The sequence below is a fragment of the Bartonella sp. DB5-6 genome (genome assembly GCF_000278115.1).
Lineage (GTDB): Bacteria > Pseudomonadota > Alphaproteobacteria > Rhizobiales > Rhizobiaceae > Bartonella > Bartonella refiksaydamii.
This window is the reverse complement of record NZ_JH725121.1, coordinates 25,168-80,933: the sequence shown is the minus strand read 5'-3', so window position 1 is coordinate 80,933 and position 55,766 is coordinate 25,168. Positions and strand designations below refer to the sequence as shown.

Genomic DNA, 55,766 nt, shown 5'->3' with positions numbered 1-55,766 from the left:
GCATAAATAGTTTCTTCTGCTGCTCCTTGGGTGCTTCTCCCTCTGTTTGGTTTATTAACCGTTGCATAAAGGGCTTCTGGGTTAGGTTGTGAAGAAGGGGAAGGATGATTTTTTTTCATGCATGTTTCCTTTCAAGAATTGTTTTGGAAAACTTCTTTAGCGCACTCTCCACCTTTATCGCTTTACTGCGAAGAAGGATGCCCATTTGAATGATCTCCAACGATCCTCCGCTATTCGTGGTTATCGTAATCGATATTTATGTCTTTTATACAGTTTTTTTATGAAATTTTATCAATAAGTTAAATAAAATTACGGGGGTTATTTTTATGAAATTTTTCTTTGACATTTCATAAAAACTCTTGGCACAATTAAAATACAATAATTGGCGCCAAGAGGTCAGATGAAAAGCTAAAATTGTACCGGTCTTTAGCCGGTGAGGGCGAGCGATGAAGAACGACTAATTTTTAGAGCGCGCATTTGACAATGTGCTTCTTTGGTGAGTTTCATGGTTTGAGCAATGTTTTTTGCTTTGCTTTCCGATATACCAAGCATGCAAGAAAGTCTTGTAGTATCGTTTTCTTGTATGGCTTTACGCTCTTGTGATGATAAACGATTATATAATTGACGCCCGTAAATATGCAGCTCTTGTCGCAGCGCAGGGGAATGAGACAAGGCTTCTCTTTGTTGTTCCGGTGATAGAGAAAAAAGGTTTTGCAGGTTTTTCGTAGGCTTTTCGACAGATTGACTCAAGCGATTTTGTTCCCTTGTGTGTTGTTCTAGAATTTCATCCTTTGTCTGTTGTACTGCTGTTGCATAATTTTTAAATGCTTCACCTAGCTGTGGAGTACTCTTTTCTGCATGTCTGCGAGACGGGCTTTTTATACCCAATATTTTCCTTCCCGCAAATTTACAGACGGATTTAGGATTTTGAGTTATTTGGTCTGTAAATTGTTCGCCCAAGCTTGGATCTGCATTTATTATGTCCATCTTTGTGCTTAAAGCTTGTAGGTTGCCATAAACACGCTTTGACAAATGCTCAACTTTTTTTCGACATGCTGCGACAGAGGGATCATATTTAACTCTTTCGAAGAGTTCTTCATTGGTGAGAGGTGCTAATGTTTCTTTTGGGATTAGCGGCTCTTTCAGGCTTTTAACATTGCTTTTCTGGAAAGATATGAGGGCGCCGTTCTGTAATGTTTTTACTTGCTCTGGTGAAAGGTCATCTTTATGGCCGACGACGAAAGTACCATCCATTTCCAGTACAAAACCTTCTGCGCTCATCCCTCTAAAGATGCCGTCGTAGGTTACACCTTCTTTTGCTGCGATAACAATATGATTGTTGATTTCATCAAGTCCAGCATTTCTCATTTGGGAGATGAATTCCTTTAAAATAAGTGCTTTTTGTGGATGTGTGATATCCTCAAACAAATCCTTCATTGGTTGTGGGTTGCCGTTTTGCATTGCTGCAATACTAGCCTTTGTCAGGCGTTCTTTTGTGATAAAAGAAAAGTCGATTGGATGCCCTGCTGCTTGTCCAAGCTTTTCCATAAACATGCGTTGTGTGCGTCCATTGCCTTTTCTGAACGGATGAGCATGGTCGAGAGCTATAAATACCTCAGCGGCTTCTAGAGCAAATTCTTGCCGCGATAAACCTTGTAGATTGCTCTTCGCTGTAAGTTTTTGCCCTAATTGTTTAAGCTCTCTTTGAATCTGTGAACCGACAGCAAAGGGAACCTCATAACCTTTTGGTCGCATTGCTGGCATACGGGCTGTGGTGCCATCTGCAAATGTAAAAGATTGATCACGGGTCTGTCCGGCCCATTCAAAAGTGTTGTAGAAGAGGTTCCAGTGAATTGATTTCAGGTAGTCTGCATCAAATTTTCGTGGTAATGGTTCATGGCGAAAATTCACAGCCGCTCTAGCTGCTTCATGGGCACAGCGTTCATACAGTTTTTGTGGATTTTTGATGCCGTATTTATTTTTCAATGTTTTGCTTTTTTTATACAGATAATTTTGCTCTAACATAGGATATCTCCTTAGAGAATAGGGTGGTTCATGAGAGTGTTAAACTCTTCGTTTGAAAAGTTCCCCCATCGCGTATTCTTCTGAAATTTCGAGTGTTTTAGGAGGGAGTTACATTCCCTCAAATGTGTGGGTGTTGATGGTGATCTCAACGGCTTCGTGGTGTTTTTTTAATTCTTTTGAAGTGAGAAACGTAAAATGTTCCTTTGAGATGAGTGTCATGTACATTTCTTTTTTGAATGTGCTCTTAGTTCTTTTTGAAAATGCTGTTGGAAAGTCTTTTAGGTGTATTTTCTGCCATTGTTTAGCATTGTCACAAATGCGTGTGTTTTTTGGTGCTTTGTTTTTAATAAAGCCGTATTCAAAAGCTTTTTGATGGGTATGTAAAGTATGGGAATTGTGGTTATGGTCGCCATTAATTATTTGGTTATTTTGGGGTTCTTCATAAAGAGCGTCAGCATTGGTAAGTACAGGCGCAAAAGCAACAATTAAGAATTTTTCTTGTTGGATCATGTGAAAATTCCTTTTTAATAGGCATTTGTAAGGTAAAACGCACGCTTTTTGCCTTTTATGCTGTTGTTGTTATTTTGTTGTTCAATCCATTAAGAGGATATTTTTTTACTTTTTCTTTGCTTGGGGAGCAAAACGGTTTTTTTCAGAAGCTGCTAACATTTCTTTTCTCCTAAAATAGATCGCTCGACCACATCGTAAAGGTGGCTGTCCTTGCATAAGAATAATTTGTTCATCTTGACGCATATTTTGGATAATTTCGTGGGGTAAAATCAGGGCTCTTTGTTGATAATTGATGTTTTGAGAGCCTTTTGCTAAAGACAAACCTCTTGATTTACTTGTTCCGGTCACTTCAATGGTCATTTGACCACAACGTTCTGAAATGTCTTTGGCTGTTTGGAGGTCTTTGATGGCGGCATAACTCACAAATGAACAGCTTTCAAACCATGAGCGTGCTCCTGCTTCTCCAAAGTGATTGACCAACTGTCCAGAGGATTGATAAAAGAGCATTAAGGATGTGCCGTATTTACGGCCGCGATCACGGGCTTCTTCTAAAATATTCATATAACCAAGAAGATCAACTTCATCCAAGACAAACAAAACACGTTTTTTGTAGTTTCCGTCAGCTGTAATCATTGCATTTAAAAAAGCACCAATAATGACCCGTCCAATTGCTGGATAACTATTTAAAATGCTTGCGGGAAGATTGAGAAAAACATCGGTATTCCCGTTTGTAATATCTGAGGATGCAAAATCACTCCCACAGACAAGATCAGCGTAATTGGATAAAGAAAGCCACTGGGTATCTTTTGATGCAGTTGTATAGACCCCTGAAAAGGTTTGATCCGCCATTTCTGTAAAGATACCAACCATTTCACGAATAAAAGGAGAAGGCGTTGTTTCTTGAATCATACGCAATTGATCCACAACTGCTGTTTCTGATTGAGACAAAATTCCACGCAGTGTTTTTAAATTACGTTCATGGTATTCATATTCATCAGAAAATATGACATGAGCAAGAAGAGCCGTTAAAAGATTATGCGCTTGCGTCGAAAAATATTCTGCTGAAGAATTATCTGATTTTTTATCCGTGAGAAGCAATTTGGCAAAACCCACAATATTGGCTTCACGTTGTGTGCGTGGTACGCTGTCGTCTAAAAGCCAATCGAGCACATTAAAATTTCTTGTTAAGACCGAATTGGGATCTAGAACAATAACGTTTCTGTTGCCCATCTTTTTCCGCGCAAATCTGACCATAGGTGCAACTTCGGTTGAAGGATCGAGGCAAACGATAGAGCCTGGATATGTTAAACATGTTGGAACGACTGTACTTGTTGTTTTATATCCACCAGAACCGGCAAAAAAGATCATATGGGTTGAACCAAAATCAAGATTAAAGGTAAGCAAAGGTGCCGTCCCACCTTTACCCCATGTGGTTTTATTGCTAGGTGAAAAGGGAATATTGCACACGCTATCTTGATCAACACGGTATCTTTCACCAACAACAATTTGGCCATTAGCAGGAAAAATTTTTGCCGCTTCTTTTAAACTCATCCATGAGGCGTCACCAAAAATTCCTTTTTTTGCACGCTTGACTTTGTTGTTCCGTGGAGAGGTTGTCATGATTTGAATTGCTAAAAGAACAATGCCGATGATGACACCAAAAACAACCATAGAATCCATGAACTTGAGAGCATAGTTCCAAGTTATTCCTTGTTGACCAACATAGGGGCTTAAGCGCTTTATTTCACCTCCAATATAGTAAAGAGCAGTGATCCCAAAAAAGATAGCTGAAACAAGCGTGATTTTTTTGCGCAGGTATAGCTTTTGCGATAGGGTATAAAGCAATGAGACAGCAACAACCAGCACCAACACTAATAAAGGTTTTGAACGAAGATACCAATAAATTTGATTGTTGTCTAATCCATTTGTGATAAACAACAACAAATGAGGAACAACGAATATCGTTAAACTTCCTAAAACGATTGGCATTAAAATGAGCGCCAATTGTGTCTTTGTGTATTTCATTGCTTCTTACTTTCGATTTTTTCTGATTATGCCACAAAACGATGCTTTCAAAATTAGTGCTAGGATGTGAGATATCTCCCCCCCCCCCTTTTTTTCATGAGTGGGAGATATCAAAACTTTCCCAGCCATGGATGTTTTAATAAAGGAACAAGATTTCAAATTTTCTAGCTGGCCATAGCGAGCGCATTCGAGCGATTTAGTGTGGATGTGTAGGCTCGAGTATGTGTTTCTTTAGCCTTCTGAACAGTGTTGGTAATTTTTCGTGCTTTTTGTTCTGATACACCAATACTTTTCGCGAGTGTTTCATAATCATTGTTTTTTATCGCTCTATACTCGTCTGGTGAGAGACGATGCTCTAAATTGCGTACAAACGTGCGGAGTTCTTTGTACAACAGAGGAAATTGAGACAAGACTTCTCTTTGTGTTTCTGGTGATAAGCAAAGGAGATTTTGCAAGTCTTTACTCGGTTTCTCTATTGCTTTTCCGCGGCGTTCTTGTTCGATTTCATGTTCTTGAGTGATACTTTTCCCAGCTTGTTTTACAGCGTACGCGTAATTTGCAACTGCGTTACAAAGTAAATCCACATGTTCTTCAGCATTTGTGCGCACTTGATTTTTTAAGCAAAGGAGATCAAACCCTGCAAGACGAGAAACAGAGCTAGGTGCCCTTTCAATCTGATTGGCGAGCTGTTCCCCAAAGCTTGGATTTTTAATAATCTCCACCATTTGTTCGTTTAATACTTTTGAGCTGCCATAAACAATTTTTGTGCATTTCTGGATTTGTTCGCGGCATGTGTGGACACGAGCATCTTCTGCAATCTTTTCGGAAAGCTCACTTTTTGTCAAAGGGGCTAGTTGTTCTTTTGGGATGAGCACTTTTTCAAGTTCTTCGGCTTTTGGGGCTGTAAAGGTGAATTTGTCACCAGGTTTTAATGTCTTCATTTGTTCTGGTGTGAGATGTTCTTTGTTGCCGATGATGTAAGCACCTTTGATGTTGAGTGCAAAGCCTTCATGACCAGCACCTCTATAGATGCCGGTGTAAGTCTCACCTTCCTTTGCAACCATAACGGGACGATTATTAATATCGCGACCGCTTTTTTTCATGTTGTCCATGAATTCCTTTAAAACACGTATTTTTTCTGGGTTAGAGATATCCTCAAACAGATGTTTCATAGGTTCTAGATTACCATCTTCTGTTACTGCAACACTTGCAACCATCATGCGTTCTTTTGTTACAAGTGAAAAGTTAAGTTGATGTCCTGCTGCTTTGGCGAGATTTTCAAAAAAGAATCGTTGTGTGCGTCCATTACCTTCTCTGAAAGGATGTATATGGTTGAGAGAGTTGAACATTTCCATTGTTTCAGAAATAAAATCTTCACGCGTTAAGCCTTGCAAATTGTTCTTTTCGCGAAGCGTTTGATCTAATCTTTGTAAGCCTTCTTGAATTTTATCCCCAATCGCAAAAGCACTTTCCCAGCCCGTTCTTTTCATTTCTGGCATGACAGCGATGGTTCCATCTTCAAATGTGAAGGGAATATTACGGAGCTGTCCAGCCCATTCAAATGTATTAGAAAACAAACTTTTGTGAATATGGCATAAATAAGAGGCATCAAACTGTTCTGGTAGGGGCTCTGTGCGCAGATTGATCATCGCTTTTGTTGTATCATGGGAACATTTCTCCAGAAATAATTTTAAGTTTTTTATTCCATATTTATTTTTCAACGTGTTACTATTAGGATAGGTGTAGTTATGGGGAGAGATGGACGATATATTTTTTGTTTTTGACTTTGCTTTTGGCATGATGACCTCCTTATAATATAGCGCTGTCCATGAGAGTGTTAAATTCTTCTAGTGAAATATTCCCCCTTGCGTATTCTTCTAAAATTTTGAGTGTTGTAGGATGAAGTGTTATTCCTTCAAGCGCATGGCTGCTGATGGCTGCATTAACTGCTTCGCGGCGCTTTTTTAATTCTTCTAGCGTTATTGATAAGAAATTTTCTGTCGTTTTTGTTTCCATTTATTTTTCCTTGTCTGTTTTTCAACAGTTGCATTAAATAAGCCTTTTGGTGCAGGGGAGAATTTTTTAGTTTCCCCCAAAGATGTTTCGTTGTTTGAACGGGTCATAATACATTTCTGTGACTTTGAATTTTCCTTCAACCCGTTTGCACTGGATGATGATATCAATCATTGAAATCAATAGACCCCGAATGTCATCACGCTCTAAATCGCCTCCACCTTCACTTTCTTTTACTAAAAGGGTCATTTGTTCAAAGGCAGCAAGCGCTGTTGACGCATGAACTGTTGTAATCGAACCTGGATGGCCTGAATTGACATTGCGGATATAATAAAAAGCTGTACCATCTCGAAGTTCTTGTAAAAGAATACGGTCTGGACGCATGCGTAAAGCAGATTCAAGCAATTCTTTGGGGCCAACAGAGGCTAAACCTTGTCCATCTTTTGAATAAATCATAGAAACATGATTGGGTTGTGACACAACCAGTTCTTGTGTATCTTCAATGGTAATAACACGCTCATTCTTGGGAATTTTAGCGATTAATGCTTTTGACAACGTTGTTTTACCAGAGCCGGTTTTCCCTGAAATCAAAATATTTTTTTGACACTGTACAGCTTGATTTAAGAAAGAGACAAAATCCTTATTACAGTAAGCGGTTACCAAGTCATGCTCAGTGCTTTTGAGTTCGCTAAAACGCGCTTGATAATCATTTAAGGGTGTAAATGATACTTGCTCACACAGCGAAAAAAGACCTTTGTTTGCAAGATCTTCGAGGGAGAAACTCTGCGATGATGGTTTGCGAATTGTCATACTGATCGTGCCTTTTTCCACTGCCGGAGGAATGACAATTTGAATACGTTCATTCCCTGGCAGGGTAGCCGATAATATGGGATTTTTGTCTGATATGTTTTGCTTAGAATAGGAAGCGATAACTTTAGCAATTCCCATAAGTTCATTAAATGAGAGGGCTGGCACTTCTATTGTTTTCCATCCTTCAAGTCCTTCCGTCATCACTTGATAAGGACGATTGATAACAATTTCAAAAAGACTTTCATCTTTTAGAAAAGCACTGATCGGTGCAAGTTTTGTTAGAACAATTGCGACGGTTTCATCATTCAGCGGGTGTACGTTTTGGTTCATTTCAAAGTCACTGTAGGGTTTTTATAAAAGTTTCTTGAAAGAGCCCGATTAACAATTTGTTTTTTGTTTTCGACGATTTTCAATTTATAAACACTGGAAAAATCTAAATCGCGGGCAACAAAAACATTAACCATTTCTCCTTGGTTTTTGGACAATGTCGGAGGAATATTGGCATAATTTTCGGTGATAATATTTGCAATATTTTGTCCCGAAGAGACTGTTTCAGAGTCTTTTGTTTCAGAGTTTTTTTTGTCTGAGCTTTTTAAAAAACGCTCTCTCGCATAATTTGTTGCATCTTTGACAATGGATACAAGAAGCGCAGATCCAATTCGTTCGAACCAATGATTATCAATATCTCCATCCATACCAGAACGTCCTAAGGAATCTGTTGCTGGTGAAGCTAATGTTATGATGACGCCACTTGGTGTTTTAGCTCTATTCCATAGTACAAAAAGGCGATTTTGCCCTCTTTTTAATCCAGCGCGATATTCGCCAATAATTTGTGTGCCTTTATCAAGAAGGACAACCCGCCCATTGTCTGACAAAATATCTCTGGAGACGATACAACTGGTGAATCCTTGTTGGTCACTGTTGATTGCTGTCTCTAAGATACAGGGAATGGAAGTACCCATCGCGATAATGTAGTTTCGATTGCCAAGTGTTGAAGCGCGAACACCTTCAAGGGTTGTTGGCTTGAGAAGATGGTTAAAGCGTTGTGCTGTTTCGTCGGGTTTAGTTTCTAGTTGAAGCGCAGCGATATTATTGATTGCTGTATTTGTTTTGCTTTTTTGTGTGTTTGCATAGGCTAATACGGGAGCACGTTGTGCTGCTTCCAAGAGTGAATCATCAGGCTTTGATTGATTTATTGTGGGCGTTGGTAGCTCAACTTTTGGCAAAAGAGCGTTATTTTTCTCGGTTACTTCAGAGGATATAGGCTTTAGCTGTGCAGGTCGGAAAAGTTCTATTTGTTTAATAACTCCTTCTTTTGGTAGTTCAACAGATTGTTTTTTGTCTGTAACAAGCGTTGAATATGCTAAATAAAGACAGACACTGAAAAGAATAACAAGAGCAGCCACTTTGCCTACATTGGTCTGTTGTTTTTTCCCTTGAGTGTCCTTTATCGTATCGCGATCATTGATGTTTTTTTCATCCATTGTGTCGTTCATGGCTGGTTTCCTATGTTCACTTTACGTTGTACAGAGGGTGATGTTGTTCCAGTTTCAGGATTAATTCCTTCAGGTGAGAACCTTTTATTGAAAATACACAGCACGTCATTGCCGCGGCGCAAAGTAAATTGCGCAGCTGTAGCATGCACAATAACCTTGTTGCCTTTAATCGATTTTGGAACGAGAGATTCTTGCCCATCAAGTGAGACAAGGTAAATGGCGGGGATTTCAGTATTGCCCAAAAATGTAAAGGTTGTGGTTTTACCGTTGTCATAGACAGAGCTTGGTTCAATGAGAGTTGAACCTTGCGCTTCATAAGCCCAATTGCGTGGTCCAAAATCTTCATGAGTGTTTAAAATATCATTGACAAAGTTTTCTTCGCGCTGTGCAGCTTTTTCTGCTTCGGCTAATTTTTTTCGCAAGGCTTCATCTTCTGGATAACGAAACTTGACCAGAAAATATGTATCATTTCCCGCTGAAACATCGCCTTCACGCACTTGAAGTTCAAATTGATAAGAGCGTTTTGTTCCATCTTGGCGGCTTGTTACGATTTGTAAATTGGTAATGGGTTGAATTTCGCGCGGTTTTAGAAAGACAAAGTGGCCAGCTGGGGCTACTTGCCAAGCAACGGAATTGCCAATCCCTACATAGGACACTTCTTCATCATCGGCAAATTCAATCTGGACTGAAGAACGAATAGAGCCAATCACTTGTACGACATTATAGGGGTCATAATTGACAAATCTAATGCGATTGTCTTTGCGTGCACTCACAGGGGCTGTTTCCGCAAATGATGGAATTGTACGACAGCTTATTGCTACAATAAAAGCAAAAAAGATTATTTTTAGAAATTGGATCATTTTATCACCTCTGGGTCGGATCTATATTCCGATACTTGGAAGCCAAGGGGATTGATTAAGCGGTCCGTTGTTGAAATCTGTGCATTAATGTAGGAAAAGTTTAAAATAGAAACCCAATGGGAAATATTTTCTTTTCCATTGGGATCTCTGACCGTTTTATAGTAACGCACTTGAACAAGATTTTTGCTTAAAAAGGAGATTGATTTGATTGTAACTGTAGCAGTTGTGTTTTGATAGATATTTTGCGGACTTTCTGGATTATTTCCCGCATACCATTGTGCAAAACGACTCTGTTCTTTTGGAGAAGATAAAAGAGAAATTAAGCGAAAATTGTTTTCTGCCTCTGATGCTTGAAATCCTTCACGCGCACGAACATATTTGCCAGAAAAATAGCGTGTTATTGCTTCATCATAGTCGTTGGGAGTTTCTTTTAGAGCACTCACCGTTTCAACAATACCTGTTGAATTATCAACACGGATTACAAAGGGTTCTACGGTTTTTAAGGGTGTTAATGCTGCTACAGCTAAAGCTAGAGCGATTGTTATTAAGCCCAAAAGCACGGTCAGTGCCATGGTAATTTTCATCCGCACGCGCATACCATGCATGCGATCAATATCGAATGAGCGTGCTTCTTTTACATATTCATCAAATGCGTCACTTTTCACGCGTGTCCTCCACAGTTTTATCAAAGAGTGTTTTATGGTTTATGGGATTTAATGGAGCTTCCTTAAGAATCACGTCCGCTGTTGCTTTTTCACTTTCCAATGTGTTGAGGATGATAGGTGTCGTAACAGGCCTTACGATTTTTTCTTGTAGGATGAAGTTTTTATTGTCCCAATCCCATTTATCTCTATTTAAAATGCGGGTATGTTTGCCATTACATCGTGGTGGTTTTTTGGGGCCATTCAGGGAGGCACAGCCGGTAAGGGCAATTGTAAGAATCATAAAAAAGGTTAATTTTCGTTTCATTTTTTGAACTCACAAATATATTTTTGAATATAATGCGTGTTTTTTTTTGCTTTGAACAATTTTACAAAAGCAAACGATGAAAAATTTTAACTGATCTTGTGGAACCAAGAATATCAAATATTTCATGCAATATATGTGTGGGGCGTGCACTCTTTAGCACACGCGCCACAAAAATAAGATCTCTGTTTTTTTTTAGAGGTGTCTGACATTAAAATCGACCACGACTTCGTGCTCCTGTTTGGGCAACTTTGGCTGCCGCACTTGCAGTACCAGAGAGTCTTGAAATTGTATTTTTTGCCGCATTCCCACCTGCTTTAGCGCCACCGGTAAGCATGGTGAAAATCTGTCCGCCTGAAGATACTCCTGCGTTAAAGTATGGTCCACCAGAGGACAGCGCAGAGGCAATGCCAGGAAGGGCACGGAAGAGAATAGCTCCTACCATCGAAATGACAACGACAGGGGGGAAGAGGACATAAATCGAATCATATGAACCTCTAAGAACGTATATAATAATTTTGCACATAATCGTTCCCAGCATGATCACTAGAACTTGCAAAATGGTAAAATTAGCCAATGTCGCAATCCATGCATCAGTGAATTTTCTGGTTGTATTGAATAAATAGAAGCTAATAAAGAGTGGTCCTAGACCTATAATCATTATAAGTGCAACTTGTGCAAACATTTGGACAACAAAACCAGCTATACAAAAGATGATAACAGCCAGCATCATTAGAGAGCCAAGAAGGCCAACCACGATTTTTTCAAGAAACCAAGCGTTATATAAGACTTCTTGATAACACCTATTTGCCTGTAACAAAATATAATCAAAGACATTAGATTTAGTAGGATTGCTGTTGAGCGCATTCCCAATAGCGTTCACTAAATCATTGAAAAAAACGTCTTTAACATAGATATTAAATACGCTCGCATTCGTTGCCATTGTCGTTACAACAACGATTTTAACAACATTATTGAGAAGACTATGCATGGAAAGGGCAACGCGGCCAGTCATAACATTATAGCCATACAGAAAGATAAAAATGATCGAGGCAAGATTGAGTGGTTTTGCAATAGCAGAAGACAAACCACTCACAGTTGCATTCATCGCCTCATCGAGAGGTTGAAAAATATACGCAGAAATGCTTAGAAATGGGGAAAAACTAGAACCGTACATCAGACTTCGCAATTTCTTCTTTTAATTTTTCTTTAAACGCGTTGTTTTTTTTCTTTGCTTCTTCTTCATATATTTCTTCTTTTGTTTTTATATCTTTTGTTTGAATCATAGACAAAGATTGAAGTTTTAAAGCATCCGTTTGAAGATTTGCTTGAATAAGAGACAACTTTATTTGAAGATCTTGCAACTCTTCGGGTTTAAGATTTTCTTTTGATGCCAATGCATCACTTATTTGCTTGATTTTTGCTTCAGTTGTTGTTGTATTTTCGTAAATGGTTTCAGCTGCGCTTGATTGCTTAGTGTCTAGTCTTTGGATGCTTGCTAACGCATTTTGATAATATTCATCTACATTTGAAGTCGTTTGTGACGTTGCATGAGAGATAAAAGATAAAGATAACAGTGTGATTAAGCCATATTTTTTCATTGTTTTTCTCTCCTTTGATGGAATATGGGCAACCACTTTTCTGGGTCTGCTCCATATTCGTCGATAATTTGATTCATGAGTTCAATATTCTTGGTTGTGCCACTTAAGACAGCGATCTCATCGTTCATTCCGCGTAAATTAAGTTCGGCAACGACGGAATTGTTTCCCTGCTTAATGAGAAAACGTCGGGATTCTCTGCTTAATTCTGACTGTATGAGTTCAAATTCACGTTCAGTCAGTTTGAAGTCTTCAACATAATCGTGGTAATTTGCTTTTTGATTTGGAAAAAATATTTGAGTAGGGCATTGCTCAATAATCGTGTGTGCGATTGTTGAGTTTAAAGCATCCTTGGGGCTTTGTGTTGCAAATAGCATCATGCCATTTTGTTTACGGATCGTTTTGAGGCGATCTTGCGCAAAAGCTTTGAATGAATCGTCTTCAAGCGCTTTCCAGAATTCATCAACGACAATAATAATGCGCCGCCCATCAATAAGATCAAGAATGCGGTGAAACAGATACATCATCAAGGGGCGCCGAATTTCTTCATTGTCTAGGAAATCCGTCATGTCATAACCAATAAATTGGGAATCTAAATTGAGATCATCTTGATCATTATCAAAAACCCAACCTAAGTCATTGCCTTTGATCCAGCGTTGTAACCGTATAGCAATGCCTTCTTTTGATGTGTTATCAAAAAACAGTTGAAGAGCGCCAAGAGAGCGTTGTGCGTGGGGAAAGCTTTCCAAGGCATCGATAGCTTTAGCGATATCTTGTCGCTCTTGTTCTGTTACCATTTGTCCTTCAGTGGTGACAAGCTTCAAGATCCAATTGCGAAGAAAGATTTTGTTTTTTTCCGTATATTTTATGCCCTTTAAAGGCGCAATCCCTGTGGGCTTCCCATTTTTCAAAGGTTTATATTTTCCTCCTCCAGCCCGTACAAAAATCTCTGCACCCTGATCCTTGTCAAAAAAGACCATTGTTGGATTGTGTTTTTGCAATTGTGCGAGAAGGAAATTAACAATAACAGTTTTGCCAGATCCAGATGGGCCGCACACAAAGGTGTTGCCAAGATCACCGTAATGAAAATTAAAATAATAAGGTGAACAAGCTTGTGTCTTTAGCAATGCTACAGCAGTTCCCCAAACATTGCCTTCGAGTTTGCCAACGGGAAAGGAATGGAAAGGCGATAAAGCTGCAAAATTTCTGCTGGTAATAGCTCCAGAGCGCGCACGATAACTGAAGTTTCCAGGCAGTTGTGCCCACCATGCTGCCTCCAATCCTAAATCTTCTCTGGCGATAACTGCTCCACCATTGGTTAAATGGGAACGTGCTTTTGAGAGATTTTCAGCCAATATTTTTGGATGATCGGCAAAAACTGTTAGAGAGAGATGATGCTCACCTAAAACAAAACGATTTGACTCTAAATCATCCAGCGCTTCATCCAGCGCTTCAATTTGTGAGCTGGCACGATCAGCCACATTAATCATTTGATTTTGTTTGCGGCCCATAATGGTACCGGCAGCTGCTTTGCTCTTAAAGACAAAAGATTGTGTTAAAATAAATTCAAACGGTGTTGTAAGCAAACCATCTGTCATACCTGGACGTGTTTTAGAGGGATATTCTTTCCACCCAAACATGCCAGCAAAGCGCTCATTACTTTCATGACGAATTTCAATAATTTCTTTGCCAAAAATAACACGATCTGAGTAAATCGTTGAGGCGATAGTACCAAATGTGAGAGGAACGCGTTCACGTCTTCCTCCCACCAATTGGTGTAGAAATTCACTTTGTTCAGAAAATAAAATGCCATCATGTTCATAAATTGACAAGAGACGCGCTCCATATTCCTCCAAACCTTGCATGAAATCTTGGCTTAACTCTTCGAGTTTACGAATAGCTTCTATATCTGGTTCAGATTGTGTTTTCTTCGCCTTTGCTAATCGCTGGAAAAATGAGGCAAGTTGTTCCGTTTTATCGGATGCCGGATTCCAGAGAAGTGAAATGAAGAGATCGTTTCTATAAAGCTCTTGAGAAACCATCTTATTTTTGTATTTTTCATCTAATGTTGCTGCAAAAGATGAAGAAAAACGACTCTCTGGATAAATCATTTCACGTCGACGGATGATATGAGAATATAAAGCAACACGTTCATCCGCTATATTTTTCAAGAGAGTGTTTAATTGGTTATGCAAGGAATTTAATTGATCGATATCTGCAGTGTCAAAATTTATACCCTCAACAGTCATCACAGTCATCAAGCAGCGCGAGTTTAACGCAATGACGTGTTGATTGACATGGCGTATGTAAGGAATATAATCTTCAGACTGAGCATCCCGTTTCATGACGGACATCTGATTCACTTGCTTAGCTCCTTATAAGTACGGATAAGACGCAATGGGGACACAGATGCACCTCCCCATCTGCTAAGATTTTTTTGTTTTCCTCGGGTGTTAAGCCAAGCAAATAATACGCGGAATTGATTGTGGTCGTATTTTGTTACTTCACGCAAAACAAAGTGCATACCAACACCAAGACCAATCATTGTAAAACCGCTTGTCACAACAAAGAGAATGGTTGTTGCCATAATATTAAGCGCCATCGCTTCCATTGTGACACCGGCAAACATAGCCGGCCTTGTACAAGCAAGGAAAAGAGGATCTTCGTTCATTTATGTCGTAGTACCTGCCAACTTCCCAACAAGAGCGGGAGCCCCAAAAACAATACCAATGCCAATAATGCAGTAAGCTGCCTTGCGTAAATCAATAAAGCCATACATCCAGCCAATACCCACGGCAGCAACACATATAATCGCAATGAGCTTTGCCGTTGTACCTGTCATCATACTAACAATATTCTTTAAAACATCATCAATATTTCCCAGCCCACTAGCACCAGCAGAAGAAGCAGCGTAAGAAGGATTTGATATAACGAATGCAGTTAAAAGCAGCATAATAACGATAAACATGATGTTCTTCGATACAGTGTTTGTCATTTTACCTCTCTAAAAAAGAATTGTCTTTTGACATCTTCTTGTCTCTAAACAACCAAAGAACGCCCTTGCTTTAATCTTACAGCCTTAATCATCCCTCAATTGTGTTCTAAAAGCTTTGATAGTTGTCTTGCTTTCAAAATGTTCTTCTCAAGAGACAGAAGAATTTCGTTTTAAAATTGTGCTACATAAAAATGGCAATTTTAAGTTGTATCTCTTTCCTGAGATGACAATATCCACCACCGTAAAGAAATAATATTTTTCTTTACAAAATGTACTTAATGCTCAACTCATCCTGCTGAGAGTTTTCCCTTCAAGAGCAAGGAGAGTTGTTGGTAAAAATGTAAAAAATGGTAGAGAAACAATGAACTTTTTGAGAGAATGTATGAAACGAGTGCGATTTAAATTTATCGTTATTGTTTACATTATGGGGTCTATTGTATGGGGAGTGAGCCAATATAAAGATAAAATAGATTTGGGTGTTCTCAAGACGTTTACAATGCGAGATATTCAAGACATTGTTGATATGCATTTAGAAGAGGGAAAGTTAACGCAACCTATCACTAAACAGCATTTAGCAAAATCTGATCCAGTTTTTCATTTACAGAAGAATGTTTCACTAAGTGATGCTGCTGTTTTTCAAGGTATGGCGTCGGTTACCAGTGGTGTTACATTTAAATTGGTTACTCCTGTTGCGCAATCTTGGCGTAAACATATTGTCCGTGATATCCATTTATATGGTGTGGATACTTGTGCACCGCGTCAAAAAGCGAAATTAAACGATCAAGAATGGCCCTGTGGTGCTGTTGCGACAGCTTGGCTTGTCACCAAAACACTGGGTCAAAATTTATCCTGTAAGCAGACTCTTACGCATAAGGGTGTTTATTATGCTCAATGTTTTGTTCAAGGGGTTGATTTAGCTGAAGCAGGTCTTGCAGAGGGTATGTTAGTGCTTTCAAAAGAGAGTAAAAACCCTATTCCAATACAGTATCGTCATGCTGAAAAAACAGCACGCAACAATAAAATTGGTCTTTGGTCAAGTGGTTTCACTGAACCTTCACAATGGCGAAGGGATAATGGATCTTATAATCCTTTTGCACCTTCGTAATTGGCTTTGACTGACATAGTTACTTGCTATTTATCTCGAGAATTTTGCAAAGCGAATTGAAATGTATCATAGGAAAAATGAAATAAGCTACGAGAATCTTTATGTATATTGCGTATAGAGGGACTGATTGGCATTATTTTTAAGATATGTCCGTTCTTAAAAGTTTTTTTATTTTTAAGATATGTCTTGTAAAAGGGGTGTAATTGTTGGTGGTAAAAGATTTTTCATCGTTTATGCTTGGAAGAAATATACATTATTATTTTATAGAATAATAGCTTGAAGGTATGGTTCAATGGACATTCCAAGAACAGTATATTTCAGAATATTATCAGTGGGTAGCAAAAAGCTGCGAAATATCAAATATAATGAAGTTGAATTGATTGATTTTGATCATTTGAAAGGGGTAAAGTTTTCTGGAAATTATTTTAGATATCCTATCAGGACAATTGAAATATGAGCATCTCTAGGTTTGTGGTGTTTGATTGCATACGAATTGTTTTAACTGAAATTGTTCATGAAAAGGGCTGCTGTTTGATATCTATGTCTTTCATGCAAAGATGTTTGAAACTTTTGAGAAAGCTTGGGTGAAGATATTTTTTATGCAAAAGATGTAGAGGATTTGTTTAAGCAGCTAGGTATTTCATTGTGCATTCAGTTAGCACTTCTTGTGAGTTTAAAAAGGGCTTTAAAAGCGGCGGTTAGGAATATGCAGAAATTAATGGCGATTCTGTAACTTATTGATCAATAAAAAGAAATTATCGGCTGTATTAAACCAAGTGTGCATTATAGAGAAATTGGGAGCTATACTGTGATCTTCCTACAGAATCGGACTGCTGTTAATTTATGTTAGTGGTGCACATATCCATTTTTATAGAACAGAGATGTATGTGGATTTGTTGGATTATATGCTTTAGAAAGCATCACGGCGCTTAAAGGGGTCGTAGTAAATTTCTGTGACGCGGAACTTTCCTTCAAGACGTTTACATTGAATGATAACATCAATCATCGAAATTAATAAGCCACGAATATCGTCTCGTGCTAAATTCCCGCCCCCTTCACTTTCTTTGACTAAAAGGGTCATTTGTTCAAAGGCTGCAAGTGCTGTTGAGGCGTGGACGGTGGTGATTGAACCTGGGTGACCAGAATTAACATTGCGGATATAGTAAAAGGCTGTACCATCACGCAGCTCTTGTAGAAGGATTCTGTCGGGGCGCATGCGTAAGCCAGATTCAAGCAGTTCTTTTGCGCCTGCTTTTGCTAGTCCTTGATTATCTTTTGAGTAAAAGAGTTGCACTTTGTTTGAATGGGGAACAACAAGCTCAGGTGTGTCTTCGATGGTGAGAATTCGTTCATATTCTGGGATTTTTGCAATTAAAGCTTTAGAGAGTGTTGTTTTACCTGAACCGGTTTTTCCCGATATTAAAATATTTTGTTGTGTAATAACAGCTCTTTCTAAAAAGGTGCAAAAGTCTTTGGCTATAAACAAATCTGTTAGCTCTTTATCGGTATCAGAGAGTTCGGCTATGCGTTCAGCCATTTGTTTTGTGGGTGTGAAACTGGTGTTTTGGGTGACAGAAAACAGATTGTTTTCGTGTAAGCTTTCAAGAGAAAAGGTGCGTGATGAAGGTTTACGAATTGTCATACTGATTGTATTTGGTGCAACTGCTGGAGGCATAACAATTTGTATGCGTTCATTATTGGGCAGTGTTGCTGAAAGAACAGGGTTTTCTACGCTAATTTTCTGTGTTGTATAAGCCGCAACAACTTTTGCGATTCCTTCTAACTCACCATATGTTAATTCTTTAAGGATATGGGTTTGCCAACCCGTGGGGCCTTCAACGATAACTTCGTTAGGGCGATTGATAACAATTTCAAATAAATTGTCGTCATTGAGATATTTATCTAATATTTTTAATTTCGTTAAGACGATGGAGGCTCGTTCTGAATTTTTTGTTGTTGTCATAATTTATTTTTGCCGAATTTGAGAGTGGTGAAAGAAATTTCTTTGGATAGAGCGTGGGAAAATTTTGTTTCTTCTTTCTTTGACTGCGAGTTTGTAGACGGATGAAAAATCCAAATCTCTTGCTACAAAAATATTGACGAGTTCCCCTTGAAATTTTTCTAAGGTAGGAGGAATGTTGATTTGATTTTCAAGGGCAATACTGGCGGTATCTTTTCCTATGTTGTTTGCACCGCCAAGATCTCCATCCCCGAAACCTCCGCCTCCAGAGTTGTTGCCGCCTGCGTTGGAGTTGCCTTTCATTTTATTTGTTAGAGCTGTTGTGGCGCCGTCAATAACGGTGAGTAAAAGGGAAGAGCCAAAGCGTTCCCACCAATGTGTGTTGATGTTGCCATCAAAACCGGCTCTGCCTAAACTATCGGTTGCTGGTGAGGCAAGGGGAATGATGACACCGTTTGGTGTTTTTGCTCTTGTCCAAAGGACAAAGAGGCGGGATTGTCCTTGTTTTATACCTCCTCGGTATTCACCAACAACTTGTGTTCCCTTATCAAGTAAAACAACGCGCCCATTGTCTGAGAGGATATCACGGTTAATCACGCAACTTGCAAAGCCAGGTTGATCACTGTTTAATGCTGTTTCTAATGTACAGGGGATAGATGTTCCCATGGCGATGATAAAGTTTCTATTGCCTATGAAACTTGCTTTTGTCTCTTCTGTTTTTGTGGGTTTTAAAAGAGCAGTAAAGTTTTGTGTGTTTTGAAGAGCAGGAAAATTTTGCGTATTGGCAAGATTTTCAAGTGCATTAAATTTGTCAAGTGCGTTAGTAAAACCATTGTTTACGAGGTCTTTTAGCTGAGATTTTGAGCCTTTGGCAAAAGCTAAAACAGGAGCGCGTCTTGCAGCATCAAGTAAGGGATCATTTTTAGGAGCTTCTACGATAGGAGGGGGTGGCGGTAAAAGAATTTTACCAATTTTTGCGTGAGGGTTAGAGGGTGCTAATTCTAAAGGTGCGAGTGAATTATGAAAGTTTTTTGTTTGTTTTTTATGAGGCTTTGCTGTGTCTTTTGTTGTTGTAGGGGTTGAGAGAATATTCCAAAGCGCATAGCCACAAAATCCTATACAGGCTATCATGACAAATATTTTTTTGCCAAGTGTTTTTGCTACGTTATTGCTGCCATCTCCAATGGCACCGCGGTCTTCTGTAACTGTTTTATCACTCATATGTGAATTCCCCTTCATTCCCGCTTATTTAAAGATCTGATGCGATTTTGCGCTCAACAGATGGTGAGGTTGTTCCCGTGTTTGGATTTATACCTTGTTGTTGGTAGGCTTCATTGAAAATGCATAAAACATTTCTTCCATGTCTTAGAGTGAATTTGGAGCTAATGGCATGGACAATGACCATATTGCCCTTTGTGGTTTTTGGAACGAGAGATTCTGTACCGTCACTGCTTACAATGTAAATGGCTGGAATTTCTTGATTATTGGGAAAAGTAAATGTTGTTGTTTTTCCATTGTCATACACGGATGATGGTTCAAGAGTTACAGAACCTTGAGCGGTATAAGCCCAATTGCGTGGTCCGTAGGTTTCATAAGTATCAAAGACACCATCAATACGTTGTGCTTGTTTTTTTGCTTGCCTTAGGAGTGCTTCAAGCCTTCTTTGTTCTGCTTCGTCTTGTGGATAGCGAAATTTCACAAGGAAATATGTTTCTTGTCCCGTTGAGATGTCTCCATCTTTCACTGTTAGTTCGAATTGATAAGAGCGCTTTGAGCCATCACGGCGTGTGGTGACAACTTGGAGATTAGTAATAGGTTGAACTTCTCGTGCTTTGAGGAAAAGAATATTGCCCGCAGGAGCAACTTCCCATGCTACGCTGTTTCCAATGGCAACATGGGCAATTTCTTCATTGGCAGAAAATTCTATTTGTACTGATGAACGTATAGAGCCAATAATTTTTGTGACATTATAAGCATCATAATTGACAAAGCGAATGCGGCTATCGCTGGGAGCGCGGGTGGGAAAAACACTCGCATAACTCAAAGGCGCAGAAGAAAAGGCGATAGCACTCAGAAAAAGAAAAATTTTTCTCATGATCAGTTGACCACTTCTGGATCTGTTCTATATTCACTAACAATAAACCCAAGAGGATTTACCAAACGATTTTGTACAGAGATGGGGGCGTTGATATATTCAAAGGTAAGTGTTGAAACCCAGTGGGTGATAAATTCTTTGTTATTATCGTTGTCACGAACGGTTCTGTAATAACGCACCTGTGCTACATCTTGATTGATAAAGGAGATTGATTTTATCGTGACCGTGACGCTAGCGTTTTTGTATAAAATTTGTGGGCTTTGTGGATTTTTTGCTCCATACCACCCTGCAAATCTCTCTTGCTCTTCAGAAGAGGAGAGAAGAGAGACGGTTTGGAAATTATTTTGTATCTCTTCGGCTTCAAAGCCCTCACGGGAGCGGACGTATTTCGCGGCGAAATAGCGGGTGATCGCTTCGTCGACATTTGTCGGACCTTCTTTTAAGGCTTCGACAACTTCGACAATGCCTGTTGAATTGTCGACGCGGATGACAAAAGGTTCAACGGTTTTAAGTGGGGTGAGCGTTATGACAGCTAAGGATGAGAGGATAGCCGCTGTGACGGCTATGCCAGCGATGACCAGAGAAGCGCGGGTGATGCGGCGTGAGGCTATCATGCGGTCTTGATCAAACAAACGCGCTTCAGCGATGTATTGTTCTACGTCTTTTTCTTTCATGCTTTTTGCCCGCAATCTTTGTAGGATTTCATTTCTTCATCAGTTAATTTTTGTGCGAGAAGCGTTTCGAATTTGCCCTCTTTGACTGATGCTTTTATGTCTTTATTGTTACTGATAATGATGGGAGTGGGAGAGGGTGTTTTCCCTTCCCAATTCCACATTGATTTGTTTAATGGTCGCTTAGAATATCCATTGCATTTTGGTAATGACTTCAGTGTGTTTGGTGAAGACATACAACCACTCAAGAGGATAAGCGATAAAATTACCCCAATTTTTTTAAATTTCCGCATTTTAACTTAGGCCTTTGCTAATTTTGCTATTAGTGATGCTAATTTTTTTACACCATTCGTTATCGTTTTAGCTCCTCCTGAGCCTGTAAGGGATGCTCCCCCAGAGGCTAAAGCGGAAGCAATGCCAGGTAAATTGAAGAAAAGAAAAATACCACCAAGGCCAACCACCATAAATGCGCCATAGGAAAACATGATATCTACAATGTTTGTTGTAAAGATTTTCATTGCAAGTTTGATATACATACCACCAAGCAAGATGACTAATATCTGAAGTATGATGAAGTTTGCAACTTGTCCTAACCATGCCTCTGTAAAACGCCTTGTTGAGGAAAACATATAGAGGCTTATGAAGAGCGGTCCTACTGATAAGACTAGAAATAAACCCAGCTTAGCAAACATTGTGACGTAAAAACCAATTATGCAAAAAACAGCAGCAATCACGTAACAGGCAAAACCAACTATCCAAGCAACAAGATACGCACCCACTGCAAGCCATGATGATGCAGATTTTGCTGCATCAAAAACATGTGCAACAGCTTTGCTTAACATATCGTCCCATATATTTTTATCTGAGTGTATTGTACCTTGTGTGGCATGTGCAATGGCATTAGGCAGACTATTGAAAAATATATCTCCGACCCACTCATTATAAAGAGCAGCATTTGTGGCGAGTGAAACAATGATGCCAAGTTTGAAAGCTGTCGTTATAAATTCCCACAGTGGCATGGAAGAACGCCCTGAGATAATATTGTACCCCATAAATATAATGTAGATTGTACAAGACAGCTTAAGTGGAGTACCTAAAGCCGATGAGAGATGTTCAACGGTATCATTCATTATTTGCATGATAGGCTTCATTAACATATCTTCTGCTGTGGTAAAGAAATCTATTTTGTCGAATGCCATTGCACGTCCATTCTATCAAATTTTTGCAAATATGATCATTTCTGATTCAATTATTATTTTGGTTCTGTTCAGCTCGTTCTTTAGCTTCTCGTTCGGCTTGTTCTTTTGCTTTTTCTTCAGCTTTTAGTTTTTTTATTTCAGCTTGTCTTCTTTTATGTTCAGCTTCCATTTCGGCGAAAAATTCTTCCTTCGCTTTACGCATGTTTTCGTTATGTCTCTTAATTCTCTCTTCAGCATTTGCTTCATATTCCTTTTGAAGTTCAAGTTGTGCTAATCTTAGATTTTCACAATTTTTGGCAGTTCCTGCGAATCCACATTTAGCATTCCACTCTTCCATCAATTTTTTATCTTTTTTAAATTCTGCGACGCTATAGGTTTTTTCACATCCAGCAGTGACAATTGCAGTGCAAAGCAGCAATGTGGTGATAATGATTTTTTTCATGATTAATTTTCCTTCTTTCAGTTTTTGAGGTTTGAGCACAATCTTTAAATTCTGCTATGTTCTGGTTTTTTCACAACCAGTGATGATAAATCTAGAGCACAGACATAATCTTGCCATAAATGTATTATAAAGTAAGCAAAGTGCTTTGAGTTGAGCAGCTAAAGCGCAATAAAGATATGTGATGGGGTTATCCATTGTCGTTGTAAGGGGGTCCATCAGCGTATTGTCTATTTTAGTAAATATGCCTTTGCTTTCTATTGCCATTTAGATGCTCCGCTATTCATTGTGTCTTAATGGTTATTTTGTTGTTCTTCTGCTGCGCGCTCTTTTGCTTCTTGTTCAGCTAGTATTTTTTTAGTCTTAGCCTCCATTTTTTCAAGATCGGCCTTCATTTTAGCTTCGGAATCTCTAATCATCTTTTGAAACTTCTCATCATCTTGACGGGCTCTTTCTTCAGCTTTTGCTTCATATTCCTTTTCAAGTTCAAGTTGTGCTAATCTTAGGGTTTCACAATTTTTTGAAGTTCCTGCTAATCCACATTTAGCAATCCACTCTTCCATCAACGTTGGATTTTTTTTAAATTCTGCAACGCTATGGGTTTTTTCACATCCAGCAGTGACAATTGCAGTGCAAAGCAGCAATGTTGTTATGAGAATTTTATTCATAGGTATTTCCCCTTCTTTCTTTCAGTTTTTGAGGTTTGAGCACAATCTTTAAATTCTGCTATGTTCTGGTTTTTTCACAACCAGTGATGATAAATCTAGAGCACAGACATAATCTTGCCATAAATGTATTATAGAATGCGCAAGATACTTTAAGTTTAGCAGCTAAAGCGCAATAGAGATGTGTGATGGTACTATCCATTGTCATTGTAAGGGAATACATCAATCCGTTGTCTATTGTGGTAAACGGGTCTATACTTTTAGACATTATATGTCTGTTCTATCTAATTTTGCAAATGTAGTTATTTCTGGGTGTGACAATGATTTCATTTATGGGTCAAAATTGTTATCCTGTTTTTGTTTAGCTTTCCATTTTTCATATTCAGCTTTTCTTTTCGCTTCTTCTTCTTTTTGCTTTTTCTCATACTCTTCCATACGTTTACGATTTTCTTCTTCTGCTTTTTTTCGACGTTCTTCCGCAAGTTCGTGATCGGCTACTCGTATATTTTCACAATTTTTTGAAGTTCCTGACCATCCGCATCTCACAGCCCATTCTTCAAATAATTTTTTATCTTTTTTAAATTCCGCTACGCTATAGGTTTTTTCGCAGCCAGCAGTGATGATTCCCGTGCAAAGCAGCAGTGTGGTGATAATGATTTTTTTCATGATTTAATCCCTTTTGTGTTTTTTAGTTTAATGACCACGGAGTTTTTTTGCATAATCTGCATATCGCGCTGCAAATTCTTCGTAAGCTCGTTGTTTTGCTGCTTTTTCTTCTGCTTGTTGGATCATCATGGCGGCTTGCATTTGTAGTATTTTTGTTTGGAGGTCTGCTTGTACCGCTGCTAATTTTGCTTGAATGCCTTGAATTTTACCAGAATCTTCAGTACTTCCAAGTTCGTCAAGGAGCTTGTTAATGCTTTTTTGTGTTTCACTCGCTTCTTCGTAGACGTCTTGGCCTTTTGCCGCTTGTCCTACCGTGTTCTGTTGTGCTTTTTTGACTTCCTGTGCGTAAAAAGCATCTACCGCCTCTTTTGAGCCTGCTCCGCCTGAGGGCTCTTTGTATACGAGCTCTTCTTGCCATTTTTGCGTGTTTTTGCTGCCGCCACCGCCGCCGCCGCCCATCGATTGTTGAAAGTGGTTAAAATCAGAGGGGAGGGCGCCATTGCTCCCTTGCTTGTTAAACATTTCTTTCAATCCTGAGATGTCAGGCTTGACATTTAAAGAGTTATAAAGATTCTTCATTTGATCAAGCTGACCTTTTAATTGATTGAGTTGCTCTGCACCTTGTTGGAATTGTTTTAATGCTTGTTGATATTGCTGGGTCAATTTTGCAGCAGCTGTAGGATCAAATACCACAATGGCGAAGGTATTTGTTGTTAAGCCAAAAGAAATTGCGCAAAGGGCTGTTGCCAATAAAAGTTTTTTCATTGTTTTGACCTTTCTTGAAAAAGAGGAAGCCATTTTTCTGGAGATTCACCAACTTCATCCATAATGGTCTCTAAAAGTTCAATATTCTTGGTGGTGCCGCTTAAAATGGCTATTTCATCATCAAAACCACGTAGGTTCAGTTCTGCTACAACAGAACTTTGACCTTGTTTGACAAGAAAACGCCGTGACTCTCGGCTTAATTCTGTTTGTATCAGGTTAAATTCTCTGTCTGATAATTTAAACCCCTCTACATAATCCCCATGATTGCCCTTTTGATTGGGAAAATAAATCTGTGTTGGGCATTGTTCTATAATGGTGTGGGCAATTGTCGAGTTGATCGCATCTTTGGGGCTTTGCGTAGCAAAGAGCATCAAACCATTTTGTTTACGAATTGTTTTCAGCCTATCTTGTGCAAAGGCTTTAAAGGAATCGTCTTCTAAGGCTTTCCAGAATTCATCAATGACAATGATAATGCGACGCCCGTCAATGAGAGAAAGAATTCTATGAAAGAGATACATCATTAAGGGGGGACGAATTTCGTCATTGTCCAAAAAGTCGGTCATATCATAACCGATAAATTTTGCATCAATGCCAATATCATCATCAGGATTGTCAAAAACCCACCCCAAAGCATTGCCTTTACACCATCTCTCTAAACGCCCAGAGATGCCTTCTCTATGGGTGGTATCAAAAAACATTTGCAAGGCAGAAATTGTCCGTTGTTCCTTAGGTAATAAGGCAAGTTGGTCAACTGCCGCAGCAATATCTTGCCTTTCTGATTCACTAATTTTTTGTCCTTCAGCAGAAACAAGTTTGGTAATCCATTGCCGTAAAAACACTCTATCTGCTGGATTGTCATAATCTAAGCCTTTTAGGGGGGCTATCCCTGTCGGCTTACCATTCTTCAGCGGCATATAGGTGCCACCGCCCGCTCTGACAAAAAGTTCTGCCCCCCGATCTTTGTCAAAAAAGACCATATTCGGATCATGCTTTTGAAGTTGTGCTAAAAGAAAATTGACAATAACCGTTTTCCCAGAACCCGACGGTCCACACACAAAAGTGTTGCCTAAATCACCAAAGTGAAAGTTAAAATAAAAGGGTGAGCCGGCAGAGGTTTTCATCAAGGCTACCGCTGGTCCCCACACATTGCCATCTATTTTCCCAACCGGAAAAGAATGAAAAGGAGAAAGGGCTGCGTAGTTGCGGCTTGTAATGGCACCAGAGCGTATGCGATAAGCATAATTTCCAGGCAGCTGTGCCCACCAAGCAGCGGCAAGACCTAGATCTTCCCGTGCAATAACTGCACCACCATCAGTAAGACGAGAACGGGCTTTGGCAAGATTATCATTAAGCTCTTGCGGCGTATCAGCAAAGACTGCCAATGATAAGTGATGTTCACCTAAAACAAAACGATTGGATTCAAGATCATCAAGCGCATCATCCAGTTCCATAATTTGTGAGCCTGCACGGTCTCCAGCATTGACCATTTGGTTTTGTTTGCGCCCCATAATCTGCTTGGCAATGTTTTTACTTTTGAAAATAAAAGATTGCGTGAAAATAAATTCAAAGGGGAGGGTGAGCAGACCATCTGTCATGCCTGTTTTGGTTTTTGCTGGATATTCTTTCCAACCAAACATTCCAGCAAACCGCCGTCCCGACTCATAGCGTATTTCTATGATTTCTTTCCCGAAAATAAGACGGTCTGAATAAACAGAGGATGCTATCGTGCCCCAAGTGAGAGGAACACGTTCACGTCTTCCTCCTACCAATTGGTGAATAAATTCACTTTGCTGCGAAAAAATATTGCCTTCATGTTCATAAAGTCCAAGCCTTTTTGCACCATAACGCTCTAAATTTTGAATAATATCTGTGGTGATATCTTCAAGCTTGCGAATGGACTCTGCATCAACTTCTGTTTTTGTTTCTTTGGCTTTCCCCAGACGCCTGAAAAAATCAACCAATTTATCCGCTTGATCAACATGGGGATTCCACAAAATGGAAAGATAAAGATCATTACGATATAGTTCTTGAGAAACCATTCGTTCACGGTATTTGTCATCCAACTGCTTGGCAAATTCTGATCTAAAAGTGCCATCCGGATAGACCGTTTCACGCTTTCTGATAATATGGCTATAAAGCGCTATACGTTCATCAGCAATGTTTTTAAACAGGTTGTTTAACTGTTCGTGAAGCACGTTTAAATCAATAATATCAGCCGTTTCAAAGTTAAGTCCTTCAAGTTTAACAACGGTCATGAGCGCGCGTGACTCCAGTGCGATGACATGTTTGTTGACATGGCGCACATAGGGAATAATAGATTCCGGCTGCTTCTCACGCTTGCGCTCTAGTGTTTTCATTTCAATTCCTCATAATTACGAACTAATCGTAATGGAGAAAGACTGCCCCCACCCCATAAATGAGCGTTTCTGGCAAAAAGACGTGTTTTTTGCCAAGTAAGAAGAATACGAAATTTGTTATGGTCATGCTTTAGGATTTCCTTGAATATGAAATGCGTCATCACACCAAAGGTTATGAGAAAAATATTGCCTGCCATAATGAACAATATCATCGTTCCTATCGCATTTAACCCCATAGCTTCCACCGTCACGCCTGCAATCATTGCAGGGCGCGTGCAAGCAAGAAATAACGTATCTTCTGTTAGCTTGTCGTGCTCTTTCATGACTTTGAAAGACAAAGTTTAATTAGGAAAGCATTGATACAATTTGCGATGCACCCATAACAATGCCGATGCCAACACAAACAAAAAATGCTTTGCGCATTTCGACATAACCAGCAATCCACGCAAGCCCAATACCAGCAACAGCAAGAGTTGCAATTGATTTTGCAATGGGACCTGTTAAAGCACTGATTAATTTATTAAGAGCATTTTCAATTTTTCCGAAGTCACCTGCTGCAAATGCTGGCTCACTAAGTGCTATAAAGGCAATGAATAACATAAGTATTGTTGTTAACCATTTCTTTTGTGTAGTTGAAAAGGTTAATTTTTGTAAAGTACGACTGTTGTTAAATTGATTGTTTATTTTTAGCATGGAAATGTCCCCGCGTTTAATCAAATAAAAATACTTCCTGATCTCTTCTATTTATTTATGAAATAAAATTCATAGAAGATAAAAATGGTACATAACTCAAAAAAATGACAAGCGCTACTGTTTAATTTATAGTATTTTATTTATATTAGTGAAATAAACAAAAATATTTGTAATATTCAAAATGATACTTTTTAAAAAATCTCTTCGATCATCATTTAAATATTTGATTTTCATTTATATTATTATTGCTTGTGTTTTTTATTTTAGTCAAAATTCTGAAAATTTTATCCAAAATTCTTTTGTGCAAAAAGTAAAAAAGACAGTGGAAAAACAGTTTCAAGAACTGGATTTAAAATTGACGGATCAAGCTAACCAAGGTGAAGTGCCTTCGCATTCAGAATCATTATCTACACAATTTTATGAAGAAAACGTGCCAGTTTATTCAGGTGCTATACAGGTGACAAGCGGTGTCACTTTTAAAATGATCACGCCCATAGATGAGGGGTGGAGAAAAAGAATTATTCGCAATATCCGATTATATGGTGTTGAAACCTGTGAAACACGGCAATTTGCTTCACGAAATGGAATCAAGTGGCCATGCGGTGCTTTTGTTACGGCATGGCTTGTGACAAAAACAATCGATAAAAATGTTACTTGTCGGCAAGCGCGTGTGATAAAACAAGTCCATTATGCTCAGTGTTTTGTTGATGGGGTTGATCTGGCGCGCGCGGGGCTTGCAGAGGGTGTAATGGTTTTGACAAAAGATCAGCATCATTTTCCTTCACCAGCAGATTACAAAAATTTACAATTTGCAGCGCAAAAAGCACAAATGGGATTGTGGTCTAGCGAATTTGAACAACCAGAAGAATGGAGAAGAGATAATGGCAGTTATAATCCCATTGATCCTTAAAAAAATTTATAAAAACTGAAAGAGTAAGTAAAGCATCAATGTAGTTAAACAGTTTTCTAGCTTTTTAGCTGTGCTTTACACAAACTCTGTAATGATAGTGTGCTTTCTTGTGTAACATTAATCAAAAAGTGTAAGCTTAATATCAGGTGATATGAGATGCAATAAGAGTATGTCAATTAATTAATCGAGATATGTGCTGCTAAAAGTCATAATAACTGCAAAGTTTGCGGTTGATACTCCAGCTTCTTCTTTTAGTGGTTTTCCCCATTTTCTTTTTCTTCATCAGAAGATTCGAGAAGAGAAATAGCGCTTACAATCTAATGGCTGATTGTTAAGATTTAAAGTCAATGCATTGTATAGACAATGACGTATACTGTGTGTTCTGTATATTTTTCGTTTGCATTTAAGCTAATTTTCTCTCAGAAAAGTGAGACTTTTTCTTTTGAATTGTCTTTATTAAAAGATTTATTTTCGTGTGTTTTCAAAATAAGAACTTGAGTATTTCAGGTAAGAAACTGTATCAATACAGTAGTGTTTAAAATTAAAATTTTTATGGGGTGAAGGAACATTGTAGAATTGTAAACTTTTGATATGAGGCGTTTCAGAATTTTGCCCCCCTTAACGATAGCTTTTTGTTTTATCATTTCTCATGATCTCTATACGTGATGCAAAGCGATTAAGAGAGGAAACATAGGGTTGGGAAAGCAGATGACAGAAAAAGACTCTTTCGATTAAGTAATTTTGAAGTAAAGACAGTTTTATAAAATGGCAAAGATATAAACAGGTGCAACATGAATGAACTTACCCATATTGATACTGTTATAGCGCATTATGATGCTGTTTTTTGCGATGTTTGGGGTGTTGTGCACAACGGTGTGCATGCATTTGAACCCGCATTGAATGTTTTGCACAAAATTCGACAGATGGGAAAAAATGTCATTTTTTTGACCAATTCACCTCGACCACGTGAAGATGTCATTGTTCAATTACAAAGTATGAATGTTCATAGCGATTATTATGATGCACTTATTACTTCAGGGGATGTGACGCGCGATCTTATTCGCGCTGCTTCGCGTAAAGTTTTTTTCATTGGCCCGCAACGTGATTTGATATTGTTTGAAGGGTTAGATTGTGAACTGGTTGAAGAATGGGAAGCCTCTGTCGTGGTTTGTAGTGGTTTTCTTGAAGATCTTGATGAAAAACCATCTGCTTATGAGAAAATGTTCCTTCGTATGCGAGCGCGCAATTTGCCTTTTATTTGTGCTAATCCCGATGTGACTGTACATTATGGAAATCAAGAGTTTTGGTGCGCGGGTGCATTGGCTCGATTTTACCAACAATTGGGAGGTGAGGTGCGCATTGCCGGAAAACCTCATGCACCCATTTATGAGTGTGCCTTTGAAAAACTTCAAAAAATTCGTGGAAAAGTGGAAAAAAGTCAAGTTTTAGCTATTGGTGACGGTCTTTTGACAGATATCAAAGGTGCATTTCATTTTGGACTTGATGCGCTTTATATCATGGGGGGCATTCATCGTTATGATTATATGCAAAATGGTGTGGTGGATAAGCAAGCGTTGCACTCTTTTCTTGAACGTCATGGCTATAAGCCACAAGCGGTAATGTGGGCTCTGCAGTGATGTCTGATTTTTTGCGTCTTCAGGGGACAGATATGCTTCCTTTGGCTTGGCGGGGAGCGGTGTTGGCACTTGGAAACTTTGATGGTGTTCATTGCGGGCATCAAGCGGTGCTCCAAAAAGCACTTGATTTAGCGCGCATAAAAAATAGGGCAGCTATTGTTTTAACCTTTGAACCCCATCCAAGGAGTTTTTTTTGCTCCTCAGTCCCTGTTGATCGCTTGACAGAAGCAGCTGAAAAAGCAGAAATTTTTAAAATTCTCGGGTTTAATGGGGTGATTGAACAGCCGTTTGATGTGCATTTTGCGGCTCTTTCAGCGGATGAATTTATCCACGTGATTTTAAAACAAACTTTTGATGTTTCCGTTGTGGTAACAGGTGAAAATTTTCAATTTGGTCATCAGAGAAGTGGAAATCTACACCTTCTTTGTCAAAGGGGACAAGAGTATGGATTTGAGGTTGTGCAAGTTCCTTGCGTCTCTAATACACAAAATCTCCAGCCATTGGTCATTTCCTCTAGTTCCATTCGTAAGTTTCTTTCACAAGGTCGGGTGGGAACAGCGGCTCATTTATTGGGGTATCATTATCGGGTTCGCTCAAATGTTATCCAAGGAGAAAAACTCGGCCGCCTTTTAGGGTTTCCTACTGCTAATCAGATGTTATCCCCTCAAGCTAGTTTGGCGCATGGGGTTTATGCAGTACGATTGCGTCGTGCCAACGGTGTTTTGCATGATGGAGTTGCAAGTTTTGGTTGTCGTCCAACGGTTGTTAAAGATGGCGTCCCGCTTCTGGAAACTTATTTGTTTGATTTTAATGATGACCTTTATGGAGAAAGTTGCACCGTTTCTTTCTTACAGTTTTTACGAGGGCAAGAAAAATTTGATGGTCTTGAGCCTTTGATTGCGCAAATGCAACGCGATGAAGAAGCAGCAAAAGCAATTTTGGACGCAGTACAGCCATTGTCGCAGTTAGATCGACTGCTTACTTTTAAAAATATGCCTTCAATTGATCTGAAAAAGATATAAGAGCGGCAATAATAGCACTTAAACTGATTATAATCACGAAAATATACTCTAAGACATCATGGAAGATGTGTGTTTTTCTTTGTTTTGAGGGGGAAACAAATGTCTGGAGATCTGATTTAAGCATGATCTTTATCTTTTTCAGAAACTTATGGAATTCTGTGGCTTTTATTATAGTTTTAAAATTTACCCTTTATTGCTTTCTGATCGGTTAAGATAAGTGATTAAAGACAGGCTAAACGATAAAGATGCATTGAACGTGTTCCATGGTGACAATAAGCAAGAAGAGGTACAGATGCTGCTTTTAAAATTGTTTTCATGGTTTCAATATCCGATTTTTTTATGGTAGGTGGTACGATAGGAATATGATGTGCTTTTATGCCATATTCGTGTGCTGCTGCTTTAATGGTGGAAAAATCAGGTTGATGAGGATCTTCTTGATCAGGGCGGTTACAGATAATCGTTTTAAAGCCAGCTTGTGCTAATGTTTTGATATTTTCGAGGTTGATTTGGGCGCTGATAAAAATATCAGGGTCAATTTGTTGTAAGTTCATCTTTATTTATCCCCGTAGCTATAGCTGCGTGATGCTTTCTGCTATGCTATATTATGAAGGTGAAACCCCTTGATGATAACAAAAATGTTCTATTTGTCGAGAAAAATAGATCTCATTGAGGAAAAATGAACTACAGTTATTAAGATATTTTATCTCCCTTATATCAATAAAAAACTCTTTACTTGCTACGTAAAAAAGAGATGTGGACGTGAACAAAAACCGTTTTAAAAGCATTCCATATGCTTCTTGGTGAATTGTTTTAATGCAAAGGAGGTACAACATGCAGGGTAGCTAATATAAAGATGCTTTTTCGTATCTGGTTATGTTGGCATTATTTTTTTGTACTGTGTGGTGGTATTTCTGCCGGAGGTTGTTTGGGAAGGATTGATTTTTTTGATGAGAATGCTGAAACAAAAGAGATTGTTCGGCTCTAAACGATTTTTCTCAATTTTTACGGTGTGTCATGTAGCTGCAGATTTTTTAACAAGAGTGTTTTGCGTAGGATGCACAATTGTGGATTTAAATTCACAAAATCTGGTTAATGTACTCGTGCCTAAAAAATGTGATTTTTCTTAATTGTATAAGCTGTGTGCGAAGGGGAAAGGTGCTTCAAGCATTCCATGGATGCTGTATTATAGTACGTGGTTGTAGCTTTTCTCGTGAAAAAAGAGTGGTGATTATTTTGCGTGTGTTAGATTCTTGCCTCCTTTGATATTTTCTGTATTATCGTAAAAACGATAAAACTGAAAGGCGTAATTAATGATCATTGGAGTCCTGAATCAAAAGGGTGGTGTAGGGAAAACTACGTTGAGCGTGAATCTTGCCGCTAGCTTCGCACGTACCGGAGCACGTGTGTTGCTTATTGATGTTGATCCGCAGGGGAGTGCATTGGATTGGGCAGCTGCTCGTAAAGATGCTCCTTTGTTTTCAGTTGTTGGTTTGCCGCGTGCAACGGTTCACAGAGAGATTACACAGATTGGTCATAATTATGATCATATTGTTATTGATGGCCCTCCACGCGTGACGGATCTTGCTCGCAGTGCTCTTATGGCTTCGGATTTGGTGCTTATTCCTGTGCAGCCTAGCCCATATGATATTTGGGCAGCTGATGGGATTGTAAAGCTTATTGCTGAAGCGCGTGTTTATAAAGAAAATCTAAAATCTGCTTTTGTTATTAATCGTAAAATAGTCAATACAGCGATAGGGCGTGATGTAGGCGAGGCTCTTGGAGTATATCCAGTACATGTTCTTTCTGCCAGCGTTGCGCAGCGCGTGATTTTTGCGGAAGCTGTAGCACAAGGAAAGGCTGTTTATGAAGTTGATAAGCAAGGACCAGCAGCAGCAGAGATTGAAGCTGTTGCAGCGGAAATTAAGGAGTTAGAACTATGAATAAAAAAATTAAGATTGGTACGAAGCCAACCAATAAATCAATTCCTTTAACAGCTGATGCATGGGTAGGAAGCCGCAAAGAAAGCATGGATGGAGCTATGAAGCGGCTCACCATTGATGTACCGGAAAGTTTGCATCGCTTAATTAAGATGAGTTGCGCAAGTCGTGGAACAAAAATAGCAGATGAAGTGCGCGAATTGCTTTCACAGAAATACGGAAAAGTGTAAAAAATGATATACGATAATAAGTTTTCATTGATTTGGCCTCCTCCTAGAGAACAGATATCATAAATATAAAATTCTGGTAGGATATATTATGACCATGCATTGTGCCGAATTTTTTCTGTTTATTTGCATCTTTTCAAAAAGTTGAATTCAGTAAATCTAGTGTTGGCTAGTCATTTTTAGGTTGGATAAGAACTATCATATAATTCTATTGTTGTGAGAGGATAAATAGTGAGTGGTGTAAATGAACGTAGATATTGTTGTATGATATATTTTCGTGAAAATGAAAAAGAAAGGGGCAGTAATTGGGACGTACTTGAGAGAAATCAATCTGATTACAAATTGGGGAGGGGAAGAATTTTCTTCTTATGAAGCGAAGAGAGGACAAAATATCTGCTATTGTATTTCTGCTGGTGAGGAAAAAGGGTATTGACTTTTTGCCAAGATTATTATGCTTTCTGCAAGTTTCAAGTGTACAAGATGAATTTCATCAATAAAACATTGCGTATAATTAAGGTACTTTCATGATATGTATTTGCCTAAAAGTAATATCGATTGTTATTTGTATAGAGCTGAATAGACTGATAAACTTTTTTATAAAACTGTGTTGATATTTCATCTAAATATAAAATTTCTTCTTGATTATTTTATTATAAAAAAGCAACTATTATAGCCGAATAATAGCGCTGGTTGTTTTTTCAGCTATGCGTTGTTTTATTTTATTAAATTATACTCATGTTGAAAGGGGGAGGTAGAAATAAATCACGCGTTTACTGATATTGGTGCTTTATAAAATTTACTCTTTTGCAAGTGAGTAGAAGGAATCCTTTATTATTCCATTGATATTGCTTCTTTCTTTTGTGCTGTTTTATGCTCTCACATTATTTGATGTAATTGTGGTCATTCTTAAGAGGGCTGTCCCCATTTTTTTGCTGGGATGTGAAGAGTTGTTTTTTTGAGTATTTCCATCGGCATTGTTTTAAGTGTACGGCAAATTATATCAAAGCTTTCTTCATTTTTCTGGTGATTTAAGAATGATGAGAGTGCAATTCGTTCATTAAATGTGTGTTGTTTTTGTTTGCTGGCAAATTGCAATGATTACAGGCATTACAAGTGCTTATAATTACATATACGTGTTGCTTCATATCTCATTACGAAGTGGTTTATGAAAGAAGTGAAGTGCTTAAAAAGCTCTTTGAAAAGTGCCAAAATGTTGAAATTGTTGCTGAATTTCAAGAACTTCAAACACAATGAGCAGCTGTGTAGGCAATGTTACAAACGCAAGTTACTATCATGCTTCAACATGTTTGTGTTGAAGCTGTAAATATTCGTCAAAAGAAAGTGTTTCAAGCGTAATACAGAGATCACGTGACACACATTATTATTACTAAATTGAAAGACAGAAGGGGAGTTTAATCATGAATAAAGTCATTATAACAGCATTGCTGCTTTGTACTGGACTTGTCGTTGTTGGTTGTGAAAAAAACTATAGCGTGGCAGAGTTTAAGAAAGATGAAAAGTTATTCGAAGAATGGGCAAAAAAATGTGACAAGGAAGATTCACCTATAACGTCATCTCAAAATTGTAAAAACGTTCGGCAAGCTTATATGGAACTTTTTATGGGGCGCTAAAAAACAGTGTTTAAAATCTTCTGAATCTGAAAAAGTGTAGTATAGCAGTGAAGTTATAAACAAAAGTAATCATGACCATATTGTTTTTTGTTCTCTTTCAAGAATAAGAAACCGTGAATTTTATCTTGCACATCAAAGATATAGACTTCAGTAAATGAGAAATCTCCTATTTTGGGAGGTTTTCTTTTTTAGATGCAAGGAGCTCTCCTTATGAAAACAATAGCCTTGCGTTTAAAATAGTATAAGCACAAGCTGTATTACATTCATCTATTTCATTAAAAGCCAATGAGGGTTAGGCTTTGTTGTTTTCTGTTTTTCAATAGAGGGAGGATGAAAAAATCATTCTGAGGAATATTATGATTCAAGGTATGAATAAAAATATTAAGCCTGATTGTTAAAAGTATATATAAAAATCAAAGATTAAAACGAAAATAGTTGGAAGTAACAGTTGGAACTGGCACGTGATTTATCGGCAGCCTTAAAATCTTTCTTTGATTTTATAAAAGTTTGAAGATTTTATAAGAATTTTTGGCGCTCATTTGCAAAGATCACGAAAAAGCTAGGAGAGTATATCTAATATGTCTCTATTATGAGAGCTAAGGTAACGATAAAAGCATTGATGATGACAATCAATGTGGAATAAAACAGAGCGGTTTTTATTATATCAGCCATAAGAACCTCTTTCTGTTCTTTGTGGTATCAATTTTGTGAATAACAATATGTTACAGTTTGTAATATACGCTGATACAATATACGCAGCAAGCATAAAGTCTTTCTTTTTTCTTATGGAGAGTTGAGGTGTTTTAGTATTGTCGAGCAGGGGAAAAGTGAAGCTTTTTTTATATAGGTTTTTTGATTGATTTTATCCATAACGAGATCGACTAAAGCTGTTTATGAAAAAATATCAAATATGATCCTTGAAAGAAAAGAGCAACACGTACAGCTTCTTCCAGAAGGTTTGATATAAAAATGACATTTACAACAAAAGTTTTCTTTGTGAAGAGGAAATTATTGTTTCTATAATTTTTCTTTTACGTATGAAGTGAGTGTACAGATAGAGTAATATTAATAGTGAACTAACGGTGCGTTATTTAATGAAATGATCTGTGAGAAGATTATGTTGTACAGAAAAGGTTGAAAACATCAGTGGGGATAGCTTTAAAGGCGTATGATCTTGAAAGATTATAGGATTGTATGTTTTGGGGATAACTCTTGAAAGGATTTTAAAAATCCTATATAGTCGCTCATTGCAAAGAAAAGCGAATGATAATTAAAAAAGGAGATCTATAGCCTTTTTAAGTTGTCTTTTGGATATTATAGCATGGCTGTATTCAGAAAATGTTCTTCTTGTTTTGTGTGCAGAAGGTAGCATGTGAAAAGAGGGGGTTTTTTGAAGTGGTGCGGGTTGACCCTGTGTAGTGCCAAATGTCATGCAAAATTCAGGTGCGTAAAAAGCCAAATGCTATGGAGGATAACATGCTGAAATCTTTAAAGAATTTGAATCTTTATATGTTACGAGTTTTTGTTGGCATATGTTATTGTCAATACATTATGGTTTCTGGTCGAAGATAGGCAAAACAAATTTGGAAATTTTGATATTTGCTCTGTATTACTCCATTGCGCATTAGCTTGAGAGTTTGCGGTGTTTTGGTGAATTGGAATTGGTATTATGCCAATGGTAATTTTGGAGCAAAAAAATCTTCCATATAATGTGTTGAAAGTGAACAGGTATACGCTTTTAAGTATTGTCGTGCTGTTGTCGGAGCAATATTCGCACAATAAGCTCAATTGAGTGTATCAGCATTGAAGAGAAGCTGTTTAATCTCCCTTATTTGATTTGAGAGCAAGATTGAACAATACCGTTGAAGGGGAAAAAATGTCTGTAGTGTCATATGGTGATGATAGTTTTGCATCAAAAGCAAAAATTCTTGATAACAATCTTATTGATCGTGATTGGGCGATGACGAAGTTTGTAGCTGCTGTTAAAGGGTTGGCGCAGGTGGTTGATTATGAAAGCAATATGCTAGAAAGCAGTAGTATTCCAGATTATGAAGAAATCAATTTATGTAAAATACGTGGCTTACGTGACCTTAATAAATCTGTGAGCGATGTAAAGCGCTACATGAACGAAGATATTGAAAATGAGGTTGAAAGCTTATTATCAGATTTACAAGAAAAATTACAGCGTAATAGTGAATTGCTTCAAACGCATTTAAGTGCAGTAAATGATCTTTCGCAAGCTGTTCAAATTGCTGAGCGGACAAAAGAAACAGAGGGAAACTGGTGATGTAATTTCAGTCCACATTGGACGTCTAAGTGATTAAACAATTATCCTAGTATAGTGTTTTTTTAGCGAGGGTGCGCATTTTCACCTCTTCTGGGTGTTGTAATATTTTGAAAATAGAGATTTAATTAATAAAGGCAGCATTTTAGGCTGCCTTTATTAAAATCGACACTGGTTCTATTTTAAAAATGATAACGTATTCCACCAGAAAAATTGGTTCCTGATATACCGGCTCTTTGAAGTTTTTTCCGATAGCTAATATCGCCATGGAGTGCGATCTTCTGAGAGAGATAAGCATTAACACCAATGCCGCCCTCAATTGAAGATCCGGTAGGATCAAGATAAAACGTGTCACCAATTTTTATTGTTCCGCCATCACCAAAAGTTTTGAGTACATTTAGTTTACCGTAAAAGGAAACAACATTGTTTTCTTCCGTGGTGGTGAAAGTTTGTGTCAAACGTCCACCAATACGCATTAGCCATTGATGTGGATTGCCCATATCAACTTCCAAATTATTAGCATCTGAGAAAACATTGAATAAGAGATTTTGATAAATCAATTGCGCTTGTGGTTCAAACATTAGCCCCTTAGAACTGGTTACTACTTTTTGACCAACGGTAGCAGATACACTTAGTGTCTCAGTACCATCCAGTTTTGCAACATCTCCAATGAGGGCTGTGGTGATATCTCCCTTCAGTTGTCCGTAGGAAAGAAGTGTGTTTACGTATAGACCATTGCTATGTTGAATGCCGCTATAAGCTGTGAGTGACCATTTATCAAATGTTGTCTTTTCAGCATCTTCCATATCCTTTGGAGTAAAAGCAAGCTTTCCGTAGGTTCCTAAAAGACCAAAATGTGTGCTGATATCTTTATTTTCTAGAGTTGCTAATATCACACCTAGTTGCAAAGCAGTATAGTTCACATCAGCACCATAGCCGTAATGCAGCGGGTCACGGTTGGAAAATAAAGTGGCTTTTTCACCATAGGAAGAGAAGAAAATACCTTTCTTTTTATTACTCTGTGTTCCAAACACTGTTGCACTCATACTGTCTAACAGTACGTTTTGATTGTTCACATCAGAAAAGCCAGCAGATAACAAAGCATTGGGCATGACTAAATAATTTGCTACCTGTGGTAAAAGGGCTCTGATCTTCTTATTTCTATCAACGTAGGCATTTTGTAACCGGAAGTCCCAGAAATTTTTATCATTCTTACCAAAGAGATTTTGGCTAGCATGGGATGTCCCTGGTGCATAGGCCGTGAGTACATACTTATAAGGCAAACCACCCATTGTCATATACTTGCCTGCTAAGTTGAAGGAGTTTTCGTTAGCTTTCCCAGAAACTTGAATGATTGAAATTCCATGTGTCTCTGAAGGAAGTGAAGCCATGTGCTCTCCCCAACCAGAACTGTTATCAGTTATTTTTTGATCTTTTTCTAAGAGATTGATGTGGACAACGGTGTTCCCTGATACATCGCCATCGATTACGACACGATCGGTTTCTTGTTTCTTCACCGGAGAATGACTGCTCCATTTAGTGTTTAAATGAATCTCCGCTGTACCTGTTGCACTATAAGTTACATATGTATTGGAATCTTCAACTCTTTGCTGCGGTTTAGAGCCTACAAACAAAGTTTGATAATGTCCCTCTGTGGGTTTTTCAAACACTACAATACTGTCTGTGAGGCTCAGTGCAGAAAGGTTAGAGTATGATTTTTCATCGACACCAAGCCGCGCATTATCAGACAGATCTTTATCATTATTAGCTACGTTTTTATTGGTTTTTAAAAACCATTTTGTGTTATTTTTCAGATCAAGAGCTGTTCTATTTTCTCCTAATGTTCTTACCCGTCCTTCTAATAGAGAATGCTCTGTCGTCAATGTAAGATTGTGGGAAAGAACTTCCTCATTCTTTAATAAAAGATCGGCGTGGATTTCTGAATCTTTGAGAACAACTTCAGCGTTCGCAGATCCTCCATAAACACCAATACCAACACCACGTTCAACAAAAAGTTTTGTATCAGTTAACACCACATTATTAGGAACAGCTTTTAGAGAGGCAAAATTACTTCTTTCTTCGGCATTGCGTGCATTTCGATTCATGGCGATGTTGTGCATAGGTATACTGAGGGTGTTTCGGAAAACGATACCATGCGTTTGACTCCTACCCTCGACATTTACAGTCGAATTTTTAAGATTAATTGTACCACCATCTGTGCCCAGTAAGCCAACCGATGATGCTGTTACAGTTATATCTGTGCCATTAACAATTCCACCTTTCGACGCACTTAAAGCAATGAATTCTGATGAAACTGTTCCTCCTATTATCTTTATTATCGAGTTTTTTCCTTGCGCATCTACAGCAACAAACTTGTCGTAAACTTTAACATTATGTCGCGTTACAGTATCGCCGTTCACAACTTCTATTGCAGAGTGTAGATTTTCCATTTGTACTGGTTTTGAAGATAATGGCTGTGTGGATATTGGTTTTACAGGCTCTGATTGTATCTTCATTGATGGTGTTTGTGGTGCTGGTTTTGCAGGTATTGATGGCGCTGATACAGCAAGATTAGGTAGATTTTCTTTGTTAGAAGGGGTTGTCGAAGAGGATTTTTCTTTACCTTGTCTTCTTCTCGATTCGCCTCTTGTTTCTGTCGCTGTAGGTTCTATATCTGCTCGAGTAAATTGCAGCGATTCTCCAGAGGAAGAAAGCATATCTATAGTTGCATTTTCGTCAGGCTTTGAAGCACTAGAATTTTCTTGCTTAGATGTAGAACTTTCAGAAGTTTGCTTTGTAAGAACTGCAGGTTTTTCAGGTGTTTTAGATTTAGGGGTTACAGTTGGAGGGGTTACAGTTGGAGAAGGGCTTGTCGGATTGTTTTGCTCTGTAGTTGTTGCGATTGTAGATACAGGATTCGCAGGTCTAGATTGTGTAGATGAAGAGTTTACAGTTGTTGGTAGAGGAGTCGCTGCATCATGGGCATAAGACAGGCTGGAATAAGAGCACAATAGAACTCCAGAAACTGTACATAATAATAAACTTTTTTTCATATAGATATATTCCTAAACACTTATTCTCGCTCTTTAATAAAAAAATTATACACTTTTAATGCAGTACGTACTTTTTATAAAATGCAAAACGAAATATATATAGCGCTGGTTGTATTTCAAGATGTGAATCAAAGTTTTTTAAAAGCGGTAGCGTATTCCGCCGGAAGCATGCATTCTAGGTATGTCGGTTTTTTTTTGAGTGTATGTTGATAGCTGATATCGCCATGAAGCGCGATATTTTGTGATAAATGCGCGTTAACACCAAAACCACCTTCGACAGAGGTTCTCATAGAAGCAAGCTTAAAATTTTGACCAATCTGTATAGTTTTCTTTTTATCAAAAGTTTTAATAAAGTTCAGTTTGCTATAGAAAGAAACAGCACGCCCTTTATTTTGTGTAAAACGTCTGCCAATACGGAGCAACCATTGGTAAGAATTGCCTAGGTTCACTTTAAAATTATTGCTATCCGAGAGAGTGCCAAGCAGCAGACATTGATAAACAAGTTGTGCTTGGAGTTCAAGTGTTATGCCTTCAACACCCGTTGGCAATTTCTGGCCGATGGCAGCAAAAGCTCCTAATGTTTTTATATTATTTACTTTTTTAGTGTTTTTGATAAGAGCGGTTGTGAGATTTCCTTCGAAAATTCTGTAAGAGAGGAATGTACTTGCGTAGATACCACTGTCATGCTGAATGTTTCTGTATGCGGTGAGTGACTATTTATCAAGCATATTCTTTTCAGCGCCTTCTATGTTCTTTGGGGTGAAAGCTAATTTCCCATATGTCCCAAAAAGACGAAATCTGTGCTGACATTTTGATCTTCTAGTGTTATTAATGTAAGATCTGTTTGCAATGCAGCATAGCGAATATCTGCATTAGCACTATCTTGTGATGGTTTAGAGCTGGAAAATAGTAGGCATCTGTTGCCATAAGTAGAAAAAATCCCCCTTTCTTTATTATTTTTTGGTTCAAACATTGTTATTTGTACGTTGTCTAACAGTGCATTTTGATTGCTACATCAGCAAGTCAAATGGCGAACATCGCAGGAGATATTGCCAAATAGCTTGTTACTTGTAGCGTGAGAGTTTTGGTTTTTGCTTTAAGCTCAAGAGAGGCATGAGATAAAGCTGCAATCTCTTTATCATCTACAAGCTTAGATGGTTTCTCAGTATCTGCAGCAGGTTTGGCGGTAGCATCAACCTTTGAGGGCAAGTTCACATGAGCTTCCGGTGACGCGTCAAAAGTGGCTTTCAGTGTTGAGGAAGTGGCTTTATCTACTGATAAAAATACCACCAGAGGCATTACTTATATAAGTTAAATTAAAATAAGAAAAACACAAAGCACAAACGGCTGTACATAATAATAAATGCTTCTTATACATAAAGATGCTCTTGATATATTTTTCTTCTTTTTGATAAAAACAGAATAACTTTTTGATGCATGACACTTTTTCATAACATTTAAAATTTATGCAACGCTGCTTACATTTCAGCGTTGCATCTGTTTCAGAAATAGAAATCAAAGATTTTCAAAACCGATATTGCATTCCACCAGAAAAACTCACTCCAGATATGCCAGCTTTTTGCAATTTATGTTGATAATTAACATCAGCATGAAGGGCGATATTTTCAGAGAGGTGCGCATTAACACCAAGTCCACCTTCAATCAAATATCCCATAGAATCAAGTTGGAAAGTATCACCAATCTGTATTGTCCTATTATTACCAAAAGCTTTCATCACATTCAATTTGCCGTAGAAAGAAATAGCACACCCTTTTTCAGTAGGCATCGTCGTTTGCGTTAAACGCCCACCAATGCGTACCAACCATTGATGAGGGCTGCCCATATTCACGTCAAAACCATCAACATCTGAGAGAGTACCAAGAGTAAGATGCTGATAAACAAGCTGTGCTTGGGGTTCAAAAACCAATCCTTCAACACCAGTTGCTAATTTTTGTCCGACAGTAGACGATGCATTCATTATGTCAGTGTTATGCAATTCTGCAGTATTTCCAATGAGAGCTGTGGTGATATTTCCTCTCAGAATTCCATAGGAGAAAAGCACATTGACATAGACGCCATTGTTATGATGGAGGCTACCATATGCAGCGAGAGACCACTTATCCAGTGTACTCTTGTCAGCGCCGTCTATATCCTTTGGGGTGAAAGCCAGTTTTCCGTACGTACCTAAAAGACCAAAGCTCGTGATCATGTCTTTATCTTCTAGCGATTTTAACATAATGCCTGCTTGTAATGCAGCATAGTGAACATCAGCACCATAGCCGTATTGCAATGGACTGCGGCTAGAAAATAATTTGCTCTTATTTCCATAAGTAGACAGGAAAATACCTTTCTTTTTACTCTCCTTTACTCCAACTGCTGCTGTTCGCATATTGTCTAACAACGTGTTTTGATTGTTTACATCAGCTAATTCAGAGGAGAATACAGCATTAGGCATTACCAAATAGCTTGCTACTTGAGGAACAAGAGCTCTGATTTTTGCGTCACTATCAAGAGTGGCACTTTGCAGGCGGAAATCCCAAAAATTCTTATTCTCTCCCAAGAAGCTTTGTTCTCCATTAGCTTTGTCATGACTTGATGTTGGTCCGTAAGCATTCAGCGTATATTTATAAGGTAAACGGCCCATCGTGATGTAGTTATTTGATAGTCTGAAAGAATTTTCATCTGCTTTTCCATAAACTTGCACGAGCGAAAGACCACGTGTATTCGAGGGAATAGAGTTGTCTGGAACAGAAATTTCTGATTCTGATGTCTTATTCTTCGAAAGGCTGTTGAAATGAATTGTTGTAGTGCCTGTTACATCACCATAAACAAGAAGACGGTCTGTTTTTTGTTGTTCTTTTACAGCACCATCACTCCACTCAGTATTGAAATAAATTTTTGCATCACCCGTTGCATTGTAAACTGCCCCTACATTAGAGCGTCTATTTTGTTGGGGTTCAGATACATCAGCTGCTCGTCCTACATAGAGGGTTTGATACTGTCCCTTTACCAGTGTGTGTGGAGCATTAAAAGCGATAGAGCTATCATTAAGATTTAGTACTGAAACAATAGAAAGCGCTTTTTGATTAATATTAGAGAGCTTGTTTGCATAATATAGTTCATGCTCTTTCCCCACATCTACTTCAAATTTACTAATCTTTAAGTACCATTTGCTGTTATTGTTCAGAGTAAAAACTGCTGTATTTTGGGGAAAAGCTTTTACTCTTCCTTCTATAATTGAATTATCAGTGGTTAATGTAATAGTACCAGGCTTATCACCCTCTGTTTCGGTTTTATTTTTTAATAACATATCGGCACGAAGCTCTGAATCTTTAAGATAAACTTCAGCAACAGCGCCTGAATAGTACGGCCCTACAATTCCAATACCATCTTTTACAAGAAGTTTTGTATTGGTAAGGGTTGCTTTATTGATAACTTTTTCACCCTCTTTGAGATTGGAACTTATGATATGATCAAAAAGGATACCATAGCTTTTATGTTGTTCAGAGACGGTTATGATGGAATCATCAACATGGATTGTACCATTTGCAACTAGTAAACCCCGAGTACCTGCTTTTCCAACAATTTTTTTAGCATAAATGCGTCCACCTGTTGATGCAGAAAGTAAAGCCGAATCTGAGCGCATTGTTGAGTTTTTAATGATAATAAAGGCTTCGTCATCAGCAACCCCTGTAGTATAGTTAGAGCGGACAAAAACATTATCAAAAATCTTTTCTTCTCCTCTCTTATCCGCACGAAGCATAATCATTTCAGAAGGTGGTGTATCTGCATGGGTTGGACGGAAATGAGAGAAAACCAAAGTTCCCGCAATTGTAAATAACAAAAAACTTTTCTTATAGATAGATTTCTTACACATGGATATGCCTTTATTATTGGTATGTCTTGGATGCTTACTTCATTCCCCTGATAGTGCAAGTACCGAGGCAGTTTTATATCATTATGTTTTTATTGTAAAGAACAAAGAGAATTATTAAGCATTGCTTTCTGTAACTAGACCGTTCGCTTCAAAAAACCATTTTAAAACGGTTATAGTAATCAGTGAAAAATGAATTCCGGAAAATTTACCTAGTAAATTTATACGCAAAAACCCTTATGAAACAGGGTATTTAGAATATACGTTATTAACTAAAGTTTGTTGTCATGAAAGCTTTTGCGGTTAAGGCAAAAGATATTTATATACTCTTCAAAAGCTTTCAATCAATTCTTTTGTGCAACGAAGAAGAGAAGAAATATGCAATATGTATTCTATATTTTAGACGTAAAATGAAAAAGTCGAAATATTTTATATTTTTTACTTAATCAAAGGGAAAGAGAGACTGTAATAAAATAATTCCAATTTTTATAAATCGAAAAAAAGCACAATATACACTTTAATATAAAAAGGTATATTGCGCTTTTATTTGCTTTATTTTAGAAGCGATAGCGCATTCCACCGGAAAGATACATCCCAGATAGACCATCTTTTTGGAGTTTTTGTTGATAATTAACATCAGCATGAAGCACGATATTTTGAGATAGTTGTGCATTCACACCAAGTCCACCTTCAATCGAACTTTTCATATAATTAAGGTGGAAAGTATCGCCGATCTGTATTGTACCCTTATCACCAAATGCTCTGATAAAATTCAATTTTCCGTGGAGAGAAACAGTACTTCCTTCTTTCGTTGTAGATATATCTTGTGTTAAACGACCCCCAACGCGAACTAACCATTGGTGAGGGGAGCCCATGTTCACGTTAAAGCCATCAACATCTGAGAGGGTGCCAAGCATGAGACGTTGATAGATGAGCTGTGCCTGTGGTTCGAAGACTAATCCTTTAGCACTGCTTGTGAGTTTTTGCCCGATGATGGCTGATACATTCAATGTATTTGTATTATTCAATTCCGCAGTATTTCCTCTGGGGATCGTGGTGATGTTTCCCTTCAGAATTCCGTAGGAGAAGAGGGCATTGACATAGAAGCCATAGTTATGGCGGATACTCCCATATGCAGCAAGCAACCATTTATCCAGTGTACTCTTGTCAGCACCTTCTATATCCTTTGGAGTGAAAGCCAGCTTTCCGTATGTGCCTAAAAGACCAAAATTTGTGGTAATATCTTGATCTTCTAGCGCTGCTAATCTGATACCTGCTTGTAAGGCAGCATAGTTTACATCAGCACCATAGCCATATTGTAATGGACTACGGCTGGAAGATAATGTAACTCTGTTGCCATAAGTAGATACAAAGATCCCATTGTTTTTATTATTTTTTATCTCAAGGGTTTTGGTTTGCATTGTATCTAGCAGAGTGTTTTGATTATTGACATCAGAAAGTCCAGCAGAGAATAGAGCTTGAGGCATTACCAAATAGCTCGCCACTTGAGGCACAAGAGCTTTGACCTTTTCTTCACCATCGAGAGTAGCACTTTGCAAACGGAAATCCCAGAAATTATCATCTTTTTTCAAATGCCTTTGAATGCTGCCTTTTCCCCCGTGATTTGGCGCTGATTCACCTTTGTCATTTTTTGAAATTCCCTCAATAATGTTCCCTTTTATAACATAGCTCGTGTAGTCTTTGAGGGCATTTTCTTCTGATTCTTGAGAGATTTCTCCCAAGTAGCTTTGCTGCCCATTGGCTTTTCCACGACTCGATGTTGGTCCATAAGCATTCAGTGTATATTTATAAGGCAATCCATCCATTGTGATGTAACCATGTGCTAATTTGAAAGCGGTTTCATCCGTTTTTCCAGAGACTTGAATGAGTGAAATACCACGCATATTTAACGCAACGGAATCTGCTGCGTTTGTTTTCTCATTCTTCGAAAGACTATTGAAATAGATTGTTGTGGTACCTGATACATTCCCATGAACAAGAAGGCGGTCTGTTTTTTGTTGTTCTTTGGTTAGGCCATCACTCCATTCAGTATTGAAATAAATTTTTGCATCGCCTGTTGCATGGTAAGCAGTTGCTACAGTAGGGACCATATTGTCTCTTGATTTATAAACCTCAGCGGTTCGTCCTACACTCAAAGTTTGATATTGGCTCTTTGCTAGAGCAGGTGGTACATTAAATACGATAGAGCTATTATCAAGGTTCAGTACTGAAACGGTAGAAAGTGCTCGTTGTTTAATGTCACTGAGATCGAAATTAAAGGTACTAAAATCAGTATCTACATCTTCTTGACTGACCTTTAAGTACCACTTGCTATTATTACTTAGAGTAAGAACTGTTGTATTTACTTTTAATGTTCTTGCTCTTCCTTCTAGAATCGAATTTTTAGCAGTTAATGTAAGAGAAACGGGAAGGGTGTCTTCATCATGATATACACGCCTTGTTTTATTTCTCAATAACATATCGGCACGAATTTCTGAATTTTTAAGATGAACTTCTGCAATAGCCTTTGAACCGTAAGGTCCCCGAATACCGACGCCATCTTCTACAATAAGCTTTGTATTAGTAAGATTTACTCGGTTTACAACGTGTTCTCCCTCTTTTATTTTATTTTTTGGGGTTTCATAAAAAACAATACCACCGCTTCCTCCTTTTTTGACAATTATATTCGAATCTTCGACGTTGATTATACCATTTCTAGTTTCTAAACCTATGTACCTTGTATTTGCTTCAAGTCTTTTAGCATCGATGCGCCCACTTGTTGATACAGAAAGTGCAGCTAATTCTGTTTGTATTGTTGAGTTTTTAATTGTGAGAACTGATTTATCATGAGCAGACACTCCAGGACCCCTATGACGGATAAGAACATTATCAAAAGTTTCACTTTCTCCATTATTCAAATTAAGCTGATTAACAACTTCAGGAGTTAGTGTATCTGCATGAGTCGGACAGAAATTAGGGAAAAGCAAAGTTCCAGCAATTGTATATAACAAAAAACTTTTCTTATAAATAGATTTCTTACACATAGATATGCCTTTATTATTGGTATGCCTTTGATGCTTACTTCATTCCCCTGATGGCGCAAGTTCCGAGGTACTTTTATATCACTATGTTTTTCTTGTAAAGAACAAAGCGTATTATATGGTGGTATTCTCTATAGTTTGAAGATTTGCTTCAGAAAATCTTTTAAAATAGTAATGCAAATCAGTGGAAAAACAGATTCCAAAAAATTATCTTGGTGAATCTCTATCCATAAATTGAGTCTCTATGAAGCGCGATATGTTGAAATATTGCGCCCTGATCAAAGCTTGTTATTATTAAAGCTTTATAGAGTTGAGATAGAAGAAATTTTTTCATGAGCATTGCCAAAAGTTTTTAGCAAATTTTCCATAGCATAGAACAAAGAGGGAGGACGATTATGTGCTTTTAAAAATAAATTAAGAAAGCAAAAAATATTTTGCATCCTTTATTGATAAAGGCGAAGGAGGTTTTGATGAGGCAATTCGGGTTTATAAACTGAAAAGGCAGCACAATGTGCTGCCTTTTATGTTAAAACGAATAAAATAACATTACCGCTTTTTTATAGCCTTGTGTTTTAAAACTGATAACGTATTCCGCCTGAAAAACTTGCTCCAGTTATACCGGTTTTTTGAAGTTTTTGTTGAGCGCTGACATCCCCATGAAGAGAAATGTTTGGTGACAGTTGCGCACTGATACCAAGCCCACCTTCAATAAAAGAGCCTACAGAATCACGTTGATAATTTTTATCAATATGGATTGCTTCATTGTCTCCAAGAGTTTTGACTGCATTTACTTTTCCATAGAAGGAAATAGAACGACCATTTTCAGCTGTGACGACAGTTTTTGTTAAACGACCACCGACACGGATTAACCATTGATGGGGATTGTTCATATCAATGGTGAAATTATCGACATCTGAAATGGTATCAAACAACAAATGTTGATAAGCCAGTTGTGCTTGGGGTTCGAAGGTTAAACCTTCCATTCTCGTTGCAAACTGTTTGCCAACGGTGGTGGAGATGCTCAACATTTTGGCATTTTTCAATTTTGCAGTTTTGCCAATGATGGCATTGGTAATATCTCCCTTTATTATCCCGTAGGATAAAAGTGTATCGATGTAGAAACCATTGTCATGCTGTACGCTGCCATAGGCTGCAAGTGACCATTTATCCAATGAGGTTTTACTCGCATCTTGCATATCTTTTGGGGTGAAAGACATCTGCCCATAGGTTCCTACAAAACCGAAATGTGTTGTGGTATTTTGCCTTTCCAGTGCAGGTAATGCAAGACCGGCTTGGATAGCAGCATAGCGGATATCAGCACCATAACCATATTCGAGAGGACCGCGTTCAGAGGATAAGGTTCCTGTACTTCCATAGGTGTATAAGAAGAAGCCGTTATTCTCTTTATTTCCCACAACTGATGTTCTCATATTGGCTAAAAGCGTGTTTTGCTTAGCCATATCGGTTAATCCCGTAGTGAAGAGAGCATTTGGCATGACCAAATAGCTTGCCATTTGTGGGACGGGAGCAGGTACGATAACAGAGTCTGAACCAGTGTCAAGAAATGCTTTGTGTAAACGGAAATCCCAGAAATTTTCGTTCTTTTCATCAAAGAGGTTTTGCGCAATATCGGCGTTACCATGGCTTGATGTTGGCCCATAGCCAGTTAGTGTGTATTTATAAGGTTCTCCCCTTATTGTGGTATAGCCCTGGGCTAATTTGAAAGAATCCTCTTTTGCTTCTCCAGAAACTTGGATGAGTGAAAGACCACCCATATTCGAAGGATCAGAAGCATTTACTACACTATTTTTATTCCCTAAATCGCTTTTGATATAAACTGTTGTGTTGCCCGAGACATTACCATGGATCAGCAATCTATTGGTTTTTTGATCAGCAATGGCAACACCATCACTCCATGTAGTATTGAAATAAATCTTTGCATCCCCAGAGGCGTTATAGACTGCTTTGGTATCTGGTTTTCCAGATCCTATATGCAATGTATGATAATGACCATCGACCAGTGCATCAAAAACAATCGAACTATCATTGAGATTAAGTACAGAAATATCAGAACGTGATCTTTGAGCAATATCAAGCAGATTACCTTCATCATCTTTTTCTTTTGTGCTGGTCTTTAATGTCCATGTTGTCTTATTTTTTAGATCAAAGAGTACATTTCTCTCTTGTGCAATTTTTGCTCTGCCCTCTAAAGTGGAATGATCTGCGCTTAATGTGAAGGTACCGTTGGATATTTTCTTAACGTCTTTACCGCCCCACCAATTTTTATCTTCCTCCCAAATTTTGTTCCACAAAATACCGTCATCTAATAAAACATCGGCATGGATCTTTGAATTTTTAAGATTAGCTGTACCGATTGATGGAGTAGCATTATTTTCAATGCTTTTTTCAACAATAGTTTCAACGAAAATTCCAGCGCCATTTTCAATGTGAATATCTGCATTGGTTAAATTGATTTCATTGTTTTGATCTTTTTGTAGATCATCTTTAAAGAGATATATGAATTGCAAACCAGCCACTCCCGCTGTTACAGAAGCATTTGCGAGATTAATGTGTCCGTTAGCTCCTGCTAATAGTGCAACTTTTTTTGCTTCTATCTTGTTTGTATTAATAGCACCATTGATCATCCTAATTGTGCTATTATTGGCTGCAACAAGACCAACATCAAAGTTTCGAAGGACTGTCTTACCATTTAATTCAATTGAAGTGTTAAGTCCATAGGCGCCCACACCGGTGTTTTTTTCGGACTCACTACCGGTTATCGTTAAATCTCCACTAACAATTTTGCTCCCACCGTTTGCATAGAGACCTTCATCAACATTTTTAATGGTTGTTTTGCCCGTTAAGTGAATCTCACTACCAGCATCCTCTGTCCATACACCAGTGCGTTCTTTATCGGGGGCTGAATTGATTGCTTCACCACCGATTACTGTTAAATCTTCACTGGTAATTTTGCCCCCAGCAATCGCTCCAAGACCGTTGAAAGTATTGTTAATTGTTGTATGTCCCTGCAATTTTATTATGCTCTTAGGGCCCAATGCAACTGCACCAGCTCCCTTACCGTCTGTTGTTAGGGTAACAGCTGTGGCATCAATCTGTCCACGGTCTTTTGCATACAATGCAGCATATTTATTCTTTGCTGTTGCTGTTCCTCCTAGCATTATGATCTTAGATCCTGAACCTTCTGCAACGAGTCCATCACCATCGGATGATGCAATTTTAGCATTGTCCGTTAAGGTGACTGTGCTGCCGTTTTGAGCAAATATTGTTGTACCTTGTGCATCAAATGATCCTCCGGAGACTGTTATTGTCGAGTGATCATCTGCAAAGATACCAGTCTCTGCTTGCGTGACGGTTACATCTTTTAAAACGACGGTACTTTTTTCTGCTGCTATTCCAACCTCCAGTAACGAATCGTCTTCACTACTCGATATTTTTACATCTTCTAGATTGTTTTCATTGCTGTTACTGTTTAAGAAGCTAGCACCAACAATAGAAGTTTTAATTGTTCCTCCTGTCATCTTGATTGCGCCACTGTCGTTTGTTGCAAGCCCGATTTCGCTATCATTAATTGTTGTCTTTCCAAGTAATTCAACCACACTGCTCGCGCCAACAGAAACTACAACCGATCTAACTGCCGCCACGTCGCCTGTTGCTTTTAGAGCAACATCTTTGACCGTAACATGGCCACCGTCGCTAGCAGCTAATGCACTATTTTTTCCCGTGACGGTTCCCCCAGTCATGTTGATGGTAGATTTTGAACCGTTTGCATAGAGTCCAACGTCATTAGATGATGTAACGTTTGCACTGTCGGTTAAAGTGATGGTACTGCTGTTGTGAGCAGATATTGTCGTCATTTGTGCATTAAATGATCCTCCTGAGGCTGTTATTGTCGAGTGATCATCTGCAACTAAAGCATTGGTTGCTTGCGTGACGGTTACATCTTTTAAAATGATGGTACTGTTTTTGTTTGCTATTGCCCCCAAGCTTTGCTGTGCATCGCCTTTACCATTTAATATCGGCACATCTTCAGGTTTGTTTTTATTGCTGTTACTGTTTGAAGAGTTAGCACCAACTATAGAAGTTGTAATGGTTCCCCCAGTCATCTTGATCGCGCCACCCTCGTTTGCGATAAGCCCGACTGTACTATCACTAATATTTGTTTTTTCCCCAAGCAATTCAACTACACTGCCTTCGCCACTAGAAAATGCACCAAACGATACATCACTATCTGTTGTTTTTAGAGACACATTTTTGACAACAATATGCCCACTGTCTTGAGCATTCAATGCACCATTTTTCCCCGTGACGGTTCCCCCAGTCATGTTGATGGTAGATTTTGAACCGTTTGCATAGAGTCCAACGTCATTAGATGATGTAACGTTTACATTGTCGGATAAAGTGATGGTGCTGCTGTTGTAAGCAGATATTGCCGCCATTTGTGCATTAAATGACCCTTCTGAGACTGTTATTTTCGAATTATTATCTGCAACTATACCGGTAGCTGCTTGAGTCACTTCTACATTATCTAAAATGACGGTACTTTTGTCTGCTCTTATTCCAAATTTCAGTAACTCATCGTCTTTACCACTCGATATCTTCACATCTTTCAGCTGATTTGGGGTGTTTTTGCTGCTACTGTTTAAGAAGCCAGCACCGACTAGAGAAGCTTTAATGGTTCCCCCAGTCATCTTGATCGTACCACCGTTGTTTGTTGTAAGCCCGATGGTACTGTCACTAATATTTGTTTTTTCCCCAAGCAATTCAACTACACTGCCTTCGCCACTAGAAAGTACACCAAACGATTTATCACTATCTGTTGTTTTTAGAGACACATTTTCGACAACAATATGCCCACTGTCTTGAGCAATCAATGCACCATTTTTCCCCGTGACGGTTCCCCCAGTCATGTTGATGGTGGCTTTTTGGTTTTTTGAACCTTTTGCATGGAGTCCAACGTCATTAGATGATGTAATGTTTGCACTGTTGGTTAAAGTGACAGTCCCGCCGTTTTGAGCAAATATTGTTGCTTGTTCTGCTTCAAATGATCCTCCCGAGACTGTTATTTTTGAATCACGATGTGCAATTATAGCACTGGTTGCTTGTTTGACAATTACATCTTTTAAAGCGACGGTACTGTTGGAGACTATTATTGCATTGATTAGCGGCGCATCATCTTTACCGCTCGATATTGTCACATCTTCCAGCTTGTTTTCATTGTTTTTGCCGTTAGATTTGCTGTTAGAGAAGACAGCACCACCCCCAGAAACCGTAATGGTTCCTCCAGTCATTTGAAGTGTAGCGCCGTCTTTTGCCATAATACCTAGGGAAATGACAGAATCAGAGCCTTGAATGGTCGTGTTATTTAATTTAATCGTACTGTTATTGCCTTCAGCGGTTACAGCAAAAGCGCTTTCATTTATATTTTGGTTTGGGGCTATGCTTTGGTTTGTATCTTTATTTCCAACCACAGTTAAATGGTCGCCGATAATTTGACCGCCGTCTTTTGCATGAATAATTTCATAGGTTTCGTTGGCAACTTTTTTCTCTCCTTGAGAAACTTCAAGGGTTTCGGCATGTGCATTGAATTGGATGTTAAACAGTATGATAGCTGCTGCTGTTGTATATGATAAAAGGGATTTTTTATACATTAGTACTCTCCTTATAAAAGTCCCCAATATTCATTCCCCCGCGAACTTCATAAGAAGAGTAGAAAATGGATAATTGTCTTGAACCTATTAGTATTGATAATTTGTAACTTTAAGTAATGTATTTTAACTTTTTTGTCAAAATTAAAAATAAGCGATATTAAAACAGTATATGTATTTATGTTTACAACATAATGTACTTATGGTAAAATATATTTGATAATGTAAGTATTATAAAATAATAATAGTTTTTGTAATATTTATTGTTTTATTTTAATTTGGGGCATTTTATAGCACACTAATATCTTCTGATTTCTGATAAAGATTCGCTTTTTGATAAGCTGTTTTCATATTGGTGATTTGGGTATATCCAAAGCTAATAAGTCTTAACTAATTAAAGTTCTTTAAGAGGAAAGATTGAAATATATTATTAAAATCATACTTTCATTATTTTGAATTTTTGACACATTCTTAACAAAAAAATCTGAAAAATTGTTTTTCAGATTTTTATAATACAATAAAATACGTAACGTTTGTTGGTGATGTGTTTATGAGATATAAAATTGGATATATAGTAATCACCATGATTGCTTTTGCTCTTTCTGCTTGTTTTAATCTCGCTTCTGAAAAAATAAAAAAAGACGAAAGGTTCCATACTGCTTTCATGGATTGGTCTATGAAAGAAAAGTCCCTTGCCAAAAATTATACTGCGATCATCATGGCTGATCCGCAACCATGGCGCTTAAATTCTGGTGAGCCTAATGGTGTGTCGAACAGGGAACCATGGTTGAAGATAAACGAGCAGGTTGCTGGTGCCATAAAAGCGCAAAAGGCTGCATTCTACATTGTTAATGGTGATTTGACAGAGTTTGGCCAACAAAAAAATTATGACGATTATAAAAATATCTATAAAAGTTTTGGTTCTCCAGTCTATGAGGGGTTAGGCAATCACGATTATGCCAATAATGTTGGAAATTGTACAATTCCTGAAGCATTCAATTTTTATAAAGATGCGTGTGCTCTTAGTGCTGTTTCAAGAATGGTGTCGGAAATCAAAAAATATCGCAGCCAGTTATCTTATTTCAATGCAGATATTGCTGAAAGTTTCCTTCCCATTTCGGGTGGCAATATTCACGTAATCAAGGGGAGTTTGAGTTATTCGTGGGATTATGGGGATGTTCACTATGTGCAGCTTCATAATTATCCAAGTTATACGGTGCGTTTGAAAGGACAGTCTATGGAGGTGCAAATCAATAAGTCTTTTGATTGGCTTAAAAAAGATTTAGTTGCTGCTGATGCTAGAGGTAAAATTACAATCATCAATTTTCATGATGCTCGCCCAGTTTCCATTGATGGTGAATCCTTTTTTATTCGTAATAAAAATGTTAAAGATTTGTCGATATTTAAGTCGATCATCACTTCTCATAATGTCAAAGCAATATTTGTGGGGCACACACATTATCAATTTTATTGCCGTGCAAAAAATGATAAAGTCTTTGGCAATGTTCCTGTCTATACAGCTGGTGCGCTTTTCAATGGAGATTATTACCTTATAGATGTGAAAGGGAAGGCTATTCACGTTAAAGCCTATAATGGAGAGATAGGAAAACCTCTTTTAATCAAAGATCTCGGCATTATAGGAGAAGATACCCAGTTTTCCGCAAGTTGTAGTCAGTTATAGTGATATTTTTTCTTACTTTAAAAGCATAAGAGGAAAAGTGTGCTATATTACAAATTTTAAAAGTGAGGGGAATGTTTCAGAAAGTTTCAGAAATGCATTAAAAGTGTTGGACACTTTGTCGTGCGTATCTTGTTATAAAGCTGCCATATTTTTCTTCTCTTATGGATGATATATATGCTGCGGTGTACCTGTGAAGTTTTTATTATATTCGTTATATTCTCGTAGTTTATATTAAGTGACTGGAAGCCATGTGTTGAAAGTTTTTTGTTTGCTTTGAGAGACGTGTGAAATGGTGCTTTAAAATGAAATGCTTTGTTAAGAATTAATCCGTTACTTTATGGAAAGCTGAAAGAACTTGTTAAAAACATCAACGATAGCGAAGAAATAGAGCTTATTTTGCTTCTGATAAAATTGCATTTAAAACGTCAGATTGAATCCAAAAGGGTGCATCTAACAACCACTTATACATGTGGTTCAAATAATCCGGCTGCAGCTCAAGAGCTCATCATCTTAAATTGCGATCTTTAGGATGAAGAGAAAAAGATTCATTAAAGGGGTTTTAAATACCCTTTGAAAGATCTTTGAAGACCCTTTGAAAAAAATAAAACAAAAAGTGAAGTTCACTTCAAAATCAGCCAAAAATGACCAAAAAAGCAAAAAAGATATGCGCCATATGGCGCGTTTCTATTTTTATTGTATATAATTCTTTAAAAAAAACAATGTGTTATTGTAATTTCTTAATGTAAAAAGAAACGCGCCTGTATTTTTTATATTATAGTAGCATTAAGCCGAATTTTGTGTAGTTTCTAGATGTACTCTTTCAGCCTCTATTTGACGCTTTAAATGCAATTTTAGCAGAGGCAAAGTAAGCTCTATTTCTTCCGTGTCGT

General features: G+C 38.0%; 46 protein-coding genes and 2 pseudogenes. 11 read left to right on the top strand and 37 right to left on the bottom strand.

All coding sequences use genetic code 11. The features are described from left to right. Nucleotides 1-426 precede the first annotated feature (426 nt). The 15 genes from MCO_RS07785 to MCO_RS07715 form a co-directional block, all read right to left on the bottom strand. Nucleotides 427-2,025 (bottom strand): BID domain-containing T4SS effector, encoded by a 1,599-nt coding sequence (locus MCO_RS07785; protein WP_007553633.1) that lies wholly within the window; start codon nt 2,023-2,025, stop codon nt 427-429. Between the two features lie 108 nt (nt 2,026-2,133). Then, a complete protein-coding gene (locus MCO_RS07780; RefSeq protein WP_007553631.1) occupies nt 2,134-2,535 on the bottom strand; it encodes a hypothetical protein in 402 nt (133 codons plus the stop codon). Nucleotides 2,536-2,640: 105 nt separating this feature from the next. Next, nucleotides 2,641-4,560 carry a Ti-type conjugative transfer system protein TraG gene (traG, locus tag MCO_RS07775; RefSeq protein WP_007553629.1) on the bottom strand — a complete coding sequence of 640 codons (1,920 nt, stop codon included), beginning with the start codon at nt 4,558-4,560 and terminating at the stop codon, nt 2,641-2,643. Between the two features lie 164 nt (nt 4,561-4,724). Beyond that, complete coding sequence (locus MCO_RS07770) at nt 4,725-6,359, bottom strand: BID domain-containing T4SS effector (RefSeq protein WP_007553627.1); 1,635 nt, start codon at nt 6,357-6,359, stop codon at nt 4,725-4,727. Between the two features lie 10 nt (nt 6,360-6,369). Further along, nucleotides 6,370-6,576, bottom strand: a complete 207-nt coding sequence (locus MCO_RS07765; RefSeq protein ID WP_007553626.1) for an antitoxin VbhA family protein — start codon at nt 6,574-6,576, stop codon at nt 6,370-6,372. Nucleotides 6,577-6,642: 66 nt separating this feature from the next. Beyond that, nucleotides 6,643-7,713 (bottom strand): P-type DNA transfer ATPase VirB11, encoded by a 1,071-nt coding sequence (gene virB11 / locus MCO_RS07760; RefSeq protein WP_007553624.1) that lies wholly within the window; start codon nt 7,711-7,713, stop codon nt 6,643-6,645. Then, nucleotides 7,710-8,879, bottom strand: a complete 1,170-nt coding sequence (gene virB10, locus MCO_RS07755; RefSeq protein ID WP_007553622.1) for a type IV secretion system protein VirB10 — start codon at nt 8,877-8,879, stop codon at nt 7,710-7,712. Before virB10 (MCO_RS07755) ends, virB11 (MCO_RS07760) begins: the two co-directional genes overlap by 4 nt. Continuing rightward, on the bottom strand, nt 8,876-9,739 hold the full coding sequence (gene virB9, locus MCO_RS07750) for a P-type conjugative transfer protein VirB9 (RefSeq protein WP_007553619.1): 864 nt from the start codon (nt 9,737-9,739) through the stop codon (nt 8,876-8,878). Before virB9 (MCO_RS07750) ends, virB10 (MCO_RS07755) begins: the two co-directional genes overlap by 4 nt. Further along, on the bottom strand, nt 9,736-10,440 hold the full coding sequence (locus tag MCO_RS07745; protein ID WP_196794039.1) for a virB8 family protein: 705 nt from the start codon (nt 10,438-10,440) through the stop codon (nt 9,736-9,738). Before MCO_RS07745 ends, virB9 (MCO_RS07750) begins: the two co-directional genes overlap by 4 nt. After that, nucleotides 10,394-10,708, bottom strand: a complete 315-nt coding sequence (locus MCO_RS07740; RefSeq protein ID WP_007553615.1) for a hypothetical protein — start codon at nt 10,706-10,708, stop codon at nt 10,394-10,396. Before MCO_RS07740 ends, MCO_RS07745 begins: the two co-directional genes overlap by 47 nt. A 208-nt stretch (nt 10,709-10,916) precedes the next feature. Beyond that, complete coding sequence (locus MCO_RS07735; protein ID WP_007553612.1) at nt 10,917-11,882, bottom strand: type IV secretion system protein; 966 nt, start codon at nt 11,880-11,882, stop codon at nt 10,917-10,919. Continuing rightward, nucleotides 11,869-12,306 (bottom strand): hypothetical protein, encoded by a 438-nt coding sequence (locus MCO_RS07730; protein WP_007553611.1) that lies wholly within the window; start codon nt 12,304-12,306, stop codon nt 11,869-11,871. The genes MCO_RS07735 and MCO_RS07730 overlap by 14 nt, the downstream gene beginning before the upstream one ends. Further along, nucleotides 12,303-14,657, bottom strand: coding sequence for a VirB4 family type IV secretion/conjugal transfer ATPase (locus MCO_RS07725; protein ID WP_040299082.1), 2,355 nt, complete (start codon nt 14,655-14,657; stop codon nt 12,303-12,305). Before MCO_RS07725 ends, MCO_RS07730 begins: the two co-directional genes overlap by 4 nt. A gap of 5 nt (nt 14,658-14,662) precedes the next feature. Further along, nucleotides 14,663-14,974: a type IV secretion system protein VirB3 gene (locus MCO_RS07720; protein ID WP_040299062.1), complete on the bottom strand. Its 312-nt coding sequence runs from the start codon at nt 14,972-14,974 to the stop codon at nt 14,663-14,665. Next, complete coding sequence (locus MCO_RS07715) at nt 14,975-15,298, bottom strand: TrbC/VirB2 family protein (protein ID WP_007553605.1); 324 nt, start codon at nt 15,296-15,298, stop codon at nt 14,975-14,977. A gap of 361 nt (nt 15,299-15,659) precedes the next feature. Between MCO_RS07715 and MCO_RS07710 the strand changes: the two genes are divergently transcribed. Then, the gene (locus MCO_RS07710) at nt 15,660-16,403 is read left to right on the top strand and encodes a thermonuclease family protein (RefSeq protein WP_007553603.1); all 744 of its coding nucleotides are present in this window, start codon (nt 15,660-15,662) and stop codon (nt 16,401-16,403) included. A 580-nt stretch (nt 16,404-16,983) separates the two neighbouring features. Next, a complete protein-coding gene (locus MCO_RS10645) occupies nt 16,984-17,136 on the top strand; it encodes a hypothetical protein (RefSeq protein ID WP_155799355.1) in 153 nt (50 codons plus the stop codon). A gap of 177 nt (nt 17,137-17,313) precedes the next feature. On the opposite strand, the gene virB11 (MCO_RS07705) is transcribed toward MCO_RS10645, so the two are convergent. The 13 genes from virB11 (MCO_RS07705) to MCO_RS07645 form a co-directional block, all read right to left on the bottom strand. Then, on the bottom strand, nt 17,314-18,366 hold the full coding sequence (gene virB11, locus MCO_RS07705) for a P-type DNA transfer ATPase VirB11 (RefSeq protein ID WP_007553601.1): 1,053 nt from the start codon (nt 18,364-18,366) through the stop codon (nt 17,314-17,316). 3 nt (nt 18,367-18,369) lie between these two features. Next, the gene (gene virB10 / locus MCO_RS07700) at nt 18,370-19,584 is read right to left on the bottom strand and encodes a type IV secretion system protein VirB10 (RefSeq protein WP_007553598.1); all 1,215 of its coding nucleotides are present in this window, start codon (nt 19,582-19,584) and stop codon (nt 18,370-18,372) included. 28 nt (nt 19,585-19,612) lie between these two features. Next, nucleotides 19,613-20,458: a P-type conjugative transfer protein VirB9 gene (gene virB9, locus MCO_RS07695; protein ID WP_007553596.1), complete on the bottom strand. Its 846-nt coding sequence runs from the start codon at nt 20,456-20,458 to the stop codon at nt 19,613-19,615. Between the two features lie 2 nt (nt 20,459-20,460). Beyond that, nucleotides 20,461-21,132 carry a virB8 family protein gene (locus MCO_RS07690; RefSeq protein ID WP_007553594.1) on the bottom strand — a complete coding sequence of 224 codons (672 nt, stop codon included), beginning with the start codon at nt 21,130-21,132 and terminating at the stop codon, nt 20,461-20,463. Next, nucleotides 21,129-21,422, bottom strand: a complete 294-nt coding sequence (locus tag MCO_RS07685; RefSeq protein ID WP_007553592.1) for a hypothetical protein — start codon at nt 21,420-21,422, stop codon at nt 21,129-21,131. The genes MCO_RS07690 and MCO_RS07685 overlap by 4 nt, the downstream gene beginning before the upstream one ends. A 6-nt stretch (nt 21,423-21,428) precedes the next feature. Further along, on the bottom strand, nt 21,429-22,328 hold the full coding sequence (locus MCO_RS07680; protein WP_007553590.1) for a type IV secretion system protein: 900 nt from the start codon (nt 22,326-22,328) through the stop codon (nt 21,429-21,431). Nucleotides 22,329-22,374: 46 nt separating this feature from the next. Further along, nucleotides 22,375-22,770: an EexN family lipoprotein gene (locus MCO_RS07675; protein WP_007553588.1), complete on the bottom strand. Its 396-nt coding sequence runs from the start codon at nt 22,768-22,770 to the stop codon at nt 22,375-22,377. A 290-nt stretch (nt 22,771-23,060) separates the two neighbouring features. After that, on the bottom strand, nt 23,061-23,435 hold the full coding sequence (locus tag MCO_RS07670) for an EexN family lipoprotein (RefSeq protein ID WP_007553584.1): 375 nt from the start codon (nt 23,433-23,435) through the stop codon (nt 23,061-23,063). A gap of 327 nt (nt 23,436-23,762) precedes the next feature. Next, nucleotides 23,763-24,098 (bottom strand): EexN family lipoprotein, encoded by a 336-nt coding sequence (locus tag MCO_RS07665; RefSeq protein ID WP_007553582.1) that lies wholly within the window; start codon nt 24,096-24,098, stop codon nt 23,763-23,765. Between the two features lie 27 nt (nt 24,099-24,125). Beyond that, nucleotides 24,126-24,863, bottom strand: coding sequence for a type IV secretion system protein (locus tag MCO_RS07660; RefSeq protein WP_007553580.1), 738 nt, complete (start codon nt 24,861-24,863; stop codon nt 24,126-24,128). Next, entirely contained in the window at nt 24,860-27,220 is a 2,361-nt protein-coding gene (locus MCO_RS07655) for a VirB4 family type IV secretion/conjugal transfer ATPase (RefSeq protein ID WP_007553578.1), read from the bottom strand. The genes MCO_RS07660 and MCO_RS07655 overlap by 4 nt, the downstream gene beginning before the upstream one ends. Then, the gene (locus MCO_RS07650; protein ID WP_007553576.1) at nt 27,217-27,543 is read right to left on the bottom strand and encodes a type IV secretion system protein VirB3; all 327 of its coding nucleotides are present in this window, start codon (nt 27,541-27,543) and stop codon (nt 27,217-27,219) included. The genes MCO_RS07655 and MCO_RS07650 overlap by 4 nt, the downstream gene beginning before the upstream one ends. A 22-nt stretch (nt 27,544-27,565) precedes the next feature. Continuing rightward, nucleotides 27,566-27,913, bottom strand: coding sequence for a TrbC/VirB2 family protein (locus tag MCO_RS07645; RefSeq protein WP_007553574.1), 348 nt, complete (start codon nt 27,911-27,913; stop codon nt 27,566-27,568). Nucleotides 27,914-28,094: 181 nt separating this feature from the next. Between MCO_RS07645 and MCO_RS07640 the strand changes: the two genes are divergently transcribed. From MCO_RS07640 to MCO_RS07630, 3 genes are all read left to right on the top strand, one after another. Continuing rightward, on the top strand, nt 28,095-28,823 hold the full coding sequence (locus MCO_RS07640) for a nuclease (protein ID WP_007553572.1): 729 nt from the start codon (nt 28,095-28,097) through the stop codon (nt 28,821-28,823). A 791-nt stretch (nt 28,824-29,614) separates the two neighbouring features. Continuing rightward, on the top strand, nt 29,615-30,460 hold the full coding sequence (locus MCO_RS07635; RefSeq protein WP_007553570.1) for a TIGR01459 family HAD-type hydrolase: 846 nt from the start codon (nt 29,615-29,617) through the stop codon (nt 30,458-30,460). Continuing rightward, a complete protein-coding gene (locus MCO_RS07630) occupies nt 30,460-31,482 on the top strand; it encodes a bifunctional riboflavin kinase/FAD synthetase (protein ID WP_007553568.1) in 1,023 nt (340 codons plus the stop codon). Before MCO_RS07635 ends, MCO_RS07630 begins: the two co-directional genes overlap by 1 nt. Before the next feature lie 221 nt (nt 31,483-31,703). Here MCO_RS07630 and MCO_RS07625 read toward each other — a convergent pair whose 3' ends face one another. Continuing rightward, on the bottom strand, nt 31,704-32,033 hold the full coding sequence (locus MCO_RS07625) for a TIGR01244 family sulfur transferase (RefSeq protein WP_007553566.1): 330 nt from the start codon (nt 32,031-32,033) through the stop codon (nt 31,704-31,706). A gap of 759 nt (nt 32,034-32,792) precedes the next feature. Between MCO_RS07625 and parA the strand changes: the two genes are divergently transcribed. The 4 genes from parA (at nt 32,793) to MCO_RS07605 (ending at nt 37,564) form a co-directional block, all read left to right on the top strand. Beyond that, nucleotides 32,793-33,422, top strand: coding sequence for a ParA family partition ATPase (gene parA / locus MCO_RS07620; RefSeq protein ID WP_007553564.1), 630 nt, complete (start codon nt 32,793-32,795; stop codon nt 33,420-33,422). Next, nucleotides 33,419-33,649 carry a hypothetical protein gene (locus MCO_RS07615; RefSeq protein WP_007553562.1) on the top strand — a complete coding sequence of 77 codons (231 nt, stop codon included), beginning with the start codon at nt 33,419-33,421 and terminating at the stop codon, nt 33,647-33,649. The genes parA and MCO_RS07615 overlap by 4 nt, the downstream gene beginning before the upstream one ends. Nucleotides 33,650-35,064: 1,415 nt before the next feature. Next, complete coding sequence (locus tag MCO_RS07610; RefSeq protein WP_007553560.1) at nt 35,065-35,277, top strand: EexN family lipoprotein; 213 nt, start codon at nt 35,065-35,067, stop codon at nt 35,275-35,277. A 1,876-nt stretch (nt 35,278-37,153) separates the two neighbouring features. After that, nucleotides 37,154-37,564 (top strand): hypothetical protein, encoded by a 411-nt coding sequence (locus MCO_RS07605; protein ID WP_007553558.1) that lies wholly within the window; start codon nt 37,154-37,156, stop codon nt 37,562-37,564. Between the two features lie 179 nt (nt 37,565-37,743). Here MCO_RS07605 and MCO_RS07600 read toward each other — a convergent pair whose 3' ends face one another. From MCO_RS07600 to MCO_RS10265, 7 genes are all read right to left on the bottom strand, one after another. Then, nucleotides 37,744-40,614 carry an autotransporter outer membrane beta-barrel domain-containing protein gene (locus tag MCO_RS07600; protein ID WP_007553557.1) on the bottom strand — a complete coding sequence of 957 codons (2,871 nt, stop codon included), beginning with the start codon at nt 40,612-40,614 and terminating at the stop codon, nt 37,744-37,746. A 128-nt stretch (nt 40,615-40,742) separates the two neighbouring features. Then, the gene (locus MCO_RS11315; RefSeq protein ID WP_245256862.1) at nt 40,743-41,288 is read right to left on the bottom strand and encodes an autotransporter outer membrane beta-barrel domain-containing protein; all 546 of its coding nucleotides are present in this window, start codon (nt 41,286-41,288) and stop codon (nt 40,743-40,745) included. 92 nt (nt 41,289-41,380) lie between these two features. After that, complete coding sequence (locus MCO_RS11310) at nt 41,381-41,587, bottom strand: hypothetical protein (protein WP_007553555.1); 207 nt, start codon at nt 41,585-41,587, stop codon at nt 41,381-41,383. 50 nt (nt 41,588-41,637) lie between these two features. After that, nucleotides 41,638-41,829: a hypothetical protein gene (locus tag MCO_RS11305; protein ID WP_245256858.1), complete on the bottom strand. Its 192-nt coding sequence runs from the start codon at nt 41,827-41,829 to the stop codon at nt 41,638-41,640. A 310-nt stretch (nt 41,830-42,139) separates the two neighbouring features. Further along, entirely contained in the window at nt 42,140-44,491 is a 2,352-nt protein-coding gene (locus tag MCO_RS07580; RefSeq protein WP_007553552.1) for an autotransporter outer membrane beta-barrel domain-containing protein, read from the bottom strand. Nucleotides 44,492-45,045: 554 nt separating this feature from the next. Continuing rightward, nucleotides 45,046-47,532, bottom strand: a complete 2,487-nt coding sequence (locus MCO_RS07575) for an autotransporter outer membrane beta-barrel domain-containing protein (RefSeq protein ID WP_007553551.1) — start codon at nt 47,530-47,532, stop codon at nt 45,046-45,048. A gap of 569 nt (nt 47,533-48,101) precedes the next feature. Beyond that, complete coding sequence (locus MCO_RS10265) at nt 48,102-53,198, bottom strand: autotransporter outer membrane beta-barrel domain-containing protein (RefSeq protein WP_007553550.1); 5,097 nt, start codon at nt 53,196-53,198, stop codon at nt 48,102-48,104. 547 nt (nt 53,199-53,745) lie between these two features. Between MCO_RS10265 and MCO_RS07565 the strand changes: the two genes are divergently transcribed. Together MCO_RS07565 and MCO_RS11300 are read left to right on the top strand one after the other, a co-directional pair. Continuing rightward, nucleotides 53,746-54,876 (top strand): metallophosphoesterase family protein, encoded by a 1,131-nt coding sequence (locus tag MCO_RS07565; protein ID WP_040299058.1) that lies wholly within the window; start codon nt 53,746-53,748, stop codon nt 54,874-54,876. A gap of 333 nt (nt 54,877-55,209) precedes the next feature. Beyond that, nucleotides 55,210-55,404, top strand: a pseudogene (locus MCO_RS11300) (hypothetical protein); the annotation flags it as partial. 255 nt (nt 55,405-55,659) lie between these two features. On the opposite strand, the pseudogene MCO_RS11295 reads toward MCO_RS11300, so the two are convergent. After that, nucleotides 55,660-55,766, bottom strand: a pseudogene (locus MCO_RS11295) (transcriptional regulator); the annotation flags it as partial.

Bases quoted from the DNA above. Each gene is read 5' to 3' on its own strand.
- MCO_RS07615 (WP_007553562.1), top strand. From the start codon at position 33,419: ATGAATAAAAAAATTAAGATTGGTACGAAGCCAACCAATAAATCAATT.
- virB10 (WP_007553622.1), bottom strand. From the start codon at position 8,879: ATGAACGACACAATGGATGAAAAAAACATCAATGATCGCGATACGATA.
- MCO_RS07770 (WP_007553627.1), bottom strand. From the start codon at position 6,359: ATGCCAAAAGCAAAGTCAAAAACAAAAAATATATCGTCCATCTCTCCC.
- virB10 (WP_007553598.1), bottom strand. From the start codon at position 19,584: ATGAGTGATAAAACAGTTACAGAAGACCGCGGTGCCATTGGAGATGGC.
- virB9 (WP_007553619.1), bottom strand. From the start codon at position 9,739: ATGATCCAATTTCTAAAAATAATCTTTTTTGCTTTTATTGTAGCAATA.
- MCO_RS07710 (WP_007553603.1), top strand. From the start codon at position 15,660: ATGAACTTTTTGAGAGAATGTATGAAACGAGTGCGATTTAAATTTATC.
- MCO_RS07675 (WP_007553588.1), bottom strand. From the start codon at position 22,770: ATGAAAAAAATCATTATCACCACATTGCTGCTTTGCACTGCAATTGTC.
- parA (WP_007553564.1), top strand. From the start codon at position 32,793: ATGATCATTGGAGTCCTGAATCAAAAGGGTGGTGTAGGGAAAACTACG.
- virB11 (WP_007553601.1), bottom strand. From the start codon at position 18,366: ATGACAACAACAAAAAATTCAGAACGAGCCTCCATCGTCTTAACGAAA.
- MCO_RS07640 (WP_007553572.1), top strand. From the start codon at position 28,095: ATGATACTTTTTAAAAAATCTCTTCGATCATCATTTAAATATTTGATT.
- MCO_RS07660 (WP_007553580.1), bottom strand. From the start codon at position 24,863: ATGAAAAAACTTTTATTGGCAACAGCCCTTTGCGCAATTTCTTTTGGC.
- MCO_RS07575 (WP_007553551.1), bottom strand. From the start codon at position 47,532: ATGTGTAAGAAATCTATTTATAAGAAAAGTTTTTTGTTATATACAATT.
- MCO_RS07765 (WP_007553626.1), bottom strand. From the start codon at position 6,576: ATGGAAACAAAAACGACAGAAAATTTCTTATCAATAACGCTAGAAGAA.
- MCO_RS07610 (WP_007553560.1), top strand. From the start codon at position 35,065: ATGAATAAAGTCATTATAACAGCATTGCTGCTTTGTACTGGACTTGTC.
- MCO_RS07650 (WP_007553576.1), bottom strand. From the start codon at position 27,543: ATGAAAGAGCACGACAAGCTAACAGAAGATACGTTATTTCTTGCTTGC.
- MCO_RS07720 (WP_040299062.1), bottom strand. From the start codon at position 14,974: ATGAACGAAGATCCTCTTTTCCTTGCTTGTACAAGGCCGGCTATGTTT.
- MCO_RS07580 (WP_007553552.1), bottom strand. From the start codon at position 44,491: ATGTGTAAGAAATCTATCTATAAGAAAAGTTTTTTGTTATTTACAATT.
- MCO_RS07665 (WP_007553582.1), bottom strand. From the start codon at position 24,098: ATGAAAAAAATCATTATCACCACACTGCTGCTTTGCACGGGAATCATC.
- virB9 (WP_007553596.1), bottom strand. From the start codon at position 20,458: ATGAGAAAAATTTTTCTTTTTCTGAGTGCTATCGCCTTTTCTTCTGCG.
- MCO_RS07730 (WP_007553611.1), bottom strand. From the start codon at position 12,306: ATGAAAAAATATGGCTTAATCACACTGTTATCTTTATCTTTTATCTCT.
- MCO_RS07785 (WP_007553633.1), bottom strand. From the start codon at position 2,025: ATGTTAGAGCAAAATTATCTGTATAAAAAAAGCAAAACATTGAAAAAT.
- virB11 (WP_007553624.1), bottom strand. From the start codon at position 7,713: ATGAACCAAAACGTACACCCGCTGAATGATGAAACCGTCGCAATTGTT.
- traG (WP_007553629.1), bottom strand. From the start codon at position 4,560: ATGAAATACACAAAGACACAATTGGCGCTCATTTTAATGCCAATCGTT.
- MCO_RS10265 (WP_007553550.1), bottom strand. From the start codon at position 53,198: ATGTATAAAAAATCCCTTTTATCATATACAACAGCAGCAGCTATCATA.
- MCO_RS07625 (WP_007553566.1), bottom strand. From the start codon at position 32,033: ATGAACTTACAACAAATTGACCCTGATATTTTTATCAGCGCCCAAATC.
- MCO_RS07630 (WP_007553568.1), top strand. From the start codon at position 30,460: ATGTCTGATTTTTTGCGTCTTCAGGGGACAGATATGCTTCCTTTGGCT.
- MCO_RS07690 (WP_007553594.1), bottom strand. From the start codon at position 21,132: ATGAAAGAAAAAGACGTAGAACAATACATCGCTGAAGCGCGTTTGTTT.
- MCO_RS07565 (WP_040299058.1), top strand. From the start codon at position 53,746: ATGAGATATAAAATTGGATATATAGTAATCACCATGATTGCTTTTGCT.
- MCO_RS07635 (WP_007553570.1), top strand. From the start codon at position 29,615: ATGAATGAACTTACCCATATTGATACTGTTATAGCGCATTATGATGCT.
- MCO_RS11310 (WP_007553555.1), bottom strand. From the start codon at position 41,587: ATGTTTGAACCAAAAAATAATAAAGAAAGGGGGATTTTTTCTACTTAT.
- MCO_RS07685 (WP_007553592.1), bottom strand. From the start codon at position 21,422: ATGCGGAAATTTAAAAAAATTGGGGTAATTTTATCGCTTATCCTCTTG.
- MCO_RS07645 (WP_007553574.1), bottom strand. From the start codon at position 27,913: ATGCTAAAAATAAACAATCAATTTAACAACAGTCGTACTTTACAAAAA.
- MCO_RS07605 (WP_007553558.1), top strand. From the start codon at position 37,154: ATGTCTGTAGTGTCATATGGTGATGATAGTTTTGCATCAAAAGCAAAA.
- MCO_RS07740 (WP_007553615.1), bottom strand. From the start codon at position 10,708: ATGAAACGAAAATTAACCTTTTTTATGATTCTTACAATTGCCCTTACC.
- MCO_RS07655 (WP_007553578.1), bottom strand. From the start codon at position 27,220: ATGAAAACACTAGAGCGCAAGCGTGAGAAGCAGCCGGAATCTATTATT.
- MCO_RS07680 (WP_007553590.1), bottom strand. From the start codon at position 22,328: ATGGCATTCGACAAAATAGATTTCTTTACCACAGCAGAAGATATGTTA.
- MCO_RS07735 (WP_007553612.1), bottom strand. From the start codon at position 11,882: ATGTACGGTTCTAGTTTTTCCCCATTTCTAAGCATTTCTGCGTATATT.
- MCO_RS07715 (WP_007553605.1), bottom strand. From the start codon at position 15,298: ATGACAAACACTGTATCGAAGAACATCATGTTTATCGTTATTATGCTG.
- MCO_RS07725 (WP_040299082.1), bottom strand. From the start codon at position 14,657: ATGTCCGTCATGAAACGGGATGCTCAGTCTGAAGATTATATTCCTTAC.
- MCO_RS07670 (WP_007553584.1), bottom strand. From the start codon at position 23,435: ATGAATAAAATTCTCATAACAACATTGCTGCTTTGCACTGCAATTGTC.
- MCO_RS07600 (WP_007553557.1), bottom strand. From the start codon at position 40,614: ATGAAAAAAAGTTTATTATTATGTACAGTTTCTGGAGTTCTATTGTGC.
- MCO_RS07780 (WP_007553631.1), bottom strand. From the start codon at position 2,535: ATGATCCAACAAGAAAAATTCTTAATTGTTGCTTTTGCGCCTGTACTT.